Here is a 57,671-nt window from a genome sequence, read left to right on the forward strand (position 1 = left end):
GCATACCAACGTCATCTTGCTTTATGTTGAATCTTTCGGCAATCCGGCAAAATTCACTAGAATCGCCAGGCGGGTATCCCGAAGAAAGCCCATCGTCGCGGTTAAAGCCGGCAAGTCTGTGGCGGGAGCCAGGGCGGCATCTTCTCATACGGGCGCGTTGGCGGCCGCGGATGTCGGCGTTGACGCCTTGTTCCGCCGGGCCGGCGTTATCCGGGTTACTACGATTGAAGAAATGTTCAATGTGTCGGAATTGCTCACGAATCAACCTTTGCCTAAAGGCCCGCGGGTAGGAATCCTCACCAACGCGGGCGGTCCGGGCGTTCTTGTGGCCGACGCTTGCGAGGGAATGGGTTTGCAGGTGCCGACGCTGTCTCAAGCTGTTCAGAAAAAACTGCGCCGGTTCTTGCCCGAGGAAGCGGCTGTAACAAACCCGGTCGATATGGTGGCCTCCGCGCCGCAAGAGTCTTATAAGAAAGCATTAAAAGCCATGTTGGAAGACACCGAACTGGACGCCGTCATAATCATCTACATCCCGCCGCTCATAACCCGTCCGGAGGACGTGGCGAAAGCGATTAAAGAAGTCATGTCCGCGTATACTGGCGACAAACCGGTCCTGGCTAACTTTATGATGTCGGCCGGCTCCACTCCGGACCTTCAAATAGGCCCCAGACGCTATGTGCCCTCTTATGTCTTTCCCGAAAGCGCGGCCCAGGCCCTGGCGCACGCCTATCATTATTCACAGTATCTGCAGGAGCCGGAGGGTAAAACCCCCGTGTTTTCGGACATTGACGGAAATCGACTACGCAAGGAATTCTTCGCCGTCAACCCTCTCACCGAACAAGGAAGTTGGCTTCTGCCTGAAGTCGCGGCGGGCCTGTTAAAGGAATACGGAATCCCCGTTGTCGACACCGAGGTTGCAGCGTCGGCAGAAGAAGCCGCCAAGCAAGCGGCTAAACTGGGTTTTCCAGTCGCCCTTAAAATACGATCGACAACGATAACCCACAAGACGGATATCGGCGGCATCGCCCTTGACCTGGCCGATGAGAGAGAGGTTAAACAGGCGTATCGAAAGATGATGACTCGATTAGGAAAGGCCGGTCTTGTTGGAGAAGCCCGCGGGGTGATCGTCCAACACATGGCCGAGGAGGGGCAAGAGGTCATAATCGGAGTATCCCAGAACGAGGTCTTCGGCCCATTGCTGATGGTTGGTCTTGGCGGCATCCATGTGGAACTGCAAAAAGACGTCGCCTTTTCCCTGCATCCTTTAACGGATGTGGATACGGACTGGATGCTGAATCAGCTAAAAGGATTGCCGCTGCTCCAAGGTTGGCGCGGCAGTCATGTAAGAGACATCAAAGCGCTTAAGAAAGTTCTGCTGCGGTTCTCCGCGCTTGTCGAAGATTTTCCCGAGATAGTCGAGATGGAAATAAATCCTTTAATGGTCCTGAATAAAGGCCGGGGTTGTATGGCTGTCGACGCCCGCATACGCGTCAAGGCGACCCTCGCAGTATAGCCCTAATCTAAGTGGTTTCTTCTTCCTCAGGCGGAAGTTCGTGTTCTTGTTGAATCATACAGACTTCACTGTGCACCACCATGACGGGGCATTTCGCGTGCCGCACCATGTTTTCCGAAACGCTGCCCAGCAGCATCTGCTTGAAGTAGCCTTTTCCGGTACTTCCGATGACGATCAGGGAAACGCGCTCTTCTTTCGCCAGCCGGAGCAGTTCGTCAACGGGGCGGCCGACGGGCACGGCAACCTTCGCCGATATACCTTGCTCTAAGAATACGTTCTTCTCGAACGAGAGCTTTTTCTCCATTTCTCTTACCGCGTTCGGGACGTTCTTGACGCGCATCGTCGATGGGTCGACGACATTGGCAATTATTACTTCGTCGCACCCGACTTTCTTTAGCTCACGAACATACTGCATGACGCTCATTGAGCAAGGCGAACTGTCCGTCGGGTAGAGAATCTTCTTAAACATCCCCGCCGATCTCTGCTCCAGCCTCGTGCCGTTGCTGTCCTGTAAAATCTTGAACTTGACCAACAAAACAGGCACTTTGGCCTCGCGCGTTACACGGTCGGAAACGCTGCCGATAATGACCTCGTCAAACAAGCCCTTCCCATGGCAGCCGATAACGATCATCGAAACGTTTTCGGTGTCGGCCATTTTCAGAATCTCCCTATACGGGGTGCCGAGCTCTACTCTGCTTTTGATGTCTAATCCATGATCTTTAAACAGATGTTCGCGGTCTTTGAGCATAGCCAGGGTGCGCTTCTTCCTGGCCAACGTGATCGGATACTCCTCGCCCGCCTCCAGGATATATGTCTGAATAACTTCCTCGACGCCAAGCGCTTTCATCCCGACAAGATATTCCACGGCTTTATCCGCGTAAGCGGAGAAATCCGTCGGGAACAGAATCTTCTTGAACATTGCTAAATCAACTCCTGTTAGAATCGGGCAAACAGAATAGTCAATCCACGGGTCAGGTGAATAACCGGTTCCGGATATATCCCCAAGACAAGAGTAACAATAACCGCGACCGCGATTACGAACCACGAGAGCGCCGGTATCTTAATAGGTTTCTTGGACTTAGGCTTCAGAAAATACATCTGTCGGACGATGCCAAAGTAATAATAGAGAGAAACAACGCTATTCAGCACGCCGATTATGGCCAGCCAGGCCATCCCTTTCTCAATGGCCGCGCCGAACACCAGGAACTTGGCGGTGAATCCGCCTGTTAACGGGAATCCCAGCATAGATAGCATAAACAGTGTCATCGCCGCCGACAATACCGGCGCTCTGGAACTTAAGCCGGCGAAATCGGCGATCTCATGCTCGTGAGTTATTCGGCCGAGGGCGGTCACGATCGCGAAAGCTCCGCCGGTCATAGCCCCGTAGGCGATCAGGTAAAAGACCAATGCCCCCAAAGCGTTCTGGCCGGGTACGGTCAATGCGATCAATGCGTAGCCCATATGGGCGATGCCGGAAAATGCGAGCATCCGCTTGATGTTTTTCTGAGGCAGCGCGAGAAGGTTCCCGCTGAACATGGTCAGTACGGCCATAAGCGCGAGGAGTCCCGTCCACTGCCCGGTCAAGGCGGGGAAAGCCGTATACACAAGGCGGGCCAAAACGGCAAAACCAGCTATCTTCGGCACGGCCGCGATAAAGGTGGTAACGCAGGTAGGCGCGCCCTCATAAACGTCGGGAGCCCAAAAATGGAACGGCACCGCCGCAATCTTGAAAGTAAAGCCGGAGATCAAAAACGTCATCCCTAAGAAAATTACGGGATTGTCCAGCTTGATAGCGCTCAAACGGTTGGCGATTTCAACCAGGTTCAATGAACCCGTCAATCCGTAAATCAGGGACATGCCGTACAAACTGATAACGGCCGTCAATACGCCTAACAGAAAGTATTTCAGCGCGGCTTCGCCCGATTTCACATCCGACCTTTTAAATCCGGTTAATATGTACATCGGCACGCTGGCCAGCTGGATACCGAGGAAGGCTACTAGAAGATTAATCGAACCCGCCATGACCATCATGCCCAGCGTAGAAGTCAGCGCGAGGAAATAATATTCCCCCGGATGTGATTTCGGTTTCTGCAGGAACTGGACCGCTAGAAGAAGAGACATCGCGGCGCCCATCAAAACGCCTATTTTTATCACTACGCTGAACGAATCGACGACAAACATGTCGCCCATTATGATTATCCGCTCGTTTATCAGCATGATCGCGAAGACCGCAGCCACAGCCAAGCCGGCAACCGAAATGCCTGCCAAAAGCGTCGGGCGTTTATCTTCCGGCAAGACTAGGTCGAGCAACAGAACGACTATTGCCGTTACCAGAACGATGATCTCAGGTAATAAATAAACTACTTCGCGAGACAACTATGATCCTCCTAGTGCGCTCTATTTGATCAGCACGTACAGCATATAAACAAAAAACGCCAGGGCGATGAAACCGGCAAAGATAACGCCTAAGTATCGGGATAGCGAACCGGAATAGGCTCTCCGGCTGAGCTCGCTGATAATACCGATAAGCCGGGCGGCGCCGTTGTAGGTTTCGTCAACCGCGGAGTCGACCTTGGCCGCCTGCTGGCTGCTACCGACCACAAGCATCCCGACCTTGTTGATCGTGCCATCCAGAATCAAATTGTCGAAACGTCCCAGCTGTTGAGCCCCGCGCATGGCCCAAGACCCCAGCTGAACTATTATCGCGTCCAGAAGCACGACGTCGGCCTTTGCGGTCAACCCGGCAAACCACATGACCGGCTTAATAACCACGGCTTCATAGATTTCGTCCAAGAAAAATTTACGCCGGAGCAAGGTATAGAAATAGAAAAACGGCTTGCCGAATCGCTCCTCGGGCATGACGCCCCGGAACATCGACCAGGCCGCGCCAATACCCGTCACGGCGGCTCCTAGTGCCAGCAGCATGACCAGATAGTTCGGCTCTAGCGCATGGTGCTCGCCATGTTCTATAAAAGCTCCGAAAACATTTCCCAGATAAGGCGCACCCAGCAGGCCGAACAGAGCGGCCGGGATGGCCAGCAGGACTAAAGGCACCGTCATTACAGGCGACGACTCGTGGGCGTGTTCGTCGCGGACCGGCCCCATAAATACCACGAAGAAAAGCCGGAACATATAGAACGACGTCAGGAAAGCGGTAATAATCAGAATCGTTAACACAGCATAGTGGCCGTTCGCGGCCGCGACGGTTAGAATCTCGTCCTTGCTCCAGAAGCCGGACAAGGGTATTATCCCGGCGATTGACGCGGTCGCGACAAGGAAAGTGATCCCGGTCGTTCTCATCTTCTTCATCAGGCCGCCCATCTCGTAGATATTTTGCGTGGCGGCGCCGTGAATTACAGAACCGGCGCCAAGAAATAGAAGGGCTTTGAAGAAAGCGTGTGTCGTCAAATGAAACAGCCCGGCCGCGTACCCGCCAACGCCCAACGCGGCCATCATGAATCCTAGTTGGGAAATGGTGGAATAAGCCAGGATTTTCTTAATATCACTCATGGTAATAGCGATCATCGCGGCCATAAACGCCGTAAACGCGCCTAGAAAGGCGACGGTCTGCAAAGCTATCGGGTGAGCGGCCTCAAAGATGAAGAAAGCCCTGCCGACCAGGTAAATACCGGCGGCGACCATGGTGGCCGCGTGGATGAGTGCCGACACCGGAGTCGGACCTTCCATGGCGTCCGGCAGCCAACCATATAACGGAAACTGGGCCGACTTGCCCGCCGCACCGGAAAACAACAGGAGCGCTATCGCGGTCAGAGTTCCCGCCCCGATCGTACCCGCGGCAACCATCTCGCGGAGCGCCGAGAACCCGAATGTGCCTGTGGCCGTAAACATCACCAGCAGCCCCAGAAAGAAACCAACGTCCCCGACGCGAGTCATCAAGAACGCTTTCATGGCCGCCCTGGAAGCGCTTTTCTTCTCGTACCAGAAACCTATCAGGAAATACGAACACAGACCGACGAGTTCCCAGGAAATATACAGTTGAAGGAAATTATCAGCGATTACGAGCGACAGCATGGCCGCCGTGAAGAGGGACAGGGCCGCATAGTACCAGACCAGCCGGTTCTCGCCGTGCATATAACCGATACTGTAGATCTGGACAAGCAGGCTGACCGAGGTCACGACGATCAGCATGATGGCCGCCAGCGGATCTATCAATAACCCGACGTTTACCTTGGCGGCGCCGACCGTAAACCAAACCGAGCTGGCAGAGTATGAGTCGTAAAATATAACCCACAAAGCCGACGCAAATCCGAAGGCGCAAGACAAGCTGACCGCGCCTATGCCCACGAAAGGCGCGATCGGACGCAACCGCCGTCCGCCGAATAAGAGTACGACGAACGCGATTACGGGGAATACCGGAATAAGCCAGGAATAGGCTAAAATATTCATTATCCCTTCTTAAGCCACCTTAACTCAGCGCTTTCATTAACGTCATGACTGATTGGTTAACCATTCCAAGTACCGACTCAGGGTAAATGCCGACGCCGACTATAAGAAGGACCAGCGGCGCCAGGGTAATCAGCTCGCGAGGCGTCGCGTCCTTAAGCTCTTTTAATTTCTCCGGAACATCGCCCATGACAACGCGCTGCAGCATCCATAAAAGGTATCCCGCCGTAATCACGACGCCGGTCGAGGCGATAGCCGTCATTACCTTCATGACCGGGAATGATCCCAGAAGAACAAGGAACTCCGCCACGAATCCGCTCAAGCCAGGCAAACCAAGCGAGGCGAACGACGCGAAACACAAGGCGCCGGCGAGCAGCGGCACAACATTAAGGAGGCCGCCCAGCTCGGGGATGCTCCTGGTGTGCGTTCTCTCGTAAATGTAGCCAACCAGCAGGAACAGCATCGCCGTAATCAGACCGTGGCTGAACATCTGCATAATCGCCCCGTTCACGCCGATCGCCGTCATAGCGGAAATCCCTAGTATTACGTAGCCCATATGGCTGATGCTCGAATACGCGATCATACGCTTCAGGTCTTTCTGGATCATCGCGTTCAAGGCTCCGTAAATAATACTGATAACGGCCAAAGCCGCGAGTACGCCGCTGAACTTTTGCAGCGCCAGAGGCGTTGTGGGAATGATAACCCTGATAAATCCGTACGTGCCCATCTTCAAAAGCACGCCCGCCAACAGAACGCTGATCGCCGTGGGCGCTTCGGTATGCGCGTCGGGCAACCAGGTGTGGAACGGCACGATCGGCACCTTGACGGCAAAGCCCGCAAAGAAACCCCAGAAGATTATGTTCTGGAAGCCGGCGGGGAAACCCTTGGTGGCCAAGGCCAGAATGTCAAATGTATTTGCGCCGCCGCGGAAGTAAACCGCCAGGATGGCGAGCAGCATGATAACCGACCCTGCCAATGTGTAAAGGAAGAACTTGATGGCGGCATATTCCCTCTTGTCGCCGCCCCATATTCCGATCAGGAAGTACATCGGCAGCAAGACCAGTTCCCAGAAGATATAGAACATGATATAGTCGAGCGCCAGAAAAACGCCCAGGATGCCGACCATCAGCAGAAGCAGCAACGCATAGTAGCCTTTGACTTTTAGCTTGATGCTCCAAGAAGCGATGACCGCAATCAGCCCGAGAAGAGCGGAAAGCATCAGCATCGGGAGACTTATTCCGTCGACACCCAGATAATATGAGGCGCCGATAGTCTTGCTCCACGAAATCTTCTCCACGAACTGCACCCCGTGACCGGGATCGAAATTCGCGAGGACCACTACAGCCAATACAAGCGGAACCGCCGTTGCTACGACCGCAATCCACCTGATAATCCGCTCCTGATTGTTCTTCATCATCGCAATGACTAATGATCCGATAAGCGGACTGAAAATAATGACTGACAGAACGGGAAACTTCATGTGGCCCCCTTTACCACTTGAGCATGTTTACTTCGTCCACGTTGACGGTCTCCCGTCCGCGGTAGATGAGCAGAACAACGGCCAAGCCGATACCGATTTCAGCGGCGCCGGCGGCCATGGCGAATATCGTGTATATCTGGCCGACAATCGTGTCCGGCGTAATGTACCTGGAAAAAGCGATCAGATTGATATTGACGGAGTTCAACATTATCTCCACGGACAGAAGAACCAGGATGGCGTTCCTTCTGGCCAAAACACCGTAAATACCGATGCACAGCAGCGTGGCCGAAAGGGCGATGAAATAAGACAGCGGAATCAAAAGCTAGTCCTCCTTCCTGGTTAGAACGACGACGCCGACCAGCGCCGCCAGCAGCAAGACCGAGATAAGTTCGAAAGGAAGAACATAAGCGCTAAAAATAATTTCGCCCATTTGCTTGACGGTTGTGGAAGCCGCCCCGGTCGCAAGGGGCGTCCATTTGTGCGGGATCAAAACGTAAAGCAAGACCGTCAGGAAACCCGCCGCGGTAAAGAACGCAAGTCCTTTCTGCTGGTTATCGACGGCCGTCTTCATGCCTTCCGGAGAATTCTGGCTTCTTGTCAACATCAGGGCAAAGATTACCATAGTAGTCATCGCTCCGGCATAAATAAGGACTTGCATGGCCGCGATGAACTCCGCGTACAAAAGGATATAGACCGCGGCAATAAACGACATGGTCAGAAGGTGCATGAATACGGCGTGCATGATGTTGCGCGTTGTCACAATATACAACGCACCGGACAAAATCAACGCGGAGACGATAAAGAAGGCGATCAGCTGGCCGCTCATTTCAGTATCCTCCGTATCAGGATAAGCGCGACCATCAGGATAACGAATCCGCAGACGGCCAGCGGCAGTTTATAATCAGGCACCAAAACGATCAACATCGAGGTGATAAAGATATTGGCCAGCCCGGCCGGGAGAAGTATTTTCCAGCCCAAAGTCATAAGCTGGTCGGGTCGTACCCTCGGAATTGAAACACGGCTAAAAGCCAAGAAAACGAATATGGCGTAGAACTTGATGAAAAACCAGACCACCGGTGGCAAGACCGGTCCTTGCCAGCCGCCGAGAAACAGGATAACCGTCAGGCACGCCAGCGCCCATAAACCGAAGAATTCACCCACCATAAACAAAGCAAACCGCATGCCCGAATACTCTACGGAGTAACCGGCTACAAGTTCGGATTCGGCGACAGCCAGGTCGAACGGGCTGCGTTGCAGCTCCGCCTGCATGGCAACCATGAAAACCAGGAAACCGATCGGCTGCAGAACAATATTCCAGACTGTCTGGTTGGCGACGATACCGGTAAGGTTCAGCGTAGCCGACAACATAACGACGCCCGCGATCGCTAAACCGAGCGGCAGCTCATAGGACAGCAGCTGTCCGGCCGCCCGGAAGGCTCCGAGCAAACTGTATTTATTACTTGACGCCCACCCGCCCATGATCAGGCTGACAAAGGTAAACGACGACAAGGCGATAATATAGAACGCGCCGATGTCCAGATTACGAACGAAAAGTTTATAAGTGTACGGGATGGTAACCAGCGTCATGACCATCGGTATGAACCCGACGAAAGGCGCGACCTTAAAGACGAGTTTATCGGCCTGGGCCGGGACGATATCCTCTTTGTTAAGAAACTTGACTATGTCGGCCACGGGCTGAAGCCAACCATGAAAACGGCCGGTTTCCATCGGGCCGTACCGGTCGACAACGCGGCCGGCGATCTTAAACTCCGCCCACATAAAGAAAACAATGTTGATCAGGACAAAAATAACCAGACCAAGCCCTAGTAAGAACGGGAGCGCTATAGCCATTTCAGCACCCCTTTCTTCCAGGCGTAAATCAAGCCGACCAGGAGGATGAAGATAAAGATGAACATCTCGACCAGGCTCGTGACGCCGAATTTACGGAAGACCGTCGCCCAAGGATAGAGGAACGCGATTTCCACATCGAAGATCAGAAACAGCAGAGCAAAGACATAAAAACGCGTCGTATGCTGTGACCAACCGCCTCCCAGCGGTTCCATGCCGCACTCATATGAAAGAAGCTTCTCGCGCGAGGGCTTGTTCGGCCTGAAGACCCTGGCGACCGTCAGCAACAGCCCGCCGAACAAGCCGCCGACTATCGCGAACGCCGCGACATAGTAATAGTTGGTCAGATACGCGTTCATTCGCTGTCCTTACGTAGCGGAGATCGCCGAAGCATCTTGTCTTTACCGTAAACCGCGTCGCCCCTCGTATAGTCGGCCATCTCAAATTCCTTCGTGTGCGTCAGCGTCCGCGTCGGGCAGACTTCAACGCATATGCCGCAAAGCTGGCACCGGCCGTAATCGATTTCGTACGAGTCGACTCGATATTCCTTGCCGCCCGAGGTCTTGATACTAATAGCCCGCGGCGGACAGTATTTTTCACACATATGGCAACCGATGCATTCCTCTGTCGAGCAGGACAGACATCGTTCAGCCTGAATAATGGCGATTTTCTCGGCGAAAGCCGGTTCCGTCTTGTCGTGCTGGGCCCGGGCCGTGTCGGGATCATAACGCTTCTTGATGGTTTCTATCTTGGGAAAAGTTATTGACCAGAATTCGCTGGGACGCCCGTTTAGTAAGATATCAATAGCTAAGGCCGCGCGGCGGCTCCCGCCGACCGCGTTAACGGTGATGGTCGGCCCGACGGCTGCCTCGCCGGCCGCGTAAACGGCCTGGCGCGAGGTGGCGCCCGTTTCTTTGTCAGAGCCGATATTGCCTTGCGCGTCCAGCTCGACCCCCTGCTCAATCAGCCATTTGTTCTTCTCTCCCCGGCCGACCGGCTTGTCGCCGTCATCGTTATAGGCGGCTTGCCGGCGATGCGCTCCGATCCCCATGAATATAGCTTTGAATCCGTCGTTGAATATATCGTCTAAAGACATACCGCCGGGGCCGATCAGAGTGTTCGTACGAATGGCGACGCCCAGCATTTTAATATCGCCAACTGTTTGATCAATGACACGAGCAGGCAGTTTGTTCGCCAAGGCGTCGGCCCGCAGAACTCCGCCGGCGATTGGCAGACGCTCGAAGATAACGACTTCATAGCCGCATTTGGTCAGGTAATAGGCGGCACTCAAACCGGCCGGACCCGCGCCGACAATCGCCACCTTTTTGTCTTTACTCTCTTTGGGCTTGGAGAACACTTTCTTGCGGCGGCCTGCGCTGACGTTGTCCGATAAAAACCTTTTTAGAAGACAGATCGTGACGGGGGCGTCTTCCTCGCCTTTCCGGCAAACTGTTTCGCAAGGATTGGGACAGATGTGGCCGATGATATCCGGCAGCGGATTAGTTTCCAAATGCAGCTCGTACGCGTCGTCATACCTGCCTTGCGCGATTAGCCCGATATACCCTCTCGCGTCAACGTTAGCGGGGCACCTTGCCTGGCAGGGCGGCATCTCGGAAAATGTTGGCGCGCCGGTCCTTTCGCTGGCGATGCCTTTCATTTTGACCGCGCCGCGGCTTCTTTCCGCGATCACGTTGTGCTGCCTCGGGTACTGAACGGTGATTCGCCGGCCAAAAAAATGCTTAAGCGTCACACCGAAGGTGCGGGCGATCCCGGTGCCGAAGACCAGCGGCTTCCTTCTTGGTTTCACCGGTTTTTCTTCCGGTGCCGCCATCGCCTCTTTCACCTCCGTCGCCTCCCTCACCTCGCTCATCGATCTATACACCCCATTACAATGTCAACGCTGGCCATAGTCGATATCAAGTCGGCCAGCACTAAGCCCGGCAGGGTTGTAACGGCGCCCATCAGGTTGCAGTAAGACGGACTCCTGAACTTGATTCGGTAGGGTTTCTCGCCGCCGTCGCTGGTCATAAAGACACCGAATTCGCCTTTAGGGTGCTCGGTTCGCGCATATACTTCGCCCGCGGGCGGATTGATATGGCGTTGAGTCTTCCCGATAATCGCGCCGGCCGGCAGTTTTTCCAGTGCCTGGCGGATGATTTTGACCGACTCTTTGATCTCTTCCATCCTCACTTTGTAGCGGGCGAAGTTGTCGCCATCCTCGGCCGTGATGACGTTGAAGTCGAGCTTGTCATAAACGGAATAGGGTTCGTCCTTGCGCAAGTCCGCCGCGATGCCGCTTGCTCTGAGAACTGGTCCTGTAACACCGTACCTCAAAGCGACTTCTGGGCTGAGGCGGCCTATTCCCTTGGTCCGTAGACGGAATATCTCGTTATCCTCGATTAAATATTCATACTCCGCGATCATCTCGGGAATCCGGTCGAGCAGCGCGTTCGCCTCTTCTATCCATCCGTCAGGCAGATCGGCTCTTAAGCCGCCCGGGACTAAATAGTTATAGTGCATACGGCCGCCGGTTACCTTTTCAAACAGCCGCTGGATATACTCCCTGTCGCGCATCGCGTAAAGAAAGCCCGTCCCGAACAAACCGATGTCATTCGTAAAAGGTCCGAACCAGACGAAGTGAGACATGATCCTGTTGAATTCGGCCATGATTACCCGAATGTATTCAGCGCGCTCCGGCACTTTGATGCCGGCCAGTTTCTCCACCGCCATCACATACGAGAGTTCATTGTTTAGGTTGGCAACGTAATCAAGCCGATCCAAAAGCGGCGTGATCTGGAAATACTCTAAGTTTTCCGCCAGCTTTTCTATGCCTCTATGAAGGTAACCGATGTGTGGGACGGCCTTGATGACCCTCTCCCCGTCCAACGTCAGTACCATGCGAAAGACCCCGTGGGTCGCCGGATGCTGAGGCCCCAGATTGATTTCCATTAATTGAGTTGGTGAAGTCTTTTCCTTCGTCGTCATGCCTGCTTCCCCTATTTAGGGTTTGAAATCCTTCCTTAACGGGTATTTGTCGTATCCGTCAGGCAGGAGCAGTTTTCTCGGATCCGGATGACCTTCAAAAGTGACGCCGAACAGTTCGGCCGTTTCCCTTTCATGCCAATCGGCGCCGGCCCAGAGGTCGGTAACCGACATAACGACCGGATTCTTCTTAGCTACCTTCGTCTTGACGACTGCGTTGTTGCTCGTGCTCCTCGAGCGAAGGTGATATGCGATCTCGACGTAATCCGGATAGTCTACGCCGCTTAGACAACGCAAGAAATCGAATCGGCAATCCTGATTATCCCTCAGCAACTTCATCATGCCGTGAATGCCTTCCGGCTTGACTATTACGATCAGCTCGCCGTCCTTGCTCTCCTCAAAAGAGATTGCCAAGCCGAAGATATCGGTGAGTATCTGGCGGAGGTCCGCTAAAGGAGTCATCTTATCCCCCCGCCTGAATCCGCTTCTGCAGCTGAATGACGCTATCAATCAAGGCCTCCGGACGAGGTGGACAACCTGGCAAGATAACGTCGACTGGGATGATTTTGGCGGCGCCCTTGACGACTGAATAGGAATCGGCGAAAGGACCGCCGCCGATTGCGCAGGCGCCCATGGCGATCACCCATTTCGGATCGGCCATCTGATCATAAAGCCTGACGACCGCCGGCGCCATTTTGTCGGTTATTGTGCCGGCGACGATCATTAGATCCGCTTGGCGAGGGCTGGCCGGGAACGGCAGGACGCCCAAGCGGTTCATATCGTAGTGGGGAGCATAGGCCGCCATCATCTCGATGGCGCAGCAAGCTAGACCGAACGTTAGCGGCCAAAGTGAGGATTTCTGCGCCAGCCGGATTAAATCATCGGCTTTGGCGAGAATAATATTATCAACGCCGTACTTTTCGGAAAGACCCATCCCCTGGTGCCCCTTGACGAATAACATGCCATCGACAAGTTAGTATCTACAGTTACAATCTTTATAAACTATGAATATAGCACATTGAAATGCGCCAATGCAAAATTATTTTCATTCCCCTTTTAGCTCACGGGCAGCTTCCTCCGGAGGAGTCGGGTTTATATAGATGCCGGCGCCCCATTCAAAACCGGCGACCTCAGTCATACGCGGGATGATTTCGATATGCCAGTGATAGAACCTCAAGTTGGGAGCATATTGAGGTGAGACGTGCACCAGATAATTAAACGATGGGTCATTTAAGAGATCCTTCATGCGACGGAATAGCTTGCTCATTATGTCGGCTAAAGCTTCTATGTCGGAGTCGGAAACATCCATGAAGTTGGACGAATGCTCCCGGGGCAGAATCATTGTCTCGAACGGAAAGCGTGACGCGAACGGGCAGATAACGATGAACCGGTCGTTCATATACGCGACCCGCTTGCCCAGGGCAATCTCGTCCCGGATCAAGTCACAAATAATGCAGCGCTTGCGGTCCTTATAATACCGCTCGCCTTTTTCCATCTCCTCGACGACGCGCGGCGGCACAACCGGCGTCGCCGTCAGCTGAGAGTGGGGATGAACCAGACTGGCGCCGGCGTCCGGTCCGTAGTTCTTGAAAATCAAGACATACTTGACACGGTCGTCCATAACCCAAAACTTGTAGCGCTCGCGGTAGGCGTTAAGGATAGCCTCGATCTCAACGGGTTTCATGTTGGCCAGGGTCGCGTTGTGTTTGGCCGAATCGACAAAGACCTCGTGGCCGCCGACCGCTTCGATCGTCGTAAACATACCCTTAATCGTCGTTTTCGGAACGCCCTCGTAGGCCAGGGCCGGGAACTTGTTCGGCGTAACCCAGACTTTCCACTTTCCCGAGTGTTTGAAATGGGGGTAGACGGTCGCGGTGGCCAGCTCTTCAGACCCCTCGTCGAAAGGACAGAACTTCTTCTTCTTGCCTCCGCCCTTTTTCTTGGCAAGGTCGTTTGGACGTTTCCAGCGCTCGGTCGCTATTATCGCCCAGCGTCTGGTCGTCGGGTCTTTACGTAGTTCGGCCACGCAGCCTCCAGCGTAAGATGTGCTATGTGCTATCATTATAGACACCGCGCGCAGGTGAAGTGAAGAGGAGGTTTATTGGACGTCGAAGCCTGGTTTGACAAGCGGACCTACCGGCATCAAGAATTCGGCAATATACCACGGCTCATCAAGCTGAAGAAAAAGCAGAAGGTCACCGTCAGCGTGTGTTTGCCAACCCTGAATTCCGCTCCGGCCCTCGATTTAATCCTCCGCGTCCTGCGCGATATCCTGATCGAGGAATACCCTTTGATCGACGAGCTGGCCATTATCGACGGCGGCTCTACTGACTCGACCGTAGCCATAGCCGAGAAATATGGTGCCACCGTTTTCTATGACGGCGACGGCTTTGGCGATCTCCCGGCCGGGGGCGGCAAAGGCGACGCCCTGTGGCGCAGTCTATACCACTTAAACGGAGATATCATCGCCTGGCTGGATTCCGATATAAAAAACATCCATCCGAGATTCGTTTACGGAACAGTCGGCCCTCTTCTGACCGATAAGTCCATCGGCTATGTCAAAGGGTTTTACGAGCGGCCTCTGACCGAAGGCGGCATGACCAAGCCAAGCGGCGGCGGCCGTGTGACCGAACTGGTCGCCAAGCCCCTTTTCAACCTCTACTACCCGGAACTGTCCGGTCTTGTTCAGCCATTGAGCGGTGAGTACGCGGGGCGACGAGAGGTCTTGGAGAGTGTTCCCTTCGCGACCGGTTACGGTGTTGAAACTGGTCTCTTGATAGACATCGCGGGGCAATTCGGCGCCGAGGCTATCGCCCAGGTTAACCTGGAGACAAGGATTCACGCCAATCAGACTCTACCAGCTTTGAGCCGGATGGCTTTCGGCATTATGCAAACCGCTTTCACACGTTTCGAAAGAGACAAAAAGGTTAAGCTGAGCAAACCTTTCTCAACTACCATGAACAAAGTGGAACATCATGGTGAGACCTACTCGATCGAGGCCAAAGACATAATAGTAATAGACCGGCCGCCGATGAACACCCGGCCTGAGTATCTGGAGAAACGAAAGGGGAAAAAGCCGAAATGGCCGTCAAAGTAATATATACGGATATAGACGGAACCATGGTCGGGCCGGGCGGTTGCTTCTTGAAATCGGCCGATGGAATGTGGACCCTAGAGGCCGCGGCAACGTTGACCGCCGCCTTCGAAGCCGGCATCGATGTCGTCTTCGTATCCGGACGGAACAGAAACCAGTTAAGAGAAACAGGCCGCGTAATCGGCGTTGTCAACTATATCAGCGAACTTGGCGCGGAGATTATCTACGACCAAGGGAAAGAGATAATACCGCTGGTCGAAGGATTCGAGACTGGTGGTAAAACAGTCTATGAGGCTATACTCGATCGAGGTTTACCCCAAAAGTTGTTCCAAAAATTCGGCGATAAACTTGAGTACCATACTCCATGGTCTAAAGAGATGCGGTTTTACTCACATCTCTTACGCGGGTATATTGACCTCGAGGAAGCCAATACCTGGTTGGCCGAAAACGGCCACATGGATCTGAAACTGGTCGATAACGGTCAACTGGCGTCGCGCAGCGAAAACCTCAACCATCTCGCGGAATTGCATGCCTACCATTTGATTCCGGAATCCGTCGACAAAGCCGCCGCGCTGCGCTATGACATGAAGCTTCGAGGATTTAAGCGGGATGAAACGATCGCGCTGGGGGATTCCTGGGCCGACCTCCCGCTGGCAGGTGAAGTGGGGACTTTCTACCTCATGAAGAACGGTGTCAACGCCGACGCGGCTTTAGCCGCGGCGATTAAGGATCTTGATAATGTCGTCGTAACGGACCGCCCCAAAACCCTCGGCTGGTCCGATTCGGTCCGGGAAGCGCTTAGCAGATAGATTTAGATGTAGCAGCGAGCGCTGTCAATTCCGTGGGGGGGAATTCCAGTTTCTGTTCCTAGGGTAATTGTTCCTTCTTTGATGTGATATGCAATCCCTCGCGCGCTACAGAATTTAATCACCTTTTCTGCTTGCGAGTTGTAGAACTCCTTGTAGGCTGTATAGCTAGTTGCATGCTTGTTATAGTTCCATTTACCGAAGACAATTCGATCTACAAATGAGATTGCCTCAAGTATCTCACTTAAGTCCTGACGAATGATGTTCGGTGTTGGATAAGGTTCGATACTAATCCAAGTCTTAAGACCAGCATCGTGCAAGCGCTTCAATCCAGCGATTCTCTCTTGCGCGGGAGCTGCGAAAGGCTCAAACCTTTGCCGGAAATCTTCTGAAAGTGAGACAACAGTCGAGCCATATTCGTTGTCCTGATTGAAAACCTTTTCGGAAAGCTCTGCCGGGTAAACACCCTTGCTAATGAGCACAGCTTTCACAGCATCCTGGTTGAGTCTAGCTAAGATTTCTAATGACAGCTGTTGAATCGCTGGCTGCTTGTGCATAAAGGGGTCAGTTGTGAAGCACATGAAGACGTACTCAATCTTATCTTTCAGTCGAGGAAGTTCTTTATCGAGGAGTTCAAGTGCATTTTCGACGATACGCGGCTGAATCCAGTCTTCGTAAGTCTTAATCTTTCCGCAACGTTTCTTGAGCATCATCGCGTAGCACGGATATAAACAACCATGCGAACAGCCCTCAACATGGTTAAGCCCATAATCCGCGTATTCGACTCCGCTTTTATATAAGAGGGTTTTTCGTTCCAGTCTAGATCCATTAAACATCATATAATCCTGCCCTATTAAGCATTGTGGGTTTCAAATTGAGTCATTGAAAGTCTAACATTGTCATTGATTCTCTTCTTGCCAGTCTCTGAATAAAGAACTCCGTCATCAATCAGCGTCTCTATTATCCGTCCATAATCGCCCGAGTGATATATTCGGAACAAACTTGGAATAAGAATCTCCTTTATCTGCCCTCTAGTAATAAGCCCTGCTGCTCTCACCGTATCAACAATATGAGTTCTCAGGACCTTTAAGTCTTTCTCCTCTTCAGCGGGCATCGTTGGGAATAACTTGCCTTCGGAGTAGAAAGCATTTACCTCATTATGCATAATATCGTTCATCGTCTTGATGCCTTCAAAATTATTTGTCGCATAAACCAAATGATACTTGGCCTTGTCTTCCTTATATAGAATGGGACAAGAACCTACGTATCTAAAATACCTCCTGTGCTTGTCCTTATATATTTCAAGCACTCGTATTTCCTTTTCGCGCAACTTCAAGCTTGAATCCTCTAAGACTGCCTCATGCTCATCGCCACCCATAACATCACGAACAAGATCAGGCGAGACTTTAGCCTCTCTCAAGAGAGTCTGAAAGCTGAAATTTATTAAAACCTCTGTTGATTGAAGGACTGCGCGCCCAAGAACTGACTCAAGCTGTGACATTCGCATGCCTTTTAATCCAAATGGGTCAATGTATATAAACATCGGGGACGTTGGCGGTAAACCAGATATTTTAGACGTTAATGCCTCAAAATCACCAGGGACAGGTAGCGCAATCTCCTCTGAAACATACGGTTTGAGCTCATTGGCTAATGTCGAAAAACACTTATCATCTTTTTCAATAAAGACGCCAAATGCTTGCACACCGGTCTTCTGCATTTTTTGAATAATCTTACATATAATTAGTGGTGATCCATCAGTGCCATCGGAATACTTACCGCATCCAGCAAAACCGTCGATAATTATGATTACCTGACCTAGCTTCTTTACCTTTGCGAGGTAAGGGACAAGATACTTTCCAAGAATCGCATCTTTCATCTTCGACCATGGACGTTTCTCTTTAAAGAACTCCGTTGGTTTTTTCACACCCTTGCCTCTCACTTTCCATCTTTAGCCTGGACAATATCAAACATATGTTCGTATGTCAACGCTTGTTCCTAGTGGGGAAGGACACCGGGCCTGGGAGTTTCTTACTTCTCAACTCGCCACGCTCGCTCGAAGAATATTAAGATCGAGCGCCTTTTTGCACGAGTCTAGATTTAGGTGTGGGTGGGAGCCTCGACCCTGGGTTTCCTTCCTCTTTCCCCAAAAAGAGTGCGGCGACACCCTGTGGAAAACCACTCCAGCGCTTTGGAGTGCTGGAGTGGTTTTCCACAACAACGTTTGCTACTTCTCCCCGTAGGGGAGAGGGAACTTCTCGGCTCGCTACGCTCGCTCGAAGAATATTAAAGATCGAGCATGCGGACAAATCACGGACGAGCGGAGAGTATGGTTTGCTTGGCGAAGCGACTTGAAGCACGGGGTCAGGCCCTATCGCTTATGGGGTCAGGCCCCTTATCGAAGCTCTGGTTTTGGGGCCTGACCCCAAAGCACCCCAAAGCAAAAACAATGGTAGGCCGCGAGCCTGCCTGCGGCAGGCAGGCAGCATGCGCGTCTATTTTTGTGAAGTATCCTGAATGAATCTTGAGACGACTTCGGCGGTTTTGTCCTCCAGTAGTACAGCGGCGTTGTCAACGGCGAACTCGAAACTCATCCCCGGCGTCACGAATTGATGCATCTCTTTGACGCCGATGGCCAATAACGGTTCGGCTTCGGGAGTAACGCCGCCGCCGATGGCGATAACCGGAATGCCTTTTGCCTTTGAACGTCTGGCGACGCCCGCGACAACCTTTCCGAAAACCGTCTGCGCGTCGATGTTCCCCTCTCCGGTCAAAACCAGATCAACATCGGTGAGTTTGTGGTCGAACCAGACCGCGTCCATGATTACCTCGACGCCCGACCGCATCTCGGCGCCCAAGAAAGCCATGAGGCCGGCTCCTAAACCGCCTGCCGCGCCCGCGCCCGGAACGTCATCGACATCAACGCCCAATTGCTTTTTTATAACCGAGGCGTAGTGCGCCATGCCTTCATCAAGGCGTTTTACCATTTCCGGAGTCGCGCCTTTCTGCGGCCCGTAAATCACCGCCGCTCCGTCGGGGCCGCTTAACGGATTGCGGACGTCGGAGGCGATAATAATCGTCGCTTCCCGCGCTCCTTTGTCCAGTCCGGTTATGTCGATCTCGGCAACTTGAGACAGATATTGGCCGCTTCCTAAACCCAATTCCATGCCGTTCGGGTCGAAGAAAGTGACCCCCAACGCCTGGGCCATGCCCATTCCTCCGTCGGTTGTGGCGCTGCCTCCGATGCCGATGATTATTTTCATGCAGTTTTCGTGGAGAGCGGCCCGGATCAGTTCGCCGGTGCCGTACGTTGTCGTGATCATCGGATTGCGTTTGTCGGGCGGCACGAGCGCCAGACCCGAAGCCAGCGCCATTTCTATAATGCCGCTGAACATCCCGGTTCCCTTGGCGCCCAAACCCATCTGGCTGATAACGCTCGGACCGATAAGCCCGAATTTGGATCTGACCGCGTTGCCTAACGGCCCCGTAACGGTTATGTTTATCGTTTGGCCTCCGGGAACATTGACCATCGCCTCAACGGTTCCCTCGCCTCCGTCAGCGAGCGGCACCATAACCACGCGAGCGTTCGGAAGGACCCTTCGGATGCCTCGTTCCATCGCCTGGGCTGCCTCCAAGGCGGTCAGGCTACCCTTGAATTTATCCGGGGCGACTAGGATTCTCATTAACCCCTCACTGCCGTTATGGCCATGTCGACCGCCTCTTTAGGGGTTTTTGCCCGGATTAAACTTTCGATATCGCTGTTCGGTCTGGAGAACTCCCATGTATTCAGACCGATAACCGGTTTCCCGGTCTTCATCGCCAGCGCGATTTCCGAAAGCGTCCCGTATTCGCCGTGTACGGCGATGATGGCGTCGGCAGCTCGCACTACCAGGGCGTTTCGCATTTCGCCCATACCGGAAGGGATTGAGACATCTAGGAAACGGCTGGCGCCCACTCTAATATGGTCCGGGAGTATGCCTACGGTCATGCCGCCGGCCGATTTTGCGCCTTCGGCGGCGGCGTCCATAACGCCGCCAAGTCCGCCGCAAATCAGAATGGCTTCGGCTGCGGCCACCAGCCGGCCGACCTCGCGGGCTTCCGCCTTGACTTCATCGGTGCATTGCCCCGAGCCGACCACCGCTATATAGATAGGTATAGGACTCATTGTGCGCTCCCTAATCTAAGACGGCTAGATTATACCACTTCCCACGAGAGACGATTTTGCTAATGACAGGGCCGTTAATTAACGATAAAGTAATTTAGTGACAGAATTTTCGGGAGTTCTATGAATCGTTATCTAGGCGAAAAATGCAAGAACCATCCGATCCTTGACGCCGACGGCCGCTGCGCCACATGCTGGGGCTACTTTTGTGACGCTTGCCTGGAAGACATCGGCAATCATCGGTATTGCGAGGAATGCGCTCCGTCCGCCGTGGAGAAATACAACGCCAAGCAGCAGGTGACTGTGGAAGAACGGAAGCGGCTCGATATGCGTCTGCTTCTCTATACCCTCGTGTTGCTGTTGGCGGTTATAATCGGCGGCTGGATCGTTTATTCCATGGGTGGTATAGACCAGTACTTCGGCAACTATATCGCTTCATATCAGGTATTGAGTAAACCGATTTCTCTAGGTTCCAAGCTGAACGGATTTGAGGTCGCCAAAACCAACAATTTCAACATCTTCTATCACAGCGCTGACTTTGCCAATGTGGTCATTGTTAATGTTGAAGACCATTTCAACAAGATCCTTGGCGACACGCTTATCTATAAGAAGGACGTAATGGCCCGCGGAAAATTCAATATCATTATCGTCGCGGACAACAACGAACTTCAGAAACTCTTTCCTGACGTCCTGACCAACCGCGCGGCCTTGACCGATTACGAAACGAAATCGATTGTTCTGGTTGAGGCAAACGAAACCGGAAACGTGCAGATAGACTTGACTCACGAGCTTGCCCACGCCATATTTTTTGAGCGCATGAGAAGCGGAAACAAGATTCCCAACTGGCTCCATGAGGGACTATCGTCATTCGAGGAAGCCAAATTCGATTCGACGCAAATCGACGCGCGCTGGGCGACTTTCGGTCCCGATATAGTCCAGGGCGGCGGTCTGCCGCTGAATCAACTTGTTCTGACCGACAATACCGGCCCGGAAGAAGTCAACCTGTTCTACGCGGAGAGCTATAGCGTCGTCGCTTATATGATCAACACTTACGGGATGGACAAATTCGTTAAGATGGCGGCCCAGATCCAGAACGGCGGCGAAACAAACAAAGTCATCAACGATGTTTACAAACCCGATCTAACCGGTTTGTCAGACTTAGAAAGGAAATGGCGGGAGTCGCTGGGCTAGGTCGCCTTAACTTCTATAGTAGCTCCGCGATCTGAACGGCGTTAAGCGCCGCCCCTTTCCGCAGATTATCCGACACCAGCCACAAGTTAAGCCCGTTCTCGATCGACTCGTCTTCCCTGATCCGGCCGACAAAACACTCGTCCCGGCCGGCGCCGATAAGCGGAGTTGGCCAGACGCCGTTCTCCGGATCGTCCATTACCTTTACCCCCGGCGCCTTCTCCAGGATCGAGCGCGCCTGCGCGGCGGTAAGTTTCTTCTCGGTCTCGAGGTTGACGGCTTCGCTGTGGCAGATATAGACAGGTACCCGGACGCAGGTCATGGTGACCCGAATCTCGTCGTCGTGAAGCATTTTGCGAGTCTCGTTTAAAAGTTTCATCTCTTCAGTGGTATAGCCGTTCGGCAAGAAGGTCTCAATCTGCGGCAGCACGTTGAAGGCGATTTGCTGCGGGTAGACGTTAGCCTCCGGCTTGTCGCCGGCAACGATCGCCTCGGTCTGACGGCGGAGTTCGTCGATGGCTTTCTGCCCGGTTCCGCTGACCGACTGGAAGGTCGAGACAACGACACGTTTGACGCGAGCGGCGTCATGCAAAGGCTTTAACGGGACGATCATGGCAATGGTGGAACAGTTCGGGTTGGCAATGATCCCTTTATGCAGCTTGACGTCTTCAGGATTGACCTCCGGCACAACCAGAGGAACCTCCGGATCCATCCGCCAGGCGCTGGAGTTATCGATTACAACTGCTCCGGCCGCGGCCGCGTGCGGCGCGAATTCTTTGCTCCGCGCGCTCCCGCAACTGAAAAGCGCGATATCTATGTCCTTAAAAGAATCCGGGGTGAGTTGTTCGACCTCGATGTTCTCGCAGCGGAACTTAAGCCTTTTGCCGACGCTTCGTTCGCTGGCCAATAAGCGGATAGACTTAACCGGAAAATCCCGTTCATCCAGGATCTCCAGCATCTTATTACCAACGGCTCCGGTCGCCCCGGCGACCGCCACATTATACTCTTTCACCGCGAAATCCTTTCTATAATCGGACAATAATCAATTAATTATACACTGAACAGGCAAGCCGTAAAATGGGCAGCAATAATTCCTGGTCAGAAAGGACCACTACATCGCTATATAGCGATGTAGTACCCGTGACCTGGGGTGAGTGGGATAGCAAATCAGAGGGGATTCCCTTAAAGTCCCTTTTAAAGGTCGAGCATGCGGACGAATCACTAACGAGCGGAGAGCATTGTTTGCTCGCCGTGGCGACTTGAAACACGGGGTCAGGCCCTATCGCTTATGAAGAAAGGGCCTGACCCCAAAGCAATAACGATGGTAGGCCGCGAGCCGCATGCTCGTCTCTTTTAACCTTTGTCGAGTTTGAAGTGCTTGTGCAGCTCTTTGACGGCCATTCCTGCCTGATCTTTTTTGATGACACAGGATATCTTAATCGGAGAGGTCGATATCATCTCAATGTTTATTTTGTTCTTTGAGAGGACGCCGAACATGTCCGCCGCCACACCGGGATGCGTCTTCATGCCAGCGCCGATAAGCGACACGGTCGCCATGTCGGCGTCATACAATGAACCTTTCGCGCCCAGCGCCGGGACCAGGTTCTCAACGGTCGCTTTGGCCGCTTTGAGGTTGTCTCTTTCGACGGTGAACGAGATGTCGGTGAAACCAGCGGCGCTGACATTCTGGATGATCGTGTCCACATTTACGCCGTCTTTGGCCAAAGCGCTAAAAACCTTGGCGGCAATACCCGGTTTGTCCGGCACGTCTAGAATCGTTACTTTAGCCTGGCTGGCGTCATATGATATACCGCTGATAATCGGCTTCTCCAACATGTCCTTTTCCCCCTTGATAATAGTGCCGGGATTTTCCGAAAAGCTCGATCGGACGTGGATCGGCACCCCGTAGTTTCTCGCGTATTCAACTGCCCTTAGCTGCATAACCTGAGCCCCGCTGGCCGCCATTTCCAGCATCTCTTCGTACGAGATCATCGGCAGTTTGCGAGCTTCTTTAACCAGCCGCGGGTCAGTGGTAAACACACCCTCGACGTCGGTGAAAATATCACATGACGCGGCTTTCAGCCTGGCCGCCAGCGCAATGGCGGTCAAGTCCGACCCGCCGCGACCGAGCGTCGTCGTATCGTGGTCGACCGTCGCTCCTTGAAAACCGGCGACTATAACGATATTACCCTTGTTAAGCTCTTTCAACAGCCGGTCGGTCTTAATGTCTACAATCTTGGCTTTGGTATGGCTGGTATCGGTAACGATACCAGCTTGACTGCCGGAGAAGGATATGGCGTCGTGTCCGAGCGCTTGTATGGCCATGGCCAGAAGCGCGATGGAAATCTGCTCACCTGTCGCCAGCAATACGTCCATTTCCCGCACGCTGGGATTCTTGGTGATAGCGTGTGCCTTCTCTAACAGCTCGTTGGTCGTATCGCCCAGCGCCGACACCACAACGACGACTTTATCGCCGGCTTCCTTCTGTTTGACGACGCGTTCGGCGACATTCTTTAGTCTCTCTATATTGGCGACGGAACTCCCGCCGAATTTCTGAACTACGATAGCCACTATTCGTCCGCCTTTTCAGTCAACGGCAATATATCCTGCCCTTCCGCTGGTTCGTCCTCGAGAGCTTCGTGCGCTTCCGCGCTTTCAAACGATATCTCTTGCCCCTGTTCTTCTTCAGAGACTTCAACGGTGGCGACTTCCGGCAAGCCGTCTAACGGTTCCTGGGAAATCGCTTCGGCGGCCGACGGTTCTTCTTTGATTTCATCTTGAATGACGCCTAATAGCGCCGACACGGCACCAGAATCGAACTGCCGGCCTGATTCCTTGGTGAATTCCTTTACGATATCATCTGTTTCCAGGGCTGACCGGTACGGACGGTCCGATACCATGGATTCATAGGCGTCGGCGACCGCCAGAATCCTGCCTTCCAGCGGAATCTTATCACCGGCGAGACTGTCGGGGTAGCCCTCTCCGTCAAACCTTTCATGATGGTGTCCCACCGCCCCCAGAACCGGCCAGGGGAAATCGATCGGCTCAAGGATAGAAACACCCAGGCCTGGATGCTGACGGATCTGTTCCTTCTCTTCTTCCGACAGCTGAGCAGGCTTATTTAAGAGATCTTCGCTCAGGCCGATTTTCCCTACATCGTGAAGATACGCGGCGATCTCTACACCGTGGACAGCGTCCACACTCAAGCCCATTTTCTTGGCGATTTTTACGGCTATCTCCGCGACGCCTTCGGAATGGCCCTGCTTGTACGGGTCCTTCGCGTCAATAGCCCGGGAGATGGCTTTCGTCGTCTGGGCGTAACTCTGGTATAGACGTTCATATAAATCGCTTCGATGAACGGCGGCTGAAACCTGGTCAACCAGACCGCTGACAATGTTCACGCTTTCCTCAGTGAAGGGCGTCTCAGACGAGCTTAGGGCCATTAACACACCATCCAACTTCTTGGCCACCAGCAGCGGAAAAAGATAAATATATTTGATTTCGCCCTCGGGGGCGATGGTCTTAAGGGCTTTGACCTGATCAGTTTCCAGAAGCACCCGGTCGCCCTTAGACAACTTGGTGACCGCGTCTTGGCCGAACATATAGATCATTCCGTCCAGACCGGTATTCAGCAGATTATGGGCGTCAACCCGTTCGGCCGGGAATCCGCGCGAGGCATGGATTCGAAGTTGTCCTTGTTCGTTGAAGCGGACAATGGCGCTTGCCTCGGTCTGAAATATCCTGTCCATTTTGTTCAAGACGTATTTCTCGATTTCGCTTATATCGGCCAGGCTATTCAACGTCCGGCTGACATCATTGGAGGTAACCGTCAGTCTGACCAACTGATTAAAAGAGGCCGCCAGTTCAGCCATCTCGCGGGGCTTTTTGACCTCAATTTCAACGTCATATTGTCCCGCGGATGCCTGATCTAGGCCTTCCGTAATCATGCGAATGGGCTTTAAGACAACGCCCGAACCATGCCAGAACATCAGCACGGCCAACAGGATACCTATCACGTAGATCGAGACAACGACTAACCGCATCAACAGAAGATCCGGCAGCGCCTCTTCGATCGGTCTCACAATCAGAAGACCTAAGCCCGTGGCTTTAACCGGAACGTATCCGGCAATCGTCCCCTCGCCCCCCAGGCCTCCGGTTTCGCTCCCTGTTTCTCCGGCCACTACATTTTTAACCGCGACGAAACCGCGAATGTTCTCTTGCTTGACGACGCGGGTCTCGTCGGGATGCCAGACAAGCGAACCCCGGCGATCGACCAAAACGGCGTACCCGCTTTGGCCGATATCTAAATTCTTAAGATACTCGGCCACGACGCCGGCGCTCATCGACAAAACGCTGTTAAGGGTACCACTATGGGTTCCGTCAGCCTGCTTGATAGGCGCCGAGACAACTATTTGGACATCGCGGCCTTCGATAAAGACATCGGAGAAAAACGGTTTGCCCATTTCCATGGGCTTGCGAAAATATTCAGCGTTGCTGAAATTTCGTCCGGCCGCGTAGGAAGGGTGCTCCGGCGTTGCCGCTATAATCACGCCGTTCGCGTCGATGACGAACATCTCTTTGATTTCTGGGTTTGTTGCCTCGGCCAAAGCCATTACCGGGGTTTGTTGGGCCGGATCCATGGTTACTATACCCGGCAAAGCCGCCAGCCTTTCCATGGCCGACGCGTTTTGTCGTAAAGCCTGGCTTACCCTACCCGCGGCAACGGCCGCCAAACCGGCCGTATTATCGCCGGCGCGTTGGACAAGCCAATCCGGAACAATTAGCTCCCCAACAACCAATAAGACAGTCAAGAATAAGACCGCTACGAGCAGGACGATTAGAAACTGCCCTCTTAGCCCATAGCGGCCTTTGACTTTTTCCCGAGTCATTCTCTGTTACACGCCCGAGAGCTTTTCCAGTTTTGCCCAGTCCCTATCGACTTGCGCCTGCAATTCTTCTACGACGTTTTTGTTCTCGTCTTTCAGCAGGTGCTTGAATCGTCCCTGCGGCGACAGCCATTCCGCCACCGGTATCTCTTTCTTGGGCTGGTACGTTATCTTATGTTCGCCTTCCATGACCTCATATAACGGCCAGTACTTCGTCTCGACGGCCTGCCGGGCGAACTCGATGGTCTGGTCTGACGGGAACCGCCAGCCCCGCGGGCATGGCGCCAATACGTTAATAAACGCCGGGCCGTTATACTCAAAAGCCTTCTCGGCTTTACCGACAAGATCTCGCCAGTGGCTGGGACTCGCCTGGGCAACGTATCCACCATGGGCGGCCATAATCTCGGTCAGATTCTTTCGGTGCACGCGTTTGCCCGCTTGCGCCTTGCCGACTTCGGAAGTCGTAGTCCAAGCGCCCATCGGTGTCGCTCCGCTTCTCTGAATACCCGTGTTCATGTAGGCCTCGTTGTCATAGCAGACGTAAACGAAATTATGGCCCCTTTCGAAAGCGCCGCTCAACGACTGGAACCCGATGTCGTAGGTGCCACCGTCGCCGCCGAAGCAGACGAAGTTGACCTCTTCCTTCATTTTGCCCTGCTTTAGCCAAGCCTGATAAGCGGCCTCTACTCCCGAGATTGTCGCCGACGCGTTTTCAAACGCGTTATGGATAAAGGGACTCCTCCAGGCGGTAAACGGATAAATGGTGGTCGAAACCTCCAGGCAGCCGGTGGCCGACGCCACTATGACCGGTTTCTTGGAGGACTTAAGAATCATCCTCACGACGATCGACGCCCCGCAACCGGCGCATAGGCGATGGCCCGGGGAGAGGATGTCTTGTTTCTGCGAAAGTTCTTTTATTGTGGCGACCATGCCCTTACTCCTTTATGCCTAGGTGGCGGACCAATTGACCGGTCTTGCCCGTCTTGGCGATGTTCGCTAAGTCTTCGTAAACGGACCGTAGATGGCCGACCAGGATGTCGCGCCCGCCGAGGCCGTATATGTAATTGACCAAGGGCAGCAATACGCCCGCCTGGTACAACGCCGATTGGACGTCCTCAAAAACCGGTCCGCCAAGGTCGACGTATCCGGGTGAACGGTCCAAAACGGCGACCGCTTTACAGTTCTTGATGGCGGCGGCGATTTCCTCCGCCGGGAAAGGCCGATAGAGCCTGATCTTCAGCAAGCCGGCCTTGACGCCTTCGTTTCGCAAACTGTCGACAACCGTCTTGGTGGTCCCGGCCGTCGAGCCGATAACCATAATGGCGAACTCCGCGTCGTCCATCTTGTATGCCTCAAACAGTCCGTATTCCCGGCCAGACAATTTGGCATAATCTTTGGCTACGTCCAGGGTTACTTGCTTGGCATTCGCCAGGGCGTCCATCTGCGCCTTCTTGTACTCAAAGAACCAGCCGCCCAAGCCGTCAAACGCGCCGACCGTAACGGGATTGTCGATATCAAGCAAGGGGTGTTCCGCCTTCCAGGTGCCGACAAACTTCTTAACCTTATCGGCTTCCAGCACCTCGACGCGCTGAATCGCGTGGGAGATGACGAATCCGTCCATCATGCACATAACCGGCAACTGAACATCCTGGTGTTCGGCGATCCTGACCGCCTGGATGAAGTTGTCGTAAGCTTCCTGGGCGTTTTCCGCGAAGATCTGTACCCAACCCGTGTCCCGCGCTCCCATCGTGTCGGAGTGATCGCAATGGATATTGATGGGGGCGCTGATGGACCGGTTGACGTCGAACATGACGATCGGCAAACGCAGTCCTGACGCGATTGGGAGGACTTCCCACATCAGCGCTAATCCCTGCGAACTCGTGCAAGTCATTGTCCTGGCTCCGGCCGCGGCCGCGCCGACGCATATACTCATCGCTGAATGCTCGCTTTCGGCGGGCACGAATTCCGTCGCCACCTCGCCTCGCGCGACATACTCGGCATAGGCTTCGACGATGATCGTCTGTGGGGTGATCGGATAAACCCCGACCACGTCCGGCTCGACTGCTTTCATTGCTTCGGCGACAGCGACGTCACCGGTGATTGCTTTAATTTCCGGCATAATCCGCTCCCCTCCTATCCGTTTTCCATGTCGATCGCGTCCTTGGGGCACTCGACCGCGCAAATGCCGCAACCTTTACAGTGCTTAAGGTCGAAACCGACCAGCTTGCCGTCTTTAACGATAACCGCGGAATCCGGGCAATACATATAGCAGAAAAGACAATGTATGCACTTATCGAAATCGCACTCCGGGTGTTTTGTGCGCCAGCCGCCCGTCTCGTAATCTTCGGCCGTGCCTCCCGCCGGGATAACCGCTCCGCGCGGGATGTTCTTGGCGTTTATATTCTTATAATCCCACTTCTTGCTCATGCCGCCCTCACCTCTTCATACGCTCTGGTCAGCGCCTTTACGTTGCCCTCAACGACTTCCGGCGAGAACTTGCCGCCGAAAGAATCGCGCAGGTGCTTGGAAACTGTATCCAGGTTGAGCACGCCGCTGGCCTTGATAAGCGCTCCCAGCATCGGGGTGTTGGGAATCGCCCGGCCGATCTCTTCCTTAGCGATCTTCGAAGCGTCAACCGTGAACACCTTGCCGTTTTTTACTCCTAATTTTTTCTTGACGGCGGCAGGGTCTTCCAACGTGTTGACGATTACGGCGCCTCCCTCGGCCAGTCCCTCGGTCAAATTAACCTGCCCGATAAGAGTCGGGTCCAACACGACGACCATATTCGGGTTGTCGACGTTGCAGTACAAATTGATTTGGTCCGCGCTAACCCGGCTGAAGGCGCGGATCGGCGCTCCCATCCGTTCCGGCCCAAATTCCGGAAACGACTGGAAATGCTTACCCTCGACCAGCGCCGATTGGGCCAACAGCTGGGCGGCGGTGACGACGCCTTGGCCGCCCCGGCCGTGCCAGCGAATCTCACATAATTCCGACATATCTGCTCCTTTTTTCCTATCGAGTTTCTTATTTATTATTTTTGATTTCTTATTTATTCCGGCATCTCGCGCCGGCCGCGGAGAGCCGAACCGAGCGTAACTTCATCAGCATATTCCAAATCGCCGCCGACAGGCAACCCGCTGGCCAGACGGGTAACAGTTATGTCCAGCGGTCGGATGAGTTTGGTCAGGTACATCGCTGTCGCTTCTCCTTCGATATTAGGATTGGTAGCGATGATAATCTCTTTGACTTTGCCGTCCTCAAGCCTTTTGAGCAGCTCTTTTATTCTCAGGTCCTCCGGCCCGATACCGTCAATCGGAGAAATCGCCGCTCCCAGAACGTGATACCGGCCGTGAAATTCACCGGTCCGTTCCATCGCCACGATATCCCTCGGTTCCTCGACGACACAGATTAAGCTATCGTCCCGGCGGCTATCCCGGCAGTATTCGCACAAAGGCTCGTCGGTCATGTTGAAACACACCGGACAAAATTTTACCTTGTCTTTCAGGTGGACGATTGCCTCAGCCAGCCCCTCGGCGTCGTCCCGGCTGACTTTCAGAAGATAGAAGGCCAGCCTTTGAGCCGACTTCGGACCGATACCGGGCAGTTTGTTCAGTTGATCGATAAGGTCGCTTATTGGAGTAGCGTACATCCGGCTACATCAATCCTGGTATGTTCATGCCGCCGGTCATCTTCTGCATCAGTGCGGCCTGCAGCTCGCGGGCTTGCTCCCCCGCCTCGTTGACGGCGACCAGCACCATGTCCTGCAGCATTTCCACGTCGTCCGGATCAACGGCTTCGGGTTTGATCTCGATTGCCAGAATATCGCCCTGACCGTTGGCGGTGACCTTTACCATTCCTCCGCCTGAGGTCGCCTCGACGGTCTCATTCTTCAAGTTCTCCTGGGCTTTGGCCATATCTTGCTGCATTTTTTGCGCTTGCTTCATCATCTGGTTGTAATTAACCTTCATCTTTCCTCTCTTTTTTGCTAACGACTGTAGCGTCGAATAGTCCTTCCAGCCTGGAAATGCTTTCTTTCTCGTTTACGCCGGACGCTTCCTCCTGCGGGGGCGGGGCGTCGGGTGAATCGGGCGGCGGCGGAATGTCCTCGGAATTGTCAGCCACGAGGCGTGAGCCACGAGGCGTGAGTGGATCCTCCGTGGGCTCCGGCGTTGCTTTTTGTTTTTCCTCGCGGCTCAAGGCTCCCGGCTCACGGCTTGTTGTTCCCATCACGCATTTGATCGTGTATGGTTTTCCGGTAACGTCTCGCAACACGCCTTCGACGAACTTTCGAGTCGGGTCTTTCTCAATGCCTTTCATGTGAAACTCAGCCCGTTCGTTGAATTCCAGAACGACCGTCTTGCCTTCGATCGCGGTCGGGAGGCATTCGATGATCAATGAGTATGTTGACATCTTCTGCTTCTTAACCTGCTCTAAGACCGCCTTCCAGGCCCGCTTAACCGTGTCGAGCTCGTGACCTGCGGGGACTGGACTTTTTGGTTTGGTCTCGGATTTTGATCCACCACGCACGAGATCAGCCGGCAAAGAAGGCGGCGTGTCGGTTCCCGCAGCTGATTTGCGGGGTGCTGCAGGATGACTCTTTTCGGAAAGCTTCTCTACGCCCTTTGCTTTCTGCTCTTTGCTCTCTGCCCTATGCTCTTTGCTAATTGGTTCTTCCTCGCGGCTCGCGGCTCGCGGCTCATGGCTGCCTGTTAACTTCACCAGCGCGAGTTCCAGAGCAAGCCGCGGGTCGGCCGCGTAACGCATTTCGTTGTTCAATACGCTCAGAGCCTCGATGACGCGGGTTAAGTCCGCCGGTGCAAAACCACCGGCTTGGCTCTCGAGCCTTTTCAGCTCCTCGGCTGTCGCGTTGACAACCTCGGCGTGATCTTTAGTGTTCCTTATTACGAACAGGTTGCGGAAATGCTCGGTTATGTCCTTGGCGAATTGCCGTAGGTCCCAACCGGCTTCCACGATTTCATTGATGAAGCGAAGAGTACCGGCGGTGTCCCGGGTTTGGATTAAGTCAGCCATCCGGAAAAGCAAGTTGGCGTCGACTATCCCCAACATGGCCGTAACGTCGGCCACCCGAATGACGCTGCCGGTATACGATGACAGCTGGTCTAGGGTGGAAATGGCGTCTCGCATCCCGCCTTTGGCTTGCTTGGCGATCAGGGCGATGCTGACGTCGTCGATATCGATGTTTTCGGCGCCGGCGATGCCGCGCAGTCGGCCGGCCAGTTCGTCGGTCTTTAAACGGCGGAAGTCAAACCTCTGGCAGCGCGACAGAATCGTCGGCAGCACTTTGTGCGGTTCGGTCGTGGCTAATATGAAAACCACGTGCGAGGGAGGCTCTTCCAACATCTTCAAGAGCGCGTTAAAGGCCTCCGGCGTCAGCATGTGAACCTCATCGATGATATAAACCTTTGTGCCGCCGCCCGCCGGCGTGAACTTCACCTTTTCCCGGAGATCGCGGATCTCGTCAATCCCGCGGTTGGAGGCCGCGTCTATCTCCACAACATCGAGTCCTGAGCCGGCGGTTATGGCGACGCACACAGCGCATGTGTTGCATGGTTTCACCGTCGGACCTTTGGCGCAGTTCAACGCCTTGGCCAGGATTTTGGCGATAGACGTTTTGCCGGTACCCCGAGGGCCGGAAAAAAGATAGGCGTGGGCGACGCGATTGTCTTTCAGCGCGTTCGTAAGGGTCCGGATGATGTGTTCCTGGCCGACAACGTCCTCAAAGGTTTGCGGGCGCCATTTTCTATACAGCGTTACGTAGCCCAAAAGTACACTCCATCACTTGAAAGGGATAAGAGTTAGTATAGCACGCGTTTGTTTAGTTAATCACCAAGTTCGCATCTCTTTGAGGATGTCCGCGAATGTCGTATAAGGGGTATAGTCCAGGCCTCTTTCGTGGCAATAGGTTATTAGTTTGTGCTTGGCAAAGATGACATCGCTCTCGTGCGCAATGCACCTGTCCGACCACCCGTCGCCTATATATACGATCTTGTTTTCCGGCGTCTTGAACGTGTGGAATATGGTGGTCTTGCAATTACCGCACGTGTTGCACTCCTCGTTGGTATGCGGAAACTCGGTCACAATCGAGCCACCCTTGAACTCCAGATGGTTGCTGAAAATCTCGATGTCTTTGATGCCATGGTTGTCAAAAATCCTGTCGATGTAATAGTCGAAACCGTCGCTAATCACGGTCAACGGGTGTTTCTCGGTCCGGCAATAGTCCAGGAAATCCTTAAAATGGGGGTCAATCTTGATTGTTTTCAAGAAGGCGTCCAACTCGGTTTGCGACGCCCGTACCAAAGCATACTGTTCGGACATGCATTCGTGTGAGTTGATCAGACCTTCACGCCACGCCGTCTCGATTTCTTCCCATTCGGGTGAGGCGAATTTCTCAAGCAGGGTATCGGTAACGTCTTGCTTGGATATCGTTCCATCGAAATCACAAAGGATTACTGTATGGTTCACGTTTATTTCTTAAGTGCCCTGACCAGACACTGTTCAAAAAGGTTAGTGGCCATCTCCATTTCGCTTTCGGTGATGTCGAAGATGGGCGCCAGCGTGAAAACGTTCTTATAGTAGCCGCCGACGTCCAGGATCAAACCGTATTTCTTGCCTTTGTAATCGAGGTTGGCGTGCAGGCCTTCTTCAAAAATCGCGTCGCACAGTTCGCGGTCTGGTGTAAAACCGTCGTCCGTCGTAATCTCGACGCGAAGCGTCAGTCCGATACCGTCCACGTCCCCGATGTTCGGGTATTTTTTCTTAAGTTCCCGCAAAAGTCCTAAGAAATACTCGCCTTTCTTGTCGATCTTGGCGCCCAGGTCCGGATCTTCCTCCATCAACTTCAGGTTTTCCAGCGCCACAGCCGTGCCAAGGCTGTTTGAGCTGAACGTGGAATGAGTCGAGCCTGGTGGGAATTTCTCGGGAGAAATCAACGCCTCTTTGGCCCATATGCCGGATAACGGATTCAATCCGTTGGTCAGGGCCTTGCCGAAAACCATAACGTCTGGTGTAATACCGAAATTCTCTAAGGCGAACATCTTTCCGGTCCTGAACCAGGCCATCTGAATCTCGTCGTCGACTATCAAGATGTTATATTTATCGCAAACCCGTTTCAGTTCAGGGAAATATCCTTCAGGCGGAATCACGTAGCCGCCGGTGCCCTGGACCGCCTCGACAAAGATGGCGAAGAACTCGCTCTCCTTGGCTTTGGCGTCCCAAACACTGTAGTACTCTGACTCGAACATCTTTTCAAACTGCTTGATACAGTAAAATCCGCAGTCTTTCTTTTGTTTGCCGTAATAGCAGCGGTAGCAGTACGGATAAGGAATAAACAGGGCGCGGTCTCCGAAATGACCATAACGGCGGCGGTACCGGTAACTCGATGTAATGGCGCTGGCGCCTAATGTCCGCCCGTGGTAACCGCCCATATAGGCGAAAACCAGGTTTTTGCCCACATGGTTGCGGATAAGTTTGATAGCGTCGTCAACTGCTTGAGCGCCGCCGACGTTGAAGTGGACGCGGCCCTTTTCTCCGAACTTGGCCTCAGCCAATTGGCCGATCTTCGCGGCCAGCAAAATTTTCTCCTCGTGCAGATATTGACAGGCGCATTGCGGCAGTGTGTCGAGCTGTTTCTTCATCGCCGAGTCCAGCCTCTCGTTCTTATATCCGAAGCTAGAGGCTGAATACCACATTTGCAGGTCAAAATAGGGCGTATTGTCGCTGTCATAGAGATACTGGCCTTCACAGCGCCGGAAGATTTTTGGTGGGTCGCTGTAGTGGACAGTGTCTCCGTACGAGCAATATTGCTTTTCGAGGGCCAAAAGGTCCTTATCGTTCAAAATGTCCCACTCCTTATGGATTCTTGATGACGACGATGGGCGTCATCTCATCAAAGTTACCAAAAGGGTTGCTTTTTAGCAAATCAGCAACCCTATTCTTATCGACGCCGTCCGACGCGCCCAGCGTCGTCGAGGCGACGTAACTGCAGTCCATTATGGCCGTGTCAACGCCTGTTTTGGTCTTTATCGATTCGGCCAGCGTGTCAGGTTCTTCCGGCGCCAGGATGACGTATTTGTTGTAGGGCGGAATGGTGCCGGTGCCGTCGCCGGCATCGTCTATGATCGTTACTTTCTCGCCGGCTATCCTGTAGAAATCGCCTTTGCGGCCGAAAAGCCGGGTGATGCCGCCGACTATCGCGGCAACAGTTACTCGAAAATAGCCGGCTTCGTTGAAGGCCGCCTGCATGCCCTCCGGGCTGTGCTGGCTGGAGGCCGGATTGACGAACCTGCAAATTATGCGGGCCAAAAAACTGACCTTCATCTCCGGCGCATAGACGATTCTTTGCTGTGAGATGGAGGCAAGCTTCTGCGCAACCGCAACTATATCGCCAGGTCTGGCGACATTCTTTACATACCCGGCGACGAACTCAGGCAAGTCGTCTTTCTCCGTGTACAGCCGGGTCTCAATCGGTATAAGTTCGGACAATAATAACTCCTTGAGTAGCAAAGCGCTAAGGGCTTAGAGCTCGGAGCAAGTACTAAGGCACGTATCTCTGCTCTATGCTATCCGCTGTCCCATAGCTTTGCTCTTAGCCAGATTGTGGCCGCGCACCCTTCCCTCGACTCGGGCGCCGCGCGCTTCAGACCGGAACGAGACTCCCTCCAGGTTTTTCTACCGCACATGGAAGACATTGTTTACCGTTGCTTCCTTCCGGACCTGGCGGGGTTCACAAGCTTCCATTGCGTAGGACCTGGGGATCAACGCCCCCTCCCGGCCAGGCTGCCGCTTGACCGAAAGCCTCAAGATGGGAGTTCAGCCCCGCTATAGCGGATTGCGAGTACAGGGCACCGCTGGTTCCCCGCCTAGCACGACCACGCCAACTATTATATCACGAAGAATAATGCCTCTTAGCTACCACTCCAGCACTCCAAAGCGCTGGAGTGGTTTTCCACAGGCAAATAATTTTTAGTTCGAGATTAAACCGAAGAGTAGTGTTCATCTATGTAACTCCAGTACTCCATAGCGCTGGAGTGGTTTTCCACAGGGCTTGTTAGGTTTTTCTTATCATGACTAGCAGCATCTTAAACTTGGTAAGCGCTTTTAAGGCATGCGGCATTTCGGCGGGGAGGATAATCATATCGCCATTTTGTGCCACAGAAGTACTATCCGCGATCCGGATCTCCGCGCGCCCGTCGGCGACGTAGACTAACGCGTCGAACGGAGCGGTGTGTTCGCTCAAGCCCTGGCCTTCGTCAAACGCGAACATTGTTACCGTACCGGTGTCCTTCTTGATAATCTCGCGACTGACAACAGCGCCGTCTTGATAGTCTACAAGTGACGCCAGCTTGAGCGCCTTCCCGACAAGATCCGATGGTTTATCCATTTTCTCCACTCCTCTACCAGTATTTGTCTATGTAAAAAGGGTATCACAACCCGGGGAGCTGCTCGGGGTTAAGCTTCCGAGGAAAGAAACAAAAGAGCCAGGCGACGAATCGCCTGGCTCTTGTTAGTAAATACCTTATTTGATCGGGTTAACCTATTTCTTTTTTTCTCCTAGCCGCTATGAACGCAATTGAAGCTATAAGGATGCCGGCCAGCATGCCGATAGCAAGTAAGGCAACATTCCAGGGATTACTTATACCGCCAGGACCAATGCCGGTGTATGGTAAGCCCTCAGTGATGGGTGTTGGGGATGGTGAAAGAATACAATCTGACCTGGTAATCCTGTCGTTAATTAACGTGACATTGCCGTTGCGAGCCAGGAGTCTTCCTTCTATGTTTGCACCATTCGCTACCGTAATTGAAGTAAGGGCGAGGATAGTGCCCTTGAACACTGCGGTTGTGTTTATAGCGGCTGTGTTTACTCGCCAAAATACTTTGCAGGCTTGCGCCTGATTAATCAGAGACACAATACTGCCCGGTCCCACGGTAAGTCCGGTTCCGTCAAAAGGCGCTTCGAAGATAAATACGGAATTAGGATTGCCTTGTCCGTCGAGAACCAGGGGACCTGCTCCTGCGGTTATCCCGAACGTTGTGCTGTTAGAGCCGTAAACACCATCAGTTAACGTTTGACCACCAAGCTCGGTGCCCACAATCGTAACCGGTGTCCGCCCAGCAGCGTCGTTATATGCAGTTACCAAATCGTTTTTAGCTATGGTCAGTAAGCCGGGGTTATTCACTGAACCTACAGGCCCAAAGGCGTCTACCGCATATATGGTTCCGTTCACTTGTGTGGAGAGCAATCCAATGCCCGCACCGGTAGCTGGACTCAACCCGACATTTCCAAAAATAGAAGATGTAGGTGTGTCGGTAATGTTTGGAGTTCCGGCCAAAATTGCGAAACTATCCGCTGTGCGAAGATTCACCGTCGCCGTTACCGCGAGCGCAGTGCTTGGCCCAACCAGAACAAGCACAATCGCAGTAGCTAACGCAACTACTACAGAAATCCTTCTAGATTTTTTCATCCGCTCATCTCCTTTATGATTGAGATCTATTCATCTCCTTCATAATTAATTAGCGTTTTATACATCGCCTATAGTCTGCCAATAGAATACTTTAATGTCAACCCCACGAGATTGGCATACTTGGCAAACGGAGTAATTAATGCGAATATGCAGGCATTTCGTCATTCGAGCGGGGAGCATAGTTTGGTCGCCGAAGCGACTTGAAACACGGGGTCAGGCCCTATCACATAAGAAGAAAGGGCCTGACCCCAAAGCAAAAACGATGGTAGGCCGCGAGCGGCATATTCGTCGTTACTAGCGTAGTTTCTGGCGGACGAGGGCGTAGAGATCGGCGTATTCTTCGATCGGGGACGCTTGTCCAGGCCGCGCGGTTTCTTCTTCGCCGATCCTGCCGGCGGGCATATCCACCGGGGCGGTCTTTCTACGCGGCGCCTCGGTCATGCGCATACTATTCAATAGTTCAAGCAGATTGACAAAAGAGTCGGTCAACATCGGGTCAAAACGGCGGCCGCGGTCGCGGATAAGTTCGGACATGATTTCCGTGTGCGACATCGAAGCCCCGTCCCTCTTTGACCGGGTCAGGTTCTCGTAGGCGTCGCATAAGGCTAAGATCCGCGCTTCATAAGGTATCTGGTTCCCCTCTAAACCGGCCGGATAGCCGCCTCCATCCCATCTCTCATGATGCGCCACAACCCACGGAAGAATCGCCGATAAGTCAGTCGTAAACAGAATCTCCTCACATAAGGTCGTGTGCTCCCGCAGCTTGGTCGCTTCATCCTCGGTCATATCATCGGGGTTCTTGGTCGCGAGCTCAGGCATGCTTATCTTGCCGATGTCATGAACCAGCGCGGCTACCTTTATCATGTCGATCTTGTGTTTGCTAAGGTTCAAGCGGGAGGCAAAAACCTCCGCCAGGGCGGCCACGTTTTTCGCGTGTCCTTTGGTGGCCTCGTCGCGGGCATCCATAGCTTCAGCCAACGTCTGGGCGGTGTTGCGGCGGGCGAATTCCTCCGCTTTGCGAAGCCGCTCCTCGCCGTCGAATGACCTGACTTTCTCAAAATCAAATATCGTTACCTGGTCTTTGCCGTGGAACTTAGCCCAGTACATGGCATCATCAGCGTACTTATAGAGTAATTTGCTTTCCCTCGCGTGATAAGGATAGCTGGAGATACCGCAAGAGAGTTTCGGACTTAACCGCGCGTCACCGATCGAACCCACTATCTGGTCCTTTATCCTGGTGCACAGACGGTGACCTTCCAGCACGCCGGTATTCGGCATTATGATCGTGAACTCGTCGCCGCCAACCCGATAAACCGTGTCGCCCTTTCGCGAGTTCAGACGCATGCCGGCCACCACGGAAACTAAAATCTTATCTCCCAGCGCGTGTCCGTAGGTGTTATTGAATTCCCGGAAATTATCGATGTCGATAACCGCCAGGCTTAGACTCTCCGACGAGCGCTTAGCTCTCTCCAGTTCAACCTCCAAACGTTCCTGGAAGAATCTCAGGTTATACGCGCCGGTTACCGGATCGATGATAGACGTTGAGAACAACTTGCTGTTCTCCGTCATTATTAGAACTACCCGCGATAGCAGCAGGCCAGCCCAGGCGATAGCGCCAATAATGAACACCTGGATATCGAACGCGACTTGGTTGTTGGTCTGCACCATGAAGATAAGAAACGGCAAGCAGCCGATGAGGACGATGTAAGTCAAAATCTCGCGGCCCTTCGGTCTTTCCATTAAGACATGCGTCTCGCTGGCGAACATCGTGGTGGCCGGCCTGTCAATCAGGTAGTGTAAAGCCGCCAGAGTGAACATCAGCACGCCAGTCATCCAGCCAAGTTCGACGGCGACCGTCGGCCAAAAAGCCGTGCCAAACAATCCGGCGTTAACGAGGTAGTTGAACCCAAAGATGGCCCCGCTGAAGAGGACCAGTCCGAGCGCGACCAGCCTTTCCCAAGAAGACCAGCTCTCGGTCCGGTAGCTGATGAGATTGGCTAGAAGGGTAATCACGGACCCAACCGCGACTATCGGCAAAATCTCGTTAACGTGGTTGTATAACGTAAAGGCCCCGGGCGAGGCTATCAGCGCCGGGCGAACCGCCGCGACCCACATCGCGAGCGCGCCGAAAAGGAAGAAAACCATCGCGTCTATCGTAAAGCGAAGCTTGGAGGCTATAAACAGGCGGGACAAGCGCGACATCGCCAACAACGCGCCGAATAGCAGGACAAAGGCGCAAAGGTTAACGGTATCCGGAATTGCAGGTTGTCCGGACCGCACCAGCCCCGCCGAATTTTGATAAAAAAGCCATCCGGTCTCGCCCAAGAGGAGAGTCGTACCGCCAAGAGCCACGAAAAGCCAGGATCTGCGATCGTCGCTCTTGGCAAAGCCGAACGCCAACCAGGCCACAAGGACAAGCATGAAAGGAACGGCGATATAGAAAGCGTCTTGCGCGAAGTCTTTGACAGACGGAGAAAGTGGGGCGCGAAGTATGGCAGCATAACTGCCAACAAAGACGGCGGCAACCACCCAGACCAGGCATTTTAGCAAGCGTTTCGTTAATTTACCCATGACATTCGCCTATCTTTTGGGCTCGACAATTTCTGAGGAGTCACTAAAGTCACTAATGATATCGGCGTGACAAGGGCAAATCTTGACAAATGTAAGCAAGTTCTTGCTTACAAAGTGTTACATAGCAGACAAGAAAATGGTCTTGTAAATGGGGTCAGGCCCCCTCGCACTAAGCAAAGGGGCCTGACCCCTTGGACATTCATTATTTGGTGCGCCTGGCAGGATTCGAACCTGCGACTTCTTGCTCCGGAGGCAAGCGCTCTATCCACTGAGCTACAGGCGCAAACGACGGTGATTAGTGGTTGGCGGTTAGTAGTTAGAAAACCCGCTATACCGACTAACTACTAACTACCATTTTAGTCGTGCTCGGTAAATACTTTGTCCTGGACGGGATCGTTTGCCCTGATATAGTCCATGAGCATCGCGACGTGCTCTTTCTCCTCGTCCCGGTTATGCGAAAGAATCCGTTTTAAGTCTTCGTCTTCCGTGGAGTCGATCCGCTCCTGATACCAGTCTATCGCCTGAAACTCCTCGATTAACGACTGTCGCGCCATGGCCAGTTCTTTTGACTTGGCTTCCATTTCGCTCACTCCTTTATTAAGATTTCGACTAACTCTCGGTTATCGTTACGGAGTCTACTTTAACCGGATTGACGGGCTGAGACATCTCCCCACTGGGCCCGGGCTGCGTCGGCGCTTCCGCAATCTTATCCACGATGTCCAGGCCGGCCGTCACCTTACCGAAGATGACGTAGTTTTTGGGCAGCGGATAATCCGCGTGCATGATGAAGAACTGGCTGCCGTTGGTATTCGCGCCGGAATTGGCCATCGCGATCGTGCCCTTGTTGTACTCGCCGGTAAACGGTTCGTCGTCAAACCTATATCCTGGACCGCCCATACCGGTGCCTTCCGGATCGCCGCCTTGAATCATGAACCCTTTGATCGCACGATGAAATATCGTCCCGTCATAGAACTTATTCCTGGCCAAGTAAACGAAGTTGTTAACAGTGTTCGGGGCGTCGCCGGCGTTAAGCTCAATCGTTATGTCGCCCTCCGATGTCTTCATCAAAGCGCTATATTTCTTATTAACGTCGATTTGCATAGTCGGTTTTTCCAATGTTTTCTCCTTCCCGGCCGTCCCGCCGGCCGTCGTGGACGTTTTGTTGTCAGAAGTATTCGTTGAAGTGCAAGAAACAAAAAACACTGCCAAAGCGACTATTCATATCGATATAAGAGCTTTTTTCATGAACCTCCCAGTAAACACATAGAACATTAGATATTAGAGATTAGACCGCATTAGAATCATCAGCTGGTCAACGCTCTAATGTTCTGCTCTCTAATTTCTAATGCTCTGCGTCGCCTCTGGCGACGCTGGCGGAGAGGGGGGGATTCGAACCCCCGGTACGCCGAAAGACGTACAGCGATTTTCGAGACCGCCCCCTTCAACCACTCGGGCACCTCTCCGCTTATTTTTGTAGCTCGGCGATGACTGCAAGACGCGTATCCCTCGGGTAATTGGGGGCAATACAAGTTATGATCGTCAAGCGCGGCAACGCGTCTTCGCCCAAGGGTTGCACGACCGAGAAATCTGTCGCCTCTATCTCGTTCATCTCGGTAACAGCGTACTTGAATTTGACATTGTCGGCATTTGTCAGATAAACCTGATCGCCGATTTTCAGCAACCCGTCGCCGATGGCGCCGAAGGGCGCCCCGTGTTCAGCCGTAACCGCCGAGTGGCCGAAAACAACGCAATTGCCGGTCCCGGGCTTATTCGTTTCCCCATTATAAAACGTCGCCCCTTTTAGCAGTTCTTCCTGAGTAACCGTTCCGGACGGGCTAACATTAACAGCCTCGTCCACTCCAAGCCGCGGTATGTAGATTCGGCCGGGTTGAAGACCCTTGGCTACCGCCTTCTTGGCCGTATCGGTCGCCGTCGTTATCTTGGATGTATCAACCTTCAGCGGCGGTTGGGAGAACACATAATATGCATAGGCCAGCGATAGAACAACCAAAACACCGGCAATCGCCCTAACTATGTTAAGCCGTCTGTTTTCGCGCGCTTCCTGACGTTTCTCAAAGCTGGACGGCAGCTCTTCCGGTTTCATCTCTTCTTCGGTTTGTTCTTGATTCTCGTCAATCTCGCCCACGATTAACCTCTCTGCGTGGCGGAGGGGGAGGGATTTCCCTCGACTTCGCTCGGGACCATGCTTCTCATCCCTCCTGAATAATTATAAGCTCCGCCAATGGTGAGCTTGTCGAATCCATGGCGGAGGGGGAGGGATTCGAACCCTCGGAACGGCTCAACACCGTTCGCACGATTTCCAGTCGTGCGCACTCGGCCAGACTATGCGACCCCTCCTCGCTTGCGCGAACTAATAACTTACAACTGACAACCGGTAAAAGCTGGCAGCCAACATTACCGTTAAACTTTAATTATACAGTAAGGAGGGTCGTTTCCTCGATAGATATATCAGCGGCGGGCTTTAAAGAATTCTTGCAGCAGGCCGGCGGCTTCGTCCGCCAGAATTCCGCTTTTTACTTCTACCTCGTGGTTCAACCGCGGATCGCGGACTGTCTCGTTTAACGTTATCGCGTAGCCAAGTTTTTCATCTTTGGCGCCAAAAACCAGACGCCCAAGCCGGCACATGATTAGCGCACCGGCGCACATCGGACAGGGCTCCTTGGTGACATATAATACGCAATCGCTGAGGCGCCAGGCGCCGAGACTCTGAGCGGCTTCTCTGATTGCTATAATCTCCGCGTGAGCCGTCGGGTCTTTAGAGCCCTCTACTTTATTATAGCCCCGGCCGACAACCGTTCCGTCCTTGACGACGACCGCTCCGACCGGAACCTCGCCCTCGTCATAGGCCATTTGGGCTAAGTCGAGGGCCATCCTCATATATTGCTCGTCAGTCATTAGTCTCCTAGAAGTGGCGGAGAGGGAGGGATTTCCCTCGACTTCGCTCGGGATAAACTTCTCATCCCTCCTGAATAATTATAAGCTCCGCCAATGGTGAGCTTGTCGAATCCATGGCGGAGAGGGAGGGATTCGAACCCCCGGTACGCTCACGCGCACAACGGTTTTCAAGACCGCCTCCTTAAACCACTCGGACACCTCTCCGTCCCTAATGATAGCAAACAGTCATCCTGGGTGAGTGGTTTTTGCGAGCGCAGGAACTGACACGCAACTTACTTTACCGGCTAATTCTCGTGCATGGTGGATCAGAAACAAAAACCTGTAGAAGACAAGCTGACCGCAAAGGATGGCGGAGGGGGAGGGATTTCCCTCGACTTCGCTCGGGACCATGCTTCTCATCCCTCCTGAATAATTATAAGCTCCGCCTATGGTGAGCTTGTCGAATCCATGGCGGAGGGGGAGGGATTCGAACCCTCGAAGGATGTCACCACCCTTACCCGCTTAGCAGGCGGGTGCACTCGGCCTCTATGCGACCCCTCCACGCTGACGCGAACAAACAACCAACAACTTACAACATACAACTGGTTATTTGTTTGTCAGGTGTTTACTGAAACCACCAAGCTGCAAAGCCAGTTCTTCAGCAGCCTTTATGCTCTTGCTAAATACTGATTCGGATAACATTCCGCTATCGTGAGCTATATCAAGACCGGCAACTACTTCATTCAGCGAACCTAGGGCGAGTCTAAGATGACGGTTAAAGTCCTTGTCAGAACCTTTGTCTGAGCCTTCGGCAATATTAAGCACGATTGAGATGGAGGCTCTTCTAATCTGCGATTGAAGCTCATGCCCGACCGTTCCCTTTAGTGGACCTGTCGCACTAATGATGCTTCTATTGAACTCTTTCGCATCCTTATAAACCTGGAATTCCCTAAACCTAAAAGCCACCTAAACCTGCTAAACAAGTATTTGGTTGTTAGTTGTCTGTTGTCAGTTATTTGTTATCCAACCGTTAGGTTGGAGGTGGCGCGCCCGAGAGGAGTCGAACCATCCAACCGTCGGCTGGTCACCTAACTGACCAGCCTCCTCAAGGGGGCAACCAAGGTTTCCCCCTTGACTTCCCCCTTCCTTGGTCTCGTCTTAAGGGGAAGCCTCTCCCCCTTAAGAATCCCTCTCAGGTTGGAGGTTCTCGTCTGGGAAACCACAGTTTTTATAGTAACCTGTTCTTCTGGTCGGTCACTATAAAAACTGGCGCGCCCGAGAGGAGTCGAACCTCCAACCTACGGATTCGTAGTCCGGCGCTCTATCCATTGAGCTACGGGCGCGCAATAATCAAAACCTATTTATCGGGCGCCCATCTTAAAACGGTACTCTATCTCCGCCAGAGGCGGACCAGCCTGTAAGAGCGTTGGCTGGCATTGAGCTACGGGCGCGCAATAATCAAAACCTATTTATCGGGCGCCCATCTTAAAACGGTACTCTATCTCCGCCAGAGGCGGACCAGCCTGTAAGAGCGTTGGCTGGCATTGAGCTACGGGCGCGCGATTTTCAACTTGAAAAGTATAACAGAAAAGGGGGCCAAACGGCAGATGGCCCCCTTCTAAAAAGTCAGTTTAAAGAGCAGTTTCTCGTCGTGCTCGGGACTATATTCAACAGCCTGAGTCGCAGTGCGCTACCCTCGGCATCATATACCTCTTCATATCATGACACCTCCTTATGCAAGAACTAGAATGTCATTTTATCACGGTTGCGCCGCCCATGTAAGGCTGAAGCCGTTCAGGAATAAGAACGCTACCGTCAGCTTGCTGGAATTGCTCCATGATCGCGGCCATTGTCCGGCCGATGGCGACGCCGGAGCCGTTAAGCGTATGAACAAGCTCCGGCTTGGCTTTTGGCTCCCGCCTGAAGCGGATATTTATACGTCGGGCCTGGAAATCGGTGAAGTTCGAGCAGGACGAGATTTCCTTGAAACCGCCCGAACTTGGTATCCAACCTTCTATGTCGTAGGTCTTGGCGGCCGAAAAACCCAAGTCGCCGGTGCATAGGACGATAATCCGGTAGTAAAGACCAAGCGCCTGCATAACAGCCTCGGCGTCGGCCGTCAGTGTTTCGAGTTCTTCCCAGGATTCTTCCGGTTTGGCGAACTTGACCAGCTCTACCTTGTTGAACTGATGCTGCCGGATCACGCCCCTGACGTCCTTGCCATAAGAACCGGCCTCCCGCCTGAAACACGGCGTATAGCAGACATATTTCTTAGTCAACTCGCCCGCTTCCAGGATGTCGTCGCGGTGGATATTCGTTACCGGCACTTCCGCCGTCGGGATTAACCAAAGGTCATCGTTCTCACATTTATAAAGGTCGTCGGCGAACTTAGGCAGCTGCCCCGTGCCGGTCATGGTCTCCGTGTTAACCATCAGCGGCGGCCAGATTTCCGTGTAGTCATGCGTGGTCGTGTGCAGGTCAAGCATAAAATCTATAAGCCCCCGCTCCAGTCTGGCCCCCATGCCTTTCAGAAGCACAAACCGGCCTCCGGCCAGTTTGGCGCCGCGCTCGAAATCAAGAATGCCCAGTTTCTCCCCAAGCTCCCAGTGCGGCTTAGGCTCAAAGCCAAAATCGGGTTCCTCGCCCCAACTGCGGATTTCAACATTGTCGTCGGGTTCGGCGCCATCCGGCACGGATTCGTCCGGAATATTCGGAATATCAAGCAGAATCTCCCGGCTGGCCGCCTCGATCTCCCGGAGCTTCTCGTCAAAATCCTTTATGTTTTGCGAGACTTCCTTCATCCCCCGCATCGCGTCGTCGGCCGGTTTGCCCGCTTTCTTAAGCTCGCTGATCTGATCGTTGACCCTGTTTCTCTTAGCCCGCAGGTCCTCCGCCTCGACAAGTATCGCCCGCCGGTTCTTATCCAGCTCAACGACTTCGTCGACCTTTGCGGCCACGTGATCCTCGACACGACGCGCGGCCAAGGACTTCTTCACGGCTTCAGGATTTTCTCGCACAAACTTTATATCTAACATCCAAGCCTCCCGGCTGCTACTTTTTTGACCCTCGGCTCTCCGCCCTTAGCTCTGAGCTGTTACCCTTTCGGGTAAGAGCCTAAAAATTTAACATCGCGGAATTTGCAACCCAAGCACTTCAGGGCGTCTTCAATAACCTTATCTTCGATGTGTCCCTCCATATCAATGAAGAATATGTACTGGCCGAGCGCTTTCTTGCTGGGCCTCGACTCAATCTTGCTCAGATTAATGAAGCGGAAGGCGAATTCTTGGAGTATCTGAAGCAGGATACCCGGTCGGTCCTCGTGCGGCATAACGACGATCGAGGTTTTGTCCTGGCCGGTGCGCGCGACTTTCTCCTTACCGATCAAAACGAACCGCGTCTGATTGCCCTTGACGTCCTCGATATCCTCGGCCAGCACTTCAAGGCCGTACAGTTTGGCGGCCAGCGCGTTGCCTATAGCCGCCCGCCCGCCGTTTTCCTCGGCAACCCTTTTAGCCGCTTCCGCTGTGCTATTAGCGGCTTCGGTGGCCGCCTCGGATAGGTTGTCTTTCAGGAACTGCCGGCACTGGGCGGTCGCGTGCGGTTGAGACACGACGGATTTGATGTCTTTCAGTTTCATTCCCGGCTTGACAAGCAGATTGTGTCTTATGGGCACAATGCCTTCACGCTCGATCAAAACGTTCGCCTCGAATGCCAGCATGTCCAACGTCAAATTGAAGGACCCTTCGATGGAGTTCTCGATAGGAACGATGCCTTTTAACACCACACCGTCTTCAACCGCTTCAATAACCTCGGCTACCGTCGGAAAGGAAACGAGATCGGATTCTTTAATGCTAAAGGGGCCCAGTCCCGCCTCTTCCGTGAATGTCCCCTGAGGTCCCAAGTACCCGATCTTCATCTTTCTACCTCCCGCTCATGGCCTGTTTGATGGCAGCGTCTTCCTCGGTCGAGGATTGGATTGCCGCCCGGCCTTTTATTACTTGTTTTGTATAGGTCCGGTTGTCCTGGCGGCCGGTTATAGTGCTCATAACGATACCGTCGCCGTGTTCATTCAGCAAAGCCAGCGCGAAGCTAAGCTCCCCGCCCATGTCGTCGAACGCGTCGTAACGCACCAATCCTATCCGCTGGACGGCGTTAAGCTGAAGACCATGTAATGCGTCAAGATCGTGTTCAAGGTGCTCGATCCGGTCTTCCAGCCCATCCACGCGGATGAAATGTTGGGCCAGGATATCCTGAAGGCTGCTGTCGGTCATGCCCCGCGACAGGATGCGCTGGCTGCGACGTAAAACACCCAGGTTGTAAGAGATAAGAGTCACCCAGACGACTAAAAGAATAACTAGAAACGACAGTATCGCTATTACAATCGTCGAACCCAAAAGAGGTTTGACCTCCCTTATTTAAGGTAAACCACATTTTAACATACGCCCGCCCCTGTTTGTTAGGCGGCTTATGTCTGGGTTATTATGTAATTCATGCCAACTGACAAACGATACGAACTGCTGAAAAAGGAGCTTCAAAAATACCCTTATGCGGTTGTCGCGTTCTCCGGAGGAACCGACAGCAGCTTGCTCCTCTCAGCAGCCAGAGACGCGCTGGGAGATAACGTGCTAGCGCTGACCTGGCAATCTGAAGTAACTCCTGACGCCGAAATTAAGGCCGCTATGGCGCTGGCGGCGAAGCTGGGAGTCAGTCAGCAGATCCTTAGCGAAAGTTTCCTTTCGAACAAGCAGGCGGCCGCCAATACGGATGACCGCTGCTACCATTGCCGGGCGCAAATGTACGAGGTCATTAAGAAAGCGGTTAAGAACGTTGATGGCGCCGTGGTCATGGAAGGCGTAAACACAGATGATCTAAACGACTACCGGCCGGGATTAAAGGCGGCGGCCGAAGCGGGAATCGTTCATCCGCTAGTCGACGTCGGACTGTCAAAAAAGGATATCCGGCAAATCGCGAAGAAAATCGGCTTGCCCAATTGGGACAAAGAGGCCGCTCCCTGTCTGGCCAGCCGGGTAGCTTACGGCCAGCGCATTACGACTGATAGGTTGAGCCGCGTCGACGCGGCGGAGATGATCGTTAGAGACATGGGCTTCCATAAGGTAAGAGTCAGGCTGCTTGACGATATTCACGCCCGGATCGAGGTCTCCCCCGAGGAGGTGCCGGCCGCGCGGGCGAGAAGCATGGAAATCAGCGACCTGCTCTGCAATCTTGGCTTCGCCAGGGTCGAGATCGATGAGAAAGGTTACCGGCAAGGCAGTCTTAACGATGACCGGAAACAACGAAACAATGGATAAAGAATCAATCGAGAAGCTGCTGCAAGAAATAAAATCCGGCTCGACGTCTGTTGAAGACGCTGTCGAGCGATTGAGGCGCTTGCCTTTCGAGGATCTCGATTTCGCTAAGCCTGATAATCACAGAACGATGCGTTGCGGTTTTTCGGAGGCTGTTTATTGCCCCGGCAAAAAGCCGGAGCAAATCACCCGAATAGTCGAAGCGCTCATGAAAGAAGGTCTGCCGGTTCTACTAACCAAGGCTGACGCGGCGGCTTATAGGGCCGCCAAGAAAGCCGCGCCGAACGCCGCCTACCATGAAACCGCCAAGATGGTTGTCGCGCCCGGCCGGCGCCCGGCCGCCCTAACCGGCCTGGTAGTTGTGGCCACGGCCGGAACTACCGACATTCCGGTCGCCGAGGAAGCGGCGGTCACCGCCGAGACTATGGGCGCGAATGTAGAGCGGGTTTTCGACGTCGGCGTAGCCGGAGCGCACCGCTTGTTCGCACACCGCGAAGTCTTAAACAAAGCCAATGCCGTCGTGGCGGTTGCCGGAATGGAAGGAGCTTTACCCAGCCTCGTCGGTGGAATCGTCTCCTGTCCGGTTATTGCCGTTCCGACAAGCGTCGGCTATGGAGCGAGCTTCGGCGGCGTCACCGCTCTTCTGGGGATGCTGAACAGTTGCGCGCCGGGTGTCAGCGTGGTCAATATCGACAACGGCTTCGGCGGCGGATATATCGCCGCAACGATAAACAGACAAACCGAAAAGAGTCATCCTGGGGCGACATAGTCGCCGCTGGAACTGACACGCTACTATGCATTCAGCAAGAATCGTGTTTGGTAAATCAGGAGTAATTTAATGTCCACAAAAATCGCGTATTTAGATTGCCTCGGCGGAGTCAGCGGGGATATGATTCTAGGCGCGTTGATCGACGCCGGCGCGGACCCTAAAGAGCTAATCGCCGAACTAGCGAAACTGAATCTCACCGGGTGGAAACTTAAGACCCGCCAAGTCGACAAGGCCGGCACCTCCGCGACCAAAGTTGACATAGAAATCAAACCGGAAAACACCAATCGAACGCTACTTGATGTTCTTAAGATCATTGCCGGCAGCGGTTTAAGCCGCTCCGTCAAACACGACGCGGCCCGTGTCTTTGAGGTTTTGGCCGCGGCGGAAGGCGCGGCGCACAAACAAGTGCCCGCGGCGATACATTTCCACGAGGTAGGCGCGGTCGACGCGATTCTTGACATTACCGGCGCGGCCGTCTGCCTTAAACTGCTTGACGTTAAAAAACTTTACGCTTCTGCCTTAACAGTCAGCCGGCCGGCGCCGGCAACAATCCATATTCTCGAGAATATGTCCGTCGGGTTGGACGACATCGGCATCGAGAACGTCACTCCGACCGGCGCGGCGATTATAAAAACGTTGGCCAAACAAGCGCCGGCTCCGCCGGCGATAATAAGGGCAACGGGCTATGGGGCCGGCGAGGCGGACACAGAACTGCCGAACGTAGTCAGGGTTTGGCTTGGCGAGACGGACAAATCAAGACCTCTTGATCACGAAGACACCGTTGTCCTATTGGAATCAAATATTGACGACCTAACGCCGGAGGGACTCTCTTACGCGATGGCCAGGCTGTTTGAGGCCGGGGCTCTGGACGTCTGGTTTACCCCTGTCGTCATGAAAAAAGGGCGCCCGGCCAATGTCGTCAGCTGCCTGGCTGAACCGGGACGCGACGCCGGCGTCGTCGACGTGTTCTTTAAGGAAACGGGTACCCTGGGGATAAGGATATCGCGCGTCTCCAGACGCTTGCTCAGCCGGAAAACGGTGATTGTTAAAACGGATTACGGGGAAATAAGGGTAAAAACGGGCTGGCTGGACGGTGCGGCCGTGTCAGTACGGCCGGAATATGAAGATTGCGCGACGGCAGCCAAGGAGCATAACACGCCGCTCAAGCAGGTCTACGAAGCAGCCCTTAAAAGCCTATCCACTCGGTAACGTTTTTCTTTCGTTCCGTAAGGCCGGCCTCGTAGGCGGGAGAGCCTAGCGTGATTATGGTCACGAGTTCGCTGTCGGTCTGGTCCATTACCTGTAAGATATCTTCCTCGATCCAAAGCGCGCTGCCGACGCAACACGTCGCCAGACCCAGGCTTTCCGCGGCCAGCATCATGTTTTCCACTGCTCCACCGCAGGCTATTAAGCCCATCCGCCGGTTGATATCGTTCCGTATTTTTTTCATCGTAACAACGATGATAACCGGCGCCCCGCCCAAGGTGTCGAAGAAATCGATAACGCGTTTCTGCTCTTCCTTGTCCTCGTGCCCTTTGACAAAGGCCGCTCGATCAGCTTCGTCCAAAACGGGCAGCATGTCCTCCAGGTAGCGCAGAGTACGCCGCAACAATTTTAGAATCCCCTCTCGCTTGTCTCCCTGATAGACTGTGAACCGCCAGGGCTGGCTGTTTAGGAGGGATGGCGCCATGCAAGCGGCGTCCAGGATCTTCTTAATTGTTTCTTTGGACACCGGTTGATCTTTGTAGCCGCGGATGCTTCTTCGATTGAAGATGTTCGAGATCACTTCGTTCGGATAAGTTTGGTCGGCCATACTAACACCTACTTTCGTTCCATAGTGAACTTGTATTCTGAAATATTGTTGTCAAGGAACGATTCCTTGGGAACCGGACCGATTTCTAACGACAGCATATTAATAATATCTCCGGCTGTTGGTTTCAAGCCACTTACTTTCACTGTTTTTTTCTGTCCCGGCGGCAGCGATCCGATTGATTCCTTCTTGGTCTGCGGTTTCGGCTGAGTCTCCGATTTTAACGTCGCGGTCACAGGGATGTTCACTTCCAGCTGATTTCCCTGGTTTTCTATGGTTACGGTGATGGTGATCGTCGCGGCCTGCGGAAGAACAAAAACACCGTCGTTTTCGGACACCGCCACCGGCTCGACGACCAGCTCGCTGATGGCAATGCCGTGCTTTTCCGTCAAATCGCCCGATTCTTTCACGTTTCTCAGGAATTCAAGAACGGTCGCTTGTTCGAATTCGGTATCTCCGGCAATGAAGACGGATGCCGGTACCGCCACAAAGGTAATCTTCCTGTCTTTTAAGACCTTCTGCGCTTTGTCTTTGAAAATCGCAAAGGCCCGATCGCTGAAGGCCAGATCCTTGAGGGCTAAGCTGACTTGTCTTCCCGAAACCTCGAGGTCGGTGTCTTGAAGCGCGTTAAAGATGGCGGGTTTATAGCTCTCCAAAGCCGATGTCCTCATATTGAGCGAGATCATTAGATACGTATTGGCGTCCTTCATTTCCGGCGGGACTTGCATCTTGGCCGCGTCTGCCGCGATGGTTTTACTGTCTTTGGCCAAGGTGTCGAGTCTTTTTTGAAGGTCTTTGCGGGCCAGGCTCTTCATATTGGCGCGAAGGTCGGCGAAGCCGGTACCGACTTTATTGGTACGATCGGTTATCTTCTTAACCTGGTTGATGTATGTCTGAAGCTCGCTGGTGTTGTCGTTGCAGCCGATCCGGCTGAAAGTTCCTTGGCCGATGAGGCATAGCAAAAGGAAAACAATGACAAGGATGACGATTATCAGAGTCGGGCTTATTTTTGACCTGCGTTTTTGTTTGTATGAAAGGCCGCTTTTGTAAGCCAAGAAATGCCTCCGTTTGCAATGGTGCCCCCGACTGGATTTGAACCAGCACAGCCTTACGGCTACTACGCCCTGAACGTAGCGCGTCTACCAATTCCGCCACGGGGGCAGGTGACCTCAATTGCCAAAGTATTATAGCATACGAGGCCACCGGCGCACCCGGCCGCTTATTGCCAAACGACCGTCGCGGCTGATAACCTTGACCATATGATACAAGAGGTCATACTAGATAGGTACCGCATCATCGATCGCATCGGGCGAGGCGGCCACGGCGAGGTTTTTAAAGCCGAAGACACCTTGATGTCCCGCGTCGTGGCCATCAAGAGAATCGAGGCTACCTCGAAGACGTCAGGCCGAGCCCTGAATGAAGCCCGGGCCGCCGGCCAGCTTAACCATCCCAACGTCGTGACAGTCCATGACTTGGAACACGACAACGAGTTCTTCTATCTTATTATGGAGTACATAGACGGGGTTACGCTTTCCCAGATTTTGGCGGCTAAAGCCCCGCTAACGATCGAGGAAAGCCTGGACGTCGCCATCCAGATCGCGGACGCGCTGGAAGCGGCTCATGCCATGGATATCGTTCACCGTGACATCAAACCGGACAATATTATGATCACAAGAAACGGAGACGTTAAGGTCACCGATTTCGGCATCGCCAAACTCTCCGCCTCTACGATGACCGCGGACGGTGATATTATGGGCACATTCGCTTATATGTCTCCGGAACAAGCTAAAGGCGGGCGTGTCGACGCCAGGACGGATATCTTTTCCCTGGGCGTCGTTCTTTATCAGATGCTGACGGGAGCGTCCCCATTCGCCTCGGCCACGCCGGCGGGCATAGTGTTTAAGATCACCAGTCTGGAGCCGCAGCCTCTATATGAATTGAACGACCGGATATCGTCCGACCTGGACAGCTTGGTCATGCGGACACTGGAGAAGAAACGGTCGGACCGTATTGACGACGTGACAGTTTTGCGGCATTACCTGGAGAGTATGCGGACGGCCAGGCTGCCGGCCCGCAAGATCATAAAACCCCTCTATAGGCTGGCCCAGGCCGGCCAACCTGAAGAATCACAGGAGTATTTGGGACCGCTAAAACCGTTGGTCGAATCAGCCGGCGACGCCAAGGAGCGCGTCGCCGCGTTCGTCAAAAGGCACCGGAAAATTTTCGAGCGTTTCGGCAACGCCGTTCTGGCTACTTTAATACTGTCGTTCTTCCTGACTAAAACCGGTTTCTACATGCCCGGAATCACGTCGGCAATACCATTCGTCTACTTCGTCGTGGCCGTTCTCTTCCCGCGCGTCGGTCTAGCCGGCGGTCTTGCCTTTTTGGCCTTACCGATCGCCGATTTCAGCCTGATAATGGCGGTTCTTTATTCTGTCGGCATCTTCGTTTGGGGACTCTCTTTCTGGCTCATTCGGCCTCTAAAAACCGTTTACCTTTTTCTCTCTCCCCTGTTAGCACTGGCCGGCTCGGGTTTGAGCTTCCCCCTTATAACGGGTTTGTTTTTCAACCCACTTGAAGCGATCATACTGGGCATCGCTGGCGGATTTGCGGTTGAATTTCTCTATCTGTTCAACATGAAAACCATCGCTTTTATCGCGGCGCCCAATGTATACGGCTTAAAAGCCGCTTTAGCCGGTTCGCTGAATCCCATCTCGGCTACAGGCGCGCTTATTAAACCGTTCTTGGCTTCCCCGCTGCTCATCGTGCAACCGATTCTTTGGGGCGGCGTCGCCGCGCTTATTAGCGTGACGGCCAAACGCCGCTCGCTCAAGACCGACTTCTACGGCTTGACCGCCGGCGCGGCCGTGTTGTTGGTGGGCCAGCTGGCCCTTATGATTAACTTTCAATGGGGATCCACTTATATTGACACACTCCTGAAAACGCTGGCCGCTTCACTTATACTACCTTTAGGCCTCCTGCCGGCTCTGCCGCGGCGCGGCGTCTATAGCGAAGACTTTGAAGGGGAAGAGGAAGACGAGGATGAAGAATGAGCCTGCTGAAAGACCTGGAAGGCAAACTCGAACGCTTGGTGGAGGGGACTTTCGCCAAAGGATTCAAGTCATCACTGCAGCCGGTCGAACTGGCTAAACGCCTTGACCGTGAGATGGAAGCCGGCCGCACGATCAGCGTTTCCAAAATCTACATACCCAACGAATATATCGTCCGGTTAAGTCCCAACGATTTTGCGGCCTTCTCCGATTTTAAGGACAAACTGGTCGACGAACTAAAAAGCTACCTGGACAAAAGGCGAAAGGCCAAAAACTATTCGGTGATGGGAGCCATCTCCGTCATCCTAAAGGAAGATAAAAGCCTGCCGCTGGGACGCGCTGAAGCTGAAGCCCGTCTGGTGACGCCATCGCAAATGGAGAACCCGGACGCCCTGGCCTCCGTCAGCCTTATCATCGACGGCGAGGAAGCGGAGACTTTCTGGGTGGGCGAAGGCAGGGCGACCATCGGCCGCCTGGACTCCAACGAGATAAGCGTGCCTGACCCGGGTTTATCACGCCGCCACGCGGAAATAAACATCTCCAAAGATCATGTCACACTGACCGACCTCGGCTCAACAAACGGTACCTTTGTTAATGGCAAGCGCATCGCCGAAATCGACCTAAAGGACGGCGCCAAGATAACCGCCGGAGATATCACGCTTGTCTTCAGGAGGCTTTGATCTATGGCCCCCGGCTATGTTGCCCTTATCAATCTGGTGCTGATTCTGATTCTCTATTTGTTCATTTGGCGGGTAGTCAAAGCCATCTACATTGACATCTACGAGCGGCCTGTCCCTTACGCGGAAGCCCGCGAGGTCATGGAGCAACAACAGAAGGCGGTTCCGCGCGAGGCCGCGCTCGAAGTCGTTAAAAGCGCTTATGTCAACGAGGGCCGTGTTTACCCCCTGACAGATCTGATTACCCTCGGCCGGTCGACCGAAACGGATATAGTATTGCGCGACCCGCTTGTTTCTCATCAGCATAGTCGTATCGTCAAGAAATTAAACACCTGGTACATAATGGATCTAGGCAGCACTAACGGGACTTATGTCGGCAAAGAGATGATAACGGGTCAGACCGAATTGAAGAACGGGCAGAAAATCCGTATAGGTGAAACCGTCTTCCAGGTAAAGATGTGAGACTAGCCAGTAAAAGCGATATAGGCAAATTGCGTGATATTAATGAGGACGCCTATCTAGTCGACGGCTCGCTTTTTGCCGTCGCCGACGGCATGGGGGGGCATCGCGCCGGTGAAATTGCCAGCGAGCTTGGGCTTCGTACATTCCGGGAAGCCTTCGGCCCTCCGGAACCGGATGCTTCCGAAGACGCCATCCTGATGGCGATAAAGAAAGCCGTCGACCAGGCAAATACCGTGATTCACGCCAGGGCTGCCGAGAACAAAGAATACAAAGGGATGGGCACGACGTTGACGGCCGCCTTTTTCGCCCGCGGCCGACTTTACGTCGCGCAAGTCGGCGACAGCCGGGCGTACCTGCTGCGCGCAGGGGTAATCCGCCAACTAACGACCGACCATACTTTGGTCGGAGAGATGATCGCCAAAGGCGAAATCGACGAGGAAATCGCCCGCATCCACCCTTTGCGGCACGTCATCACCCGCGCCCTCGGCACATACGCCGCCATCGAATCGGAAGTCTACGTCGAAGAGCTCGCCCCGGGCGACAAGATTCTGCTCTGCTCGGATGGACTTAGCTCTAAAGTCGACAACGACGCGATCGGACGGATAGTCAATGATTACAAGAGCTTGATAGGCGCCATAAACGGCCTTGTCAAGGCCGCCCTGAACGCTGGAGGAGAAGACAACATCACGGCTGTTCTAGCCGAATTCACGGAGGCGGATTTTGTCTGAAAACCGCCGCCGGAACCGGGGGCTTAGGCTTCTGGCCGGCTCAATTATCCTATCCTGGGGCGCGCTGGCGACGGTTCAAATCAGCCGCCCGCAAGCCGCGCCGGTCGTTTTGGCCGTTATGGCCGTGTTGTTCGCGGCGCTGTATCTTGGGATTCATATTTATCTGCGATTTGCGGCTCCTCACACCGACCCGATCATCCTGCCCCTAATCTGTCTGTTAACGGGATTAGGCCTATCGATGATCTACCGGTTGGACCTTGATCTGGCCGTCCGCCAGTTCGCGTGGATCGTCGTCGGGTCGGCAGTTCTTGTGCTTCTCGTCACACTGTGGCGAAATTACCGGTCCCTGGCTAACTATAAATACCTGATAGGGCTGGCCGGTTTAGTGCTATTGTTCTCCACCATTCGATTAGGCTCCGGCTTCCTGCAGCCGAACCTGTGGCTGAACATCGGGCCCTTCAGTTTTCAGCCTTCGGAGATCGCCAAAATCCTGATCGTTATTTTCTTCGCCGCCTATTTGAGCGAGAAACGCGAGCTCTTATCGGTTTTTACGCGGAAGGTCGGACAGTTCAGCGTCCCAGACGTTAAGCATCTCGGTCCTCTGCTCATGTTCTGGGTGATCTCGCTAGGACTCCTGGTCATTCAAAAGGATATCGGCGCCAGCCTCTTATTTTTCGGCTTATTTCTGGTCATGTTATATGTGGCGACCGGCCGCGGTCTCTATGTCGGCATCGGCAGTCTATTATTTATTTCCGGAGCCACGGTCATAGCCAAAGTTTTCAGCTATGTCGGCGCCAGGATTTCCGTTTGGATCAATCCCTGGCCTTACGCGACCGGAAAAGGTTATCAGATCGTTCAATCGCTGTTCGCGTTAGGCAGCGGCGGAGTCTGGGGCACAGGTCTTGGCCGCGGTTACCCGAATCTGATACCCATAGTCACGACCGATTTTATTTTCAGCGCCTTCGGCGAGGAAATGGGGCTGGTCGGAATGTTTGCGATCATCGCCCTCTACATGGTCTTTGTCGGCCGCGGGCTTACCATCGCAATCAAAACCTCCGACGAATTCGGTAAACTTCTGGCGACAGGATTAACGGCAGTTTTTGCCATCCAGACCATTGTCATTATCGGCGGAGTCACCAAACTGTTGCCGTTGACCGGAATTACGCTTCCTTTCCTGAGTTACGGCGGCAGCTCGATTCTAGCCAACTTCATCCTGGCCGGTCTTTTAATCATAATTTCCAACCAGTCGATCGAGGAGGCCAGCCGCATCGGATGAACAGGCAAATAAGGATTGTCAGCGCGTTCATTGTCGGTTTGTTTATCGTTCTGACAATAAACATCGCCCACATCGTTCTTGTCCAGGGTCCGGAACTCGCGACTCATCAGGGAAATACAAGGGCAGTGGAAGCCGAGGCGGGCATCAGAAGAGGCCGGATAGTGTCGGCCGACGGCCAGGTCTTAGCGGACAGCAGGCTGGTCAAAGGACATTATGAACGTTTCTATCCTTTGGGCGGTTTGGCTGCGCAAACCATCGGCTATTCCAGCACGCGATATAACAAAAGCGGACTGGAAAAAACATATAATGATTACCTTCTAGGTAAGGAACAGGTCGGTTTCATCGAAGACCTCGTCCGAAAATTCAAGCGGCCGGATAAACGCGGCAATGCCGTGACGCTCACAATTGACAGCCGCTTACAAAAGGTCGCGGAGCAGGGATTAGCCGGCAAGAAAGGGGCCGCGGTCGCTATCGATCCCAAAACAGGCGCGATTTTGGCCATAGCTTCGTCCCCGGATTTTGACCCGAATTTGATCGACAAGGACTGGAAGGCGATTTCGTCGAATCCGGACGCCCCGCTTGTTAACCGGGCGACCGAAGGAGCTTATCCGCCTGGCTCGACATTCAAGATAATCACCAGCGCGGCCGCGCTGGAAGAGGGCCTCTACAAGCCCGATGATTTGCTGAACGGCAATGATTCGTTTAAGGTAATGGGAACGACAGTGAGAAATCTGGACGGCAAATCTTACGGAGAAATCACCTTTACCGACGCCCTTAAATTCTCCGTCAACACGGTCTTTGCCCAAATCGGGCTGAAGCTAGGCGCCAATCGCCTATTCCAGTACGCCTCGCTTTTTGGCTTCAACGAAGACATGCCATTCGATGTGCCGGTTAAACGAAGCCGCGTCAAGAGGGCGAGCGCGATGGACGATGTCGACGTGGCCTGGACCGCAATCGGTCAGGCAAAGACGGTCGCCACCGCGTTCGAAATGGCGATGGCGACGGGGGTGATCGCCAACGAAGGCGTGATGATGCAGCCCCACCTAGTGTCCGAGATAACCGACCCGAACGGACAGGTTGTCAGGCATACGGCGCCTGAACAAATCGATCAGGTCATCAAGCCGGGAACGGCGGCTACTATGACAGACATGATGGTCGCCGTGACCGAAGAGGGCTACGGCGAGATAGTCAAGATTCCAGGCGTCCGCGTCGCTTCAAAAACGGGGACGGCGGAAACCGGAGTCGAGGGCGAAACTCACGGTTGGTTCGTCGCTTTCGCGCCGGCG

General features: G+C 53.6%; 56 protein-coding genes, 7 tRNA genes and 1 other RNA gene (2 of these 64 only partly in view). 13 read left to right on the forward strand and 51 right to left on the reverse strand.

What is annotated here, in order from left to right; genetic code table 11:
* Positions 1-1,513, forward strand: partial view of a GNAT family N-acetyltransferase gene (locus WC891_02240; protein MFA5866772.1) — the 3' portion only. Its footprint begins 1,175 nt before the window's first position; only the last 1,513 of its 2,688 coding nucleotides appear in the window; the start codon falls outside the window, past its left edge; the stop codon is at positions 1,511-1,513.
* 7 nt (positions 1,514-1,520) lie between these two features.
* Here the strand turns inward: WC891_02240 and WC891_02245 are convergent, their stop codons facing one another.
* The 13 genes from WC891_02245 to galT all read right to left on the reverse strand — a co-directional run bounded on the left by WC891_02245 (position 1,521) and on the right by galT (position 14,253).
* Positions 1,521-2,432 (reverse strand): universal stress protein, encoded by a 912-nt coding sequence (locus tag WC891_02245; GenBank protein ID MFA5866773.1) that lies wholly within the window; start codon positions 2,430-2,432, stop codon positions 1,521-1,523.
* A gap of 17 nt (positions 2,433-2,449) precedes the next feature.
* A complete protein-coding gene (locus WC891_02250) occupies positions 2,450-3,889 on the reverse strand; it encodes an NADH-quinone oxidoreductase subunit N (protein MFA5866774.1) in 1,440 nt (479 codons plus the stop codon).
* A 21-nt stretch (positions 3,890-3,910) separates the two neighbouring features.
* Positions 3,911-5,920, reverse strand: coding sequence for an NADH-quinone oxidoreductase subunit L (nuoL, locus tag WC891_02255; GenBank protein ID MFA5866775.1), 2,010 nt, complete (start codon positions 5,918-5,920; stop codon positions 3,911-3,913).
* A gap of 19 nt (positions 5,921-5,939) precedes the next feature.
* Entirely contained in the window at positions 5,940-7,397 is a 1,458-nt protein-coding gene (locus WC891_02260) for an NADH-quinone oxidoreductase subunit M (GenBank protein ID MFA5866776.1), read from the reverse strand.
* A gap of 10 nt (positions 7,398-7,407) precedes the next feature.
* Complete coding sequence (nuoK, locus tag WC891_02265) at positions 7,408-7,713, reverse strand: NADH-quinone oxidoreductase subunit NuoK (protein MFA5866777.1); 306 nt, start codon at positions 7,711-7,713, stop codon at positions 7,408-7,410.
* A gap of 6 nt (positions 7,714-7,719) precedes the next feature.
* The gene (locus tag WC891_02270; protein ID MFA5866778.1) at positions 7,720-8,223 is read right to left on the reverse strand and encodes an NADH-quinone oxidoreductase subunit J; all 504 of its coding nucleotides are present in this window, start codon (positions 8,221-8,223) and stop codon (positions 7,720-7,722) included.
* A complete protein-coding gene (nuoH, locus tag WC891_02275; protein ID MFA5866779.1) occupies positions 8,220-9,248 on the reverse strand; it encodes an NADH-quinone oxidoreductase subunit NuoH in 1,029 nt (342 codons plus the stop codon). The genes WC891_02270 and nuoH overlap by 4 nt, the downstream gene beginning before the upstream one ends.
* A complete protein-coding gene (locus WC891_02280) occupies positions 9,239-9,604 on the reverse strand; it encodes an NADH-quinone oxidoreductase subunit A (protein MFA5866780.1) in 366 nt (121 codons plus the stop codon). The genes nuoH and WC891_02280 overlap by 10 nt, the downstream gene beginning before the upstream one ends.
* Positions 9,601-11,115, reverse strand: a complete 1,515-nt coding sequence (locus WC891_02285; protein MFA5866781.1) for an FAD-dependent oxidoreductase — start codon at positions 11,113-11,115, stop codon at positions 9,601-9,603. Before WC891_02285 ends, WC891_02280 begins: the two co-directional genes overlap by 4 nt.
* Positions 11,112-12,230 (reverse strand): NADH-quinone oxidoreductase subunit D, encoded by a 1,119-nt coding sequence (locus tag WC891_02290; GenBank protein ID MFA5866782.1) that lies wholly within the window; start codon positions 12,228-12,230, stop codon positions 11,112-11,114. Before WC891_02290 ends, WC891_02285 begins: the two co-directional genes overlap by 4 nt.
* A gap of 15 nt (positions 12,231-12,245) precedes the next feature.
* Positions 12,246-12,689, reverse strand: a complete 444-nt coding sequence (locus tag WC891_02295; GenBank protein MFA5866783.1) for an NADH-quinone oxidoreductase subunit C — start codon at positions 12,687-12,689, stop codon at positions 12,246-12,248.
* Position 12,690: 1 nt separating this feature from the next.
* Positions 12,691-13,161: an NADH-quinone oxidoreductase subunit B family protein gene (locus WC891_02300; GenBank protein MFA5866784.1), complete on the reverse strand. Its 471-nt coding sequence runs from the start codon at positions 13,159-13,161 to the stop codon at positions 12,691-12,693.
* A 111-nt stretch (positions 13,162-13,272) separates the two neighbouring features.
* A complete protein-coding gene (gene galT, locus WC891_02305) occupies positions 13,273-14,253 on the reverse strand; it encodes a galactose-1-phosphate uridylyltransferase (protein ID MFA5866785.1) in 981 nt (326 codons plus the stop codon).
* A 75-nt stretch (positions 14,254-14,328) separates the two neighbouring features.
* On the opposite strand from galT, the gene WC891_02310 reads away from it, so the two are divergent.
* Together WC891_02310 and WC891_02315 are read left to right on the forward strand one after the other, a co-directional pair.
* Positions 14,329-15,324 (forward strand): glucosyl-3-phosphoglycerate synthase, encoded by a 996-nt coding sequence (locus WC891_02310; protein ID MFA5866786.1) that lies wholly within the window; start codon positions 14,329-14,331, stop codon positions 15,322-15,324.
* Complete coding sequence (locus WC891_02315; protein MFA5866787.1) at positions 15,309-16,130, forward strand: HAD-IIB family hydrolase; 822 nt, start codon at positions 15,309-15,311, stop codon at positions 16,128-16,130. The genes WC891_02310 and WC891_02315 overlap by 16 nt, the downstream gene beginning before the upstream one ends.
* A gap of 2 nt (positions 16,131-16,132) precedes the next feature.
* On the opposite strand, the gene WC891_02320 is transcribed toward WC891_02315, so the two are convergent.
* From WC891_02320 to WC891_02335, 4 genes are all read right to left on the reverse strand, one after another.
* Positions 16,133-16,840 (reverse strand): radical SAM protein, encoded by a 708-nt coding sequence (locus tag WC891_02320; GenBank protein ID MFA5866788.1) that lies wholly within the window; start codon positions 16,838-16,840, stop codon positions 16,133-16,135.
* Positions 16,841-16,980: 140 nt separating this feature from the next.
* A complete protein-coding gene (gene tcmP, locus WC891_02325; protein ID MFA5866789.1) occupies positions 16,981-18,051 on the reverse strand; it encodes a three-Cys-motif partner protein TcmP in 1,071 nt (356 codons plus the stop codon).
* A 568-nt stretch (positions 18,052-18,619) separates the two neighbouring features.
* Complete coding sequence (locus WC891_02330; GenBank protein MFA5866790.1) at positions 18,620-19,807, reverse strand: glycerate kinase; 1,188 nt, start codon at positions 19,805-19,807, stop codon at positions 18,620-18,622.
* Positions 19,807-20,289, reverse strand: a complete 483-nt coding sequence (locus WC891_02335) for a TIGR00725 family protein (protein MFA5866791.1) — start codon at positions 20,287-20,289, stop codon at positions 19,807-19,809. The genes WC891_02330 and WC891_02335 overlap by 1 nt, the downstream gene beginning before the upstream one ends.
* Positions 20,290-20,409: 120 nt before the next feature.
* Here WC891_02335 and WC891_02340 point away from each other — a divergent pair, with 120 nt between their 5' ends.
* Positions 20,410-21,477: a peptidase MA family metallohydrolase gene (locus WC891_02340; GenBank protein MFA5866792.1), complete on the forward strand. Its 1,068-nt coding sequence runs from the start codon at positions 20,410-20,412 to the stop codon at positions 21,475-21,477.
* Positions 21,478-21,490: 13 nt separating this feature from the next.
* Here the strand turns inward: WC891_02340 and WC891_02345 are convergent, their stop codons facing one another.
* The 31 genes from WC891_02345 to WC891_02495 all read right to left on the reverse strand — a co-directional run bounded on the left by WC891_02345 (position 21,491) and on the right by WC891_02495 (position 46,701).
* Positions 21,491-22,486 (reverse strand): aspartate-semialdehyde dehydrogenase, encoded by a 996-nt coding sequence (locus WC891_02345; GenBank protein ID MFA5866793.1) that lies wholly within the window; start codon positions 22,484-22,486, stop codon positions 21,491-21,493.
* Between the two features lie 341 nt (positions 22,487-22,827).
* Positions 22,828-24,045, reverse strand: coding sequence for an aspartate kinase (locus WC891_02350; GenBank protein MFA5866794.1), 1,218 nt, complete (start codon positions 24,043-24,045; stop codon positions 22,828-22,830).
* Positions 24,045-26,363 (reverse strand): HD domain-containing phosphohydrolase, encoded by a 2,319-nt coding sequence (locus WC891_02355; GenBank protein MFA5866795.1) that lies wholly within the window; start codon positions 26,361-26,363, stop codon positions 24,045-24,047. The genes WC891_02350 and WC891_02355 overlap by 1 nt, the downstream gene beginning before the upstream one ends.
* A gap of 6 nt (positions 26,364-26,369) precedes the next feature.
* Complete coding sequence (locus tag WC891_02360; GenBank protein MFA5866796.1) at positions 26,370-27,290, reverse strand: thiamine pyrophosphate-dependent enzyme; 921 nt, start codon at positions 27,288-27,290, stop codon at positions 26,370-26,372.
* A 4-nt stretch (positions 27,291-27,294) separates the two neighbouring features.
* Positions 27,295-28,479, reverse strand: coding sequence for a pyruvate ferredoxin oxidoreductase (gene porA / locus WC891_02365; protein ID MFA5866797.1), 1,185 nt, complete (start codon positions 28,477-28,479; stop codon positions 27,295-27,297).
* 14 nt (positions 28,480-28,493) lie between these two features.
* On the reverse strand, positions 28,494-28,787 hold the full coding sequence (locus WC891_02370) for a 4Fe-4S binding protein (GenBank protein MFA5866798.1): 294 nt from the start codon (positions 28,785-28,787) through the stop codon (positions 28,494-28,496).
* Positions 28,784-29,356: a 2-oxoacid:acceptor oxidoreductase family protein gene (locus WC891_02375; protein ID MFA5866799.1), complete on the reverse strand. Its 573-nt coding sequence runs from the start codon at positions 29,354-29,356 to the stop codon at positions 28,784-28,786. The genes WC891_02370 and WC891_02375 overlap by 4 nt, the downstream gene beginning before the upstream one ends.
* A 53-nt stretch (positions 29,357-29,409) precedes the next feature.
* Positions 29,410-30,009: a recombination mediator RecR gene (gene recR, locus WC891_02380; GenBank protein MFA5866800.1), complete on the reverse strand. Its 600-nt coding sequence runs from the start codon at positions 30,007-30,009 to the stop codon at positions 29,410-29,412.
* Positions 30,010-30,013: 4 nt separating this feature from the next.
* Positions 30,014-30,328 (reverse strand): YbaB/EbfC family nucleoid-associated protein, encoded by a 315-nt coding sequence (locus WC891_02385; GenBank protein MFA5866801.1) that lies wholly within the window; start codon positions 30,326-30,328, stop codon positions 30,014-30,016.
* Positions 30,318-32,144: a DNA polymerase III subunit gamma/tau gene (gene dnaX, locus WC891_02390; GenBank protein ID MFA5866802.1), complete on the reverse strand. Its 1,827-nt coding sequence runs from the start codon at positions 32,142-32,144 to the stop codon at positions 30,318-30,320. The genes WC891_02385 and dnaX overlap by 11 nt, the downstream gene beginning before the upstream one ends.
* Positions 32,145-32,204: 60 nt before the next feature.
* Positions 32,205-32,843 carry an MtnX-like HAD-IB family phosphatase gene (locus WC891_02395; GenBank protein ID MFA5866803.1) on the reverse strand — a complete coding sequence of 213 codons (639 nt, stop codon included), beginning with the start codon at positions 32,841-32,843 and terminating at the stop codon, positions 32,205-32,207.
* A 2-nt stretch (positions 32,844-32,845) separates the two neighbouring features.
* Positions 32,846-34,216: an aspartate aminotransferase family protein gene (locus tag WC891_02400; GenBank protein ID MFA5866804.1), complete on the reverse strand. Its 1,371-nt coding sequence runs from the start codon at positions 34,214-34,216 to the stop codon at positions 32,846-32,848.
* A gap of 13 nt (positions 34,217-34,229) precedes the next feature.
* The gene (locus WC891_02405) at positions 34,230-34,862 is read right to left on the reverse strand and encodes a coenzyme F420-0:L-glutamate ligase (protein ID MFA5866805.1); all 633 of its coding nucleotides are present in this window, start codon (positions 34,860-34,862) and stop codon (positions 34,230-34,232) included.
* Positions 34,863-34,980: 118 nt separating this feature from the next.
* Positions 34,981-35,248, reverse strand: an RNA gene (gene ffs, locus WC891_02410) — signal recognition particle sRNA large type.
* Between the two features lie 179 nt (positions 35,249-35,427).
* On the reverse strand, positions 35,428-35,760 hold the full coding sequence (locus WC891_02415; protein MFA5866806.1) for a cupin domain-containing protein: 333 nt from the start codon (positions 35,758-35,760) through the stop codon (positions 35,428-35,430).
* 148 nt (positions 35,761-35,908) lie between these two features.
* Positions 35,909-36,841 carry an ice-binding family protein gene (locus WC891_02420; protein ID MFA5866807.1) on the reverse strand — a complete coding sequence of 311 codons (933 nt, stop codon included), beginning with the start codon at positions 36,839-36,841 and terminating at the stop codon, positions 35,909-35,911.
* Positions 36,842-37,135: 294 nt separating this feature from the next.
* The gene (locus WC891_02425) at positions 37,136-39,412 is read right to left on the reverse strand and encodes a diguanylate cyclase (GenBank protein MFA5866808.1); all 2,277 of its coding nucleotides are present in this window, start codon (positions 39,410-39,412) and stop codon (positions 37,136-37,138) included.
* A gap of 207 nt (positions 39,413-39,619) precedes the next feature.
* A tRNA-Arg gene (locus WC891_02430) sits at positions 39,620-39,695 on the reverse strand.
* Between the two features lie 73 nt (positions 39,696-39,768).
* Entirely contained in the window at positions 39,769-39,993 is a 225-nt protein-coding gene (locus WC891_02435) for a ferritin (protein ID MFA5866809.1), read from the reverse strand.
* A 28-nt stretch (positions 39,994-40,021) separates the two neighbouring features.
* On the reverse strand, positions 40,022-40,615 hold the full coding sequence (locus WC891_02440; protein ID MFA5866810.1) for a peptidylprolyl isomerase: 594 nt from the start codon (positions 40,613-40,615) through the stop codon (positions 40,022-40,024).
* 168 nt (positions 40,616-40,783) lie between these two features.
* Positions 40,784-40,875, reverse strand: a tRNA-Ser gene (locus WC891_02445).
* Between the two features lie 2 nt (positions 40,876-40,877).
* Positions 40,878-41,558, reverse strand: a complete 681-nt coding sequence (locus WC891_02450) for a sortase (protein MFA5866811.1) — start codon at positions 41,556-41,558, stop codon at positions 40,878-40,880.
* 117 nt (positions 41,559-41,675) lie between these two features.
* A tRNA-Ser gene (locus tag WC891_02455) sits at positions 41,676-41,770 on the reverse strand.
* Between the two features lie 111 nt (positions 41,771-41,881).
* A complete protein-coding gene (tadA, locus tag WC891_02460; protein MFA5866812.1) occupies positions 41,882-42,328 on the reverse strand; it encodes a tRNA adenosine(34) deaminase TadA in 447 nt (148 codons plus the stop codon).
* Between the two features lie 114 nt (positions 42,329-42,442).
* A tRNA-Ser gene (locus tag WC891_02465) sits at positions 42,443-42,532 on the reverse strand.
* Between the two features lie 244 nt (positions 42,533-42,776).
* Positions 42,777-42,868 (reverse strand) — tRNA-Ser (locus tag WC891_02470).
* Between the two features lie 45 nt (positions 42,869-42,913).
* Positions 42,914-43,273 carry a four helix bundle protein gene (locus WC891_02475; GenBank protein MFA5866813.1) on the reverse strand — a complete coding sequence of 120 codons (360 nt, stop codon included), beginning with the start codon at positions 43,271-43,273 and terminating at the stop codon, positions 42,914-42,916.
* A gap of 301 nt (positions 43,274-43,574) precedes the next feature.
* Positions 43,575-43,650: transfer RNA gene (locus WC891_02480), tRNA-Arg, on the reverse strand.
* Between the two features lie 408 nt (positions 43,651-44,058).
* Positions 44,059-45,342, reverse strand: coding sequence for a serine--tRNA ligase (gene serS, locus WC891_02485; GenBank protein MFA5866814.1), 1,284 nt, complete (start codon positions 45,340-45,342; stop codon positions 44,059-44,061).
* 59 nt (positions 45,343-45,401) lie between these two features.
* A complete protein-coding gene (pheA, locus tag WC891_02490) occupies positions 45,402-46,223 on the reverse strand; it encodes a prephenate dehydratase (GenBank protein MFA5866815.1) in 822 nt (273 codons plus the stop codon).
* Positions 46,224-46,227: 4 nt separating this feature from the next.
* Entirely contained in the window at positions 46,228-46,701 is a 474-nt protein-coding gene (locus tag WC891_02495; protein ID MFA5866816.1) for a DUF4446 family protein, read from the reverse strand.
* A 96-nt stretch (positions 46,702-46,797) separates the two neighbouring features.
* On the opposite strand from WC891_02495, the gene larE reads away from it, so the two are divergent.
* The 3 genes from larE to larC all read left to right on the forward strand — a co-directional run bounded on the left by larE (position 46,798) and on the right by larC (position 49,591).
* Positions 46,798-47,616: an ATP-dependent sacrificial sulfur transferase LarE gene (gene larE, locus WC891_02500; protein MFA5866817.1), complete on the forward strand. Its 819-nt coding sequence runs from the start codon at positions 46,798-46,800 to the stop codon at positions 47,614-47,616.
* Positions 47,609-48,382, forward strand: a complete 774-nt coding sequence (larB, locus tag WC891_02505) for a nickel pincer cofactor biosynthesis protein LarB (protein ID MFA5866818.1) — start codon at positions 47,609-47,611, stop codon at positions 48,380-48,382. The genes larE and larB overlap by 8 nt, the downstream gene beginning before the upstream one ends.
* Positions 48,383-48,451: 69 nt before the next feature.
* Positions 48,452-49,591: a nickel pincer cofactor biosynthesis protein LarC gene (gene larC, locus WC891_02510; protein MFA5866819.1), complete on the forward strand. Its 1,140-nt coding sequence runs from the start codon at positions 48,452-48,454 to the stop codon at positions 49,589-49,591.
* Here the strand turns inward: larC and WC891_02515 are convergent.
* The 3 genes from WC891_02515 to WC891_02525 form a co-directional block, all read right to left on the reverse strand.
* Positions 49,569-50,195, reverse strand: a complete 627-nt coding sequence (locus tag WC891_02515; GenBank protein ID MFA5866820.1) for a nitroreductase family protein — start codon at positions 50,193-50,195, stop codon at positions 49,569-49,571. The genes larC and WC891_02515 overlap by 23 nt on opposite strands.
* An 8-nt stretch (positions 50,196-50,203) precedes the next feature.
* Positions 50,204-51,247 carry a hypothetical protein gene (locus WC891_02520; protein MFA5866821.1) on the reverse strand — a complete coding sequence of 348 codons (1,044 nt, stop codon included), beginning with the start codon at positions 51,245-51,247 and terminating at the stop codon, positions 50,204-50,206.
* 19 nt (positions 51,248-51,266) lie between these two features.
* A tRNA-Leu gene (locus WC891_02525) sits at positions 51,267-51,353 on the reverse strand.
* A gap of 98 nt (positions 51,354-51,451) precedes the next feature.
* On the opposite strand from WC891_02525, the gene WC891_02530 reads away from it, so the two are divergent.
* The 6 genes in view from WC891_02530 to WC891_02555 are tightly spaced (at most 3 nt apart) and all read left to right on the forward strand, a layout consistent with a single transcriptional unit that may run on beyond the window.
* On the forward strand, positions 51,452-53,245 hold the full coding sequence (locus WC891_02530) for a serine/threonine-protein kinase (GenBank protein ID MFA5866822.1): 1,794 nt from the start codon (positions 51,452-51,454) through the stop codon (positions 53,243-53,245).
* On the forward strand, positions 53,242-53,922 hold the full coding sequence (locus WC891_02535) for a DUF3662 and FHA domain-containing protein (protein ID MFA5866823.1): 681 nt from the start codon (positions 53,242-53,244) through the stop codon (positions 53,920-53,922). Before WC891_02530 ends, WC891_02535 begins: the two co-directional genes overlap by 4 nt.
* A 3-nt stretch (positions 53,923-53,925) precedes the next feature.
* Positions 53,926-54,381: an FHA domain-containing protein gene (locus WC891_02540; protein ID MFA5866824.1), complete on the forward strand. Its 456-nt coding sequence runs from the start codon at positions 53,926-53,928 to the stop codon at positions 54,379-54,381.
* Positions 54,378-55,109 (forward strand): Stp1/IreP family PP2C-type Ser/Thr phosphatase, encoded by a 732-nt coding sequence (locus WC891_02545; protein ID MFA5866825.1) that lies wholly within the window; start codon positions 54,378-54,380, stop codon positions 55,107-55,109. Before WC891_02540 ends, WC891_02545 begins: the two co-directional genes overlap by 4 nt.
* Positions 55,102-56,385, forward strand: coding sequence for an FtsW/RodA/SpoVE family cell cycle protein (locus WC891_02550; GenBank protein MFA5866826.1), 1,284 nt, complete (start codon positions 55,102-55,104; stop codon positions 56,383-56,385). Before WC891_02545 ends, WC891_02550 begins: the two co-directional genes overlap by 8 nt.
* Positions 56,382-57,671 carry the 5' portion of a penicillin-binding transpeptidase domain-containing protein gene (locus tag WC891_02555; GenBank protein MFA5866827.1) on the forward strand. 111 nt of this gene lie beyond the right edge of the window, so only the first 1,290 of its 1,401 coding nucleotides appear in the window; the start codon lies at positions 56,382-56,384; its stop codon lies beyond the right edge, outside the window. Before WC891_02550 ends, WC891_02555 begins: the two co-directional genes overlap by 4 nt.

The organism is Actinomycetota bacterium (assembly GCA_041658625.1).
Lineage (GTDB): Bacteria > Actinomycetota > JAHEXW01 > JAHEXW01 > JAHEXW01 > JBAZZW01.

Excerpts from the sequence above, each read along its gene's own strand:
- WC891_02245 (MFA5866773.1), bottom strand. The coding sequence starts at position 2,432 with ATGTTCAAGAAGATTCTGTTCCCGACGGATTTCTCCGCTTACGCGGAT.
- nuoL (MFA5866775.1), bottom strand. The coding sequence starts at position 5,920 with ATGAATATTTTAGCCTATTCCTGGCTTATTCCGGTATTCCCCGTAATC.
- WC891_02260 (MFA5866776.1), bottom strand. The coding sequence starts at position 7,397 with ATGAAGTTTCCCGTTCTGTCAGTCATTATTTTCAGTCCGCTTATCGGA.
- WC891_02270 (MFA5866778.1), bottom strand. The coding sequence starts at position 8,223 with ATGAGCGGCCAGCTGATCGCCTTCTTTATCGTCTCCGCGTTGATTTTG.
- nuoH (MFA5866779.1), bottom strand. The coding sequence starts at position 9,248 with ATGGCTATAGCGCTCCCGTTCTTACTAGGGCTTGGTCTGGTTATTTTT.
- WC891_02280 (MFA5866780.1), bottom strand. The coding sequence starts at position 9,604 with ATGAACGCGTATCTGACCAACTATTACTATGTCGCGGCGTTCGCGATA.
- WC891_02285 (MFA5866781.1), bottom strand. The coding sequence starts at position 11,115 with ATGAGCGAGGTGAGGGAGGCGACGGAGGTGAAAGAGGCGATGGCGGCA.
- WC891_02290 (MFA5866782.1), bottom strand. The coding sequence starts at position 12,230 with ATGACGACGAAGGAAAAGACTTCACCAACTCAATTAATGGAAATCAAT.
- WC891_02295 (MFA5866783.1), bottom strand. The coding sequence starts at position 12,689 with ATGACTCCTTTAGCGGACCTCCGCCAGATACTCACCGATATCTTCGGC.
- WC891_02300 (MFA5866784.1), bottom strand. The coding sequence starts at position 13,161 with ATGGGTCTTTCCGAAAAGTACGGCGTTGATAATATTATTCTCGCCAAA.
- WC891_02315 (MFA5866787.1), top strand. The coding sequence starts at position 15,309 with ATGGCCGTCAAAGTAATATATACGGATATAGACGGAACCATGGTCGGG.
- WC891_02320 (MFA5866788.1), bottom strand. The coding sequence starts at position 16,840 with ATGATGCTCAAGAAACGTTGCGGAAAGATTAAGACTTACGAAGACTGG.
- WC891_02330 (MFA5866790.1), bottom strand. The coding sequence starts at position 19,807 with ATGAGAATCCTAGTCGCCCCGGATAAATTCAAGGGTAGCCTGACCGCC.
- WC891_02335 (MFA5866791.1), bottom strand. The coding sequence starts at position 20,289 with ATGAGTCCTATACCTATCTATATAGCGGTGGTCGGCTCGGGGCAATGC.
- WC891_02340 (MFA5866792.1), top strand. The coding sequence starts at position 20,410 with ATGAATCGTTATCTAGGCGAAAAATGCAAGAACCATCCGATCCTTGAC.
- WC891_02355 (MFA5866795.1), bottom strand. The coding sequence starts at position 26,363 with ATGACTCGGGAAAAAGTCAAAGGCCGCTATGGGCTAAGAGGGCAGTTT.
- WC891_02360 (MFA5866796.1), bottom strand. The coding sequence starts at position 27,290 with ATGGTCGCCACAATAAAAGAACTTTCGCAGAAACAAGACATCCTCTCC.
- porA (MFA5866797.1), bottom strand. The coding sequence starts at position 28,479 with ATGCCGGAAATTAAAGCAATCACCGGTGACGTCGCTGTCGCCGAAGCA.
- WC891_02370 (MFA5866798.1), bottom strand. The coding sequence starts at position 28,787 with ATGAGCAAGAAGTGGGATTATAAGAATATAAACGCCAAGAACATCCCG.
- WC891_02375 (MFA5866799.1), bottom strand. The coding sequence starts at position 29,356 with ATGTCGGAATTATGTGAGATTCGCTGGCACGGCCGGGGCGGCCAAGGC.
- recR (MFA5866800.1), bottom strand. The coding sequence starts at position 30,009 with ATGTACGCTACTCCAATAAGCGACCTTATCGATCAACTGAACAAACTG.
- WC891_02385 (MFA5866801.1), bottom strand. The coding sequence starts at position 30,328 with ATGAAGGTTAATTACAACCAGATGATGAAGCAAGCGCAAAAAATGCAG.
- WC891_02415 (MFA5866806.1), bottom strand. The coding sequence starts at position 35,760 with ATGGATAAACCATCGGATCTTGTCGGGAAGGCGCTCAAGCTGGCGTCA.
- WC891_02420 (MFA5866807.1), bottom strand. The coding sequence starts at position 36,841 with ATGAAAAAATCTAGAAGGATTTCTGTAGTAGTTGCGTTAGCTACTGCG.
- WC891_02425 (MFA5866808.1), bottom strand. The coding sequence starts at position 39,412 with ATGGGTAAATTAACGAAACGCTTGCTAAAATGCCTGGTCTGGGTGGTT.
- WC891_02435 (MFA5866809.1), bottom strand. The coding sequence starts at position 39,993 with ATGGAAGCCAAGTCAAAAGAACTGGCCATGGCGCGACAGTCGTTAATC.
- tadA (MFA5866812.1), bottom strand. The coding sequence starts at position 42,328 with ATGACTGACGAGCAATATATGAGGATGGCCCTCGACTTAGCCCAAATG.
- serS (MFA5866814.1), bottom strand. The coding sequence starts at position 45,342 with ATGTTAGATATAAAGTTTGTGCGAGAAAATCCTGAAGCCGTGAAGAAG.
- pheA (MFA5866815.1), bottom strand. The coding sequence starts at position 46,223 with ATGAAGATCGGGTACTTGGGACCTCAGGGGACATTCACGGAAGAGGCG.
- larE (MFA5866817.1), top strand. The coding sequence starts at position 46,798 with ATGCCAACTGACAAACGATACGAACTGCTGAAAAAGGAGCTTCAAAAA.
- larB (MFA5866818.1), top strand. The coding sequence starts at position 47,609 with ATGGATAAAGAATCAATCGAGAAGCTGCTGCAAGAAATAAAATCCGGC.
- larC (MFA5866819.1), top strand. The coding sequence starts at position 48,452 with ATGTCCACAAAAATCGCGTATTTAGATTGCCTCGGCGGAGTCAGCGGG.
- WC891_02515 (MFA5866820.1), bottom strand. The coding sequence starts at position 50,195 with ATGGCCGACCAAACTTATCCGAACGAAGTGATCTCGAACATCTTCAAT.
- WC891_02530 (MFA5866822.1), top strand. The coding sequence starts at position 51,452 with ATGATACAAGAGGTCATACTAGATAGGTACCGCATCATCGATCGCATC.
- WC891_02535 (MFA5866823.1), top strand. The coding sequence starts at position 53,242 with ATGAGCCTGCTGAAAGACCTGGAAGGCAAACTCGAACGCTTGGTGGAG.
- WC891_02540 (MFA5866824.1), top strand. The coding sequence starts at position 53,926 with ATGGCCCCCGGCTATGTTGCCCTTATCAATCTGGTGCTGATTCTGATT.